Origin of the sequence: Methylobacter psychrophilus (assembly GCF_025583945.1) — a bacterium.
In the GTDB taxonomy this organism is placed as follows: Bacteria; Pseudomonadota; Gammaproteobacteria; order Methylococcales; family Methylomonadaceae; genus Methylobacter_C; species Methylobacter_C psychrophilus.
Genome location: NZ_JAOEGU010000003.1, coordinates 1 through 57,671 on the forward strand (window position 1 = coordinate 1; position 57,671 = coordinate 57,671).

The window sequence follows — 57,671 nt, forward strand, 5'->3', positions numbered from 1 at the left end:
GTTCAATCTGAGCCATGATCAAACTCTTCAGTTTAAATCAGTTTGCCACTCAATAAGATGAGTAGCCAATCTTGGCTCGACTACAAAACTAAACGTTAAAAATTACTTCTTAATGTGTTGTTCCTGTATCGATTATTTTTTAACAGCCTAACAATCACCAGAAGTACCCACACAAATTATTTTGATCAAGTTGTTAAAGAGCGTTGGTGCCGCAGCACCGTTGAGTCCGACAATTATACAGAGCGGATTCGGTTTGTCAACCTCTTGTCGACATTGCGTGTTGCTGTCCTGCTTCAGGGCCAAACTGCTTTACCCCGAACAAGCCGGCCATTATAGCCTACCTGAACAACTTGTCAACCTCCGTGTTAACTTTAACTTAAAGCCTCCTTCCCTTCCGAAGTCGCTGCCCCGAAAGAACTGCGTATTATACAGCCACAATCAAAACCGTCAAGCGGTTATATGTTTAATTACCTCACACCTAGATTCAGCCAATCCAGATATTTTGTAACTCCCTGTTTAACAGATAAAAACTCTTTGGTATAACCTGCCTGCGTTAATCCGGAAATATCTGCCTGCGTATAACTTTGATAGACTCCCTTTAGATGCTCCGGAAAAGGAATGTATTCAATACAACCGTCCTTATGCCAAGCAATGACTGCGTTGGCAACAGCATTAAACGTTTCCGCCTTACCCGTCCCTACATTGTAAATACCACGCTGCTCTGGATGATCAAGAAACCATAAATTAACATCGACCACATCATCGACATAAACAAAATCGCGTTGTTGTTCGCCATTAGCCATGCCATCACAACCCTCAAACAATTTTGCCTTTTTTTGCGCTATGACCTGTTGATTAAAATGGAACGTTGTACTACTCATCGCCCCTTTGTGCTGTTCTCTTGGGCCGTAAACATTAAAATAGCGAAAGCCTACAATCGGAATTGTTGTTGTCGGCAATACCCGCCGAACATATTGATCAAATTGAAACTTTGAATAAGCATACATATTAATTGGCTGCTCACAACTACGGTCAACACGAAAGCCATGCTCTCCGTTCCCATAAACCGAAGCAGAAGACGCATAAATAAAAGCAATATTGTTCTCAATGCAGCTATGCAATAACCGTTTTGAATAGTCATAGTTATTTTTCATCACAAACTGCCCATCCCATTCCGTGGTTGCAGAACAAGCGCCTTGATGAAAAATTGCCCGCACACCACTTAAAAACCCCGGCTTTTCAATCTGCTCAATAAATTCCGTTTTATCCATGTAATCAGCTATATCAAGATCCGCTATATTGTGCATTTTTCGGCCATTGACCAAGTGATCAACCAACAATATATTGCTTTCGCCGCGCTGATTTAATGCCCGAATCAGATTACTCCCTATAAAACCTGCACCACCCGTGACAATAATCATTCCATCTTCCTCGCCTTGTTAATCATCGCTGTTGTTGATTGCCCATCGACAAACTGCAATATCTTTACTTCACCACCCGCATTAATAACGCAATCGCCGCCTACGACTTGCTCGGGACTATAATCACCACCCTTAACAATAACATCAGGCAACAATGCACAATACAAACGCTCAGGCGTTTCTTCTGTAAACGCCACCACCCAATCAACACAAGCCAATGCGGCCAGCACTGTCATACGTTCCTGCAAACCGTTAATTGGTCGCGATTCACCCTTGAGCTGCTTAACCGAGGCATCGGAATTAACCGCCACGCACAAGCGGTCACCCAGTGCTTTTGCCTGCTCCAGATAAGCAACATGTCCAGCATGTAACAAATCAAAACAACCATTAGTCATTATGATTTTTTCATCATGGGCTTTTGCCCGCGCAAAAAGCTTTACCAATTCTACTTCGGAAACAACGCCATACAATGAATCTCTATCGCCATGCATGGCCCGCGCCAACTCCTGCAATGATACCGTTGATGTTCCTAATTTACCGACAACAATACCGCCAGCCAAATTAGCCAGATACATGGCCTCAACCAAAGGCATGCCAAGCGAGACACCTAAAGCCATCACAGCGATAACGGTGTCTCCGGCTCCCGTTACATCAAAGACATCTTTGGCTTGTGCAGGCAATGAATGCACCTGATCATGCTCTATCAGAGTCATACCTGCTTCGCCACGAGTCAATAACAACGTTGGAATTTGATACAAAGCTAAAAGCTGTCGTCCTTTTTCAATTAACTGTTGATCATTTTCACAGGCACCCACCACGGCCTGTAACTCAGCCAGGTTCGGCGTTATCAAATCAGCCTGTGCATAACGCTGATAATCAACGCCTTTGGGATCTACCAAAACCTTAACACCGGCTTGCCTGGCGGCAATGATATAAGCTGACACATCCGCTAAAGTTCCCTTGCCATAGTCGGAAAAAACCACCACGTCGTTTTGTGGAAAATGCCTGATTAAGGCTGTCTTTAAAGCATCTTGATCAAAATTTATCGGCGTATCTTCAAAATCCAGCCGGATTAATTGTTGATGCTGTGCCATGACACGCAACTTACAGATGCTACGTAACAACGGCTCAACAACAAAATCGCACACCACTCCCTCGGCTTCGAGTAATTCCCTTAAAATTTTACTTTCGGCATCATCACCCACAACACCCAGCAAAGTCACTTTGCCGCCTAATTTGGCGATATTGAGAGCGACATTGCCGGCGCCGCCTATGCGGTCTTCAACCGATTTAACCTTAACGACCGGTACGGGAGCTTCAGGAGATATACGCAACGCCTGCCCGGACCAATAACGATCCAGCATAACATCACCAATAACAATAATACGGGCCGCTCCAAACTCAGGCGTTTTAAATAGCACTTAAAGCCTCCTCAATCGCACCACACCACCAATGACCAATTAAAATATGTGCTTCTTGTATTCTTGCCGTGACCGCCGAAGGCACAATAACGGAAACTGTTGCCAGCTCACTTAACTCACCGCCATCACCGCCGGTTAAGCCAATAACAGCCATACCTTTTGCTTTTGCCGCTTCGACAGCGCTGAGTATATTTTTGCTTTTTCCTGAGGTGGAAATAGCGATCAAACAATCTTTGTCATTACCAAGTGCCTCCACTTGACGCGAAAAAACCGTTTCAAAATCAAAATCGTTAGCATGGGCGGTCAAAATAGAACTATCTGTCGTCAAGGCAATAGCGGCCATAGCGTTACGCTTTTTTTCGTAACGGACTACAAATTCTGCGGCGATATGCTGACAATCAGCCGCACTACCACCATTACCGCATAACAATATTTTGCCGCCCTGCTGTAAAGTTTTGGTCAGTAATTCTGCCGCCGCCTCAATTACCTCCGTGCAATTAGCCAACCTGGCTATCATGGACTGATGCTCTTCAATTTCTGACATAAATGTCTTCAAAATAACATCCCCTCAATAATAAAGATTTGTACTGTATTAATCATCTTTTTCAGGATGCTCCTTAAACTGCATTTGATGCAAACGAGCATAAGCTCCATTTTTTTCAATCAACTCTCCATGAGAGCCCCTTTCTACAATACGCCCATGATCTATCACTAAAATCATATCGGCATTTTCAATCGTCGATAACCGATGCGCAATAACCAAAGTCGTCCGGTTACGCATCACTTTTTGCAATGCAGCCTGAATATATCGCTCTGATTCAGTATCCAATGCTGAAGTTGCCTCATCCAAAATCAGTATAGGCGCATCTTTCAATAACGCTCTGGCCAAAGCTAATCTTTGCCGTTGCCCACCCGATAACTTAACGCCATTTTCACCTATTTCCGTATCCAGTCCTTTATCCAATTTACCGATAAATTCCATGGCATAAGCATCTGTCGCCGCTGTGGTAATTTCGCTACGAGTTGCTGTCGTCAACGCACCGTAGGCAATATTATTGGCTATCGTATCATTGAATAAAGTGACCTGCTGATTAACCAATGCCAACTGCTTCCTTAAGTTTGCTAACTGATAGGTATTGATTTCCACGCCATCCAATAATATTTCACCACTACCATGAGGATAAAATCGTGATACCAAATTAACCAAGGTACTTTTACCACCACCCGATGCGCCAACCAGGGCAATAGTCTGGCCCGGCTCGGCCTTGAAATTGATGTCGATAAGCGCAGGTTCATTGGCACCGGCATATTGAAATGACAGCTTTTTAAATTCCAGTGCTCCCTTGCATCTTTCAGCCTGATAAGTTCCTTCATCCAACTCGCCCGGCTCATCCAAAATTTCAAATAACGATTCAGCGGCCACTATGCCTTTTTGGATATCGCTGTTGGCATCGCTTAATTGCCTGATCGGCCTGGGCAATAAAAACGCTGCCGTTAGATACCCGACAAATGATCCAACACTGGCTTGCTCCATAAAAAATAATGCCATGTACATTAAAAATGCCAACGCCAAGGCAATAATTAATTGCATAATTTGATTATGAATAGCGCCTGTCGTTGTTAATTTTAATGATTGCCGGCGATTATACAAACTACTTTCCAAAAACCGCTGTTTTTCATACTCTTCGCCGCCATAGCTCCGCACGACGCGATGTCCGTTAACCAATTCCGAGGTAATATGCGTCATGTCGCCTATCGATTCCTGGATACGCTTACTTAACATCCTTAGTCGTTTGCTGACATAATTAACCAATAAGGCAATAAGCGGTGCAACTACCAAAAAAACCAGTGACAGCAACCAGTTAACATAAAATAAATACACCAACAAACCTAAAGCAGTTAAACCTTCCTGCACTACTTTACGCACCGCATCAGTCGTTGCTTGTGCAACTTGTCCGACATTATGGGTAATACGTGAAATCATGTAACCGCTGTTATTGGCATCAAAATGAGCGGTCGGCAACTGCGTATATTTATTAAAAATCTCACAGCGCAAAGCATGAATTACATTCAAAGACACTTTGGCCAGAAAATAATTACCAAAATAATTACCGATACCACGAACAAGAACCAACCCGCTAAAAAATAACGGTAAATAGTACATTTTTTCGCGTGATTTGGCTTGCAGCGTGTCAATAATTTCCTGTACCAATGCGGCAAATAAAGGCTGGGTACTGGAATAAATCAGAAAGCCAACAATGCTGATGGCAAAAAGACCGCGATGTGGTGTTACATAGGTCGATAATCGTTTGTATATTTGAATGCTTGTATCAGGTTTTTTTTTCATATTTTTGAATATTTTATTAACAGCACTATAGGGACGACTTTAATCGCCAAGGTGAATGTATCACCCCTACAAATAACAAAGAGGCACCAGCTTTAAGCTAAATGTTGTTCGCCAAAATGACGTTTGCGAGATGATTGGCACTATGCTCATCCTGTAGCGTTTGACCGGCAGTGACCGCTTTTTCACTGTAATATTTATATTCGGCAATCACTTTTTTAATTGCCGCAAGCAAATGCTCGGGAGAAGTTGTATCAACAATAATTCCGGCATCAAATCTTTCAACTTGCCGCGCAATCCAGGTCCCGGCACTAGTGACGACAGGACTGCCAGCAGAAAGCGCATCTAATGTTACGCCACTGATACGATCCGCAAAATCAGCAGTCCGATAGGGTTGTATACAAATAGCACCGATAAATAAACGGCTATAAGCCTCTGTAGAGAGCGTGTCGGCACACATTTGAAGATGCGCGTAAGTAAGCTTTTTTAGTCGCGCAATATCCGCTTTGGTTTCTGCGTCGTATTTGCCAAAATGATCTGAAGACGTTTGCAACGTAAAAGGAATATCAATTCCCAGATTGCCAACATGTTCAATTAAATCGACCACCTTGTCAAAACCCTTGTCTTGGCGTGCCGCACCTGCAAACCAAACCCTTGAGAATGGCGTCGCTTGCGCAGGATTTTTTGAGACGACAGCTGAAACAGGATACGGAACCAGATGCGCCTGTTTAAAACCCGCCTCTTGAAACACTTTCACCACCGAATCTGTTGGCCCAAGAATGACCAAATTGGGTTGTTTAATGGCAAGCTGTTTTAACCGGGCAATTTTTTTATGACTATCATTTATCCAGTGAAAGTAAAAATAGACTTTATTGGGCGGGATAACGCCTTTTGACACCCAATCAAAAACAGCCAGATCAACACGTCCCGCAGTAGAAACCAGTATTTTTTCCTGAGTAGCCAATAATTTTTTATATAAAAAAAAACTTTGGATCTTGCGGATTTTTCGAAAAAAATATTTTTTAAGCTCAACGTTTTTTGCCGGTAATGTCAGCGAGGATAAATGATTTCCCCATAAAATAAAACGTGTCTTCTGGTCTGCCTGACATAAACTACTCACAAAACTAAAACAGTGTCCGGCTTCACTGGTTAATGTAGGCTCAACGATATTAATAATCTGCGACATGATTTTGTATTATCTATTCATCAGCATCAGTTTAAGATGCCGGTAATAAGTACTTTCTGCCGTCGATACTGCCAGGATAAAACCTTCGCGACCATCCAGAAAGCCGACACGCAATAAATAGCTTCGAAAGAAAGCCCATAGACCATGTCCAACAGCTTTTCTTAATGAAGCCGTTTTTTTTCTTTCATGTGACATTAACGCACCAGCAGTAGAATATTGATTCATTTTTGTTAATAAATCCTCCAAGTTTTCAATGCTTTCATGCAGGAAATGCGCCTTCAATGTACCGGTTAAACCTGTTACGATAACTCGTTCATGAACAATGTCGTCAGAGAATTTTGCATAATCCCGATGAAACAAACGGGTAACATAATCAGGCCACCAGCCGGAATGATGTATAAATCGACCACAAAAACTTGATAATCGGGGGATTTTCCAAGCCACACAATCATCAGGATTAGCAATAGCCCGTTCTATTTCTTGACGCAATTCGGGAGTCACCCGCTCATCAGCGTCTATTGACAGTATCCAGTCACCTTTTGCCAGTGACAAGGCATGGTTTTTTTGTTTGCCATAGCCCGGCCATTCATTTTTTGAGATCAGTGCGCCAAATTTATGGCAAATGGCCACTGTGTCGTCATCACTTCCAGAGTCTACAACAATAATCTCATCGGCCCATGCTACCGACACCAAACATGCACCTATAGCATGCGCTTCATTTTTAGTGATGATAATGACACTAAGCATGACTTGTTACCGATGTATTCCTGGCTTGAAGGGTCGAAAAGCATAATGCTATCATGGTCGCAAACCAATGACCTTCGGTGTGATCCAAAATAGGACTATTAAATAGACTGGTAATAATTAAAGACAGTAAAAGACCTTGAGCCAGCCATTTTTCTTTATCAGGTAATTTCTTGGCAGTGTAAAACTGACTAACAAGAAACCCTAAATAAATAAATAATCCTGCAAGACCTAACTGAACGCCTATCATAAAAAATTCATTATGTGGATTTGTTGATTTAAAACGCACATCAGGAACAAGGCGCTTATATTCTTTACTAAAACTACCCGTACCATGACCGAATAAAGGTTTTTCAGCGATTAGTTTTAATGAGTATTTCCAAAAAGTAAATCGTAGCCCCATGGAAGACTCGGTTTGCTCCGGAACCGGCTTTAAGTAAGCTTGAGTATTGGCAATGCCTTCATTAATACGGCTTGCCTTGTCAGAGAAATTAAAAAATAGTGTCATTAATAGAGCAACGGCAACAACACTCAATAAACGTTCTTTATTACCAAATCGTTGCATCGCAAATAACAAAACCAAGGCGACAACAATTAATTGACCGGTACGACCAGGAACCACAAAAAAAAGATTATGCAGACTCAATATAAATAAAGCTAAATAAAGCTTTGTATAGCGCTGATTGTCATAGGCCTTGTGCGCACAAAAAAAAGCAAAAAAAGAAATAAAAACACTATGAGTGATTCGACCCTTGAAAGAAGCATCACCCTGATTGTTAAGATCAAGAATATCAAAATACATTAAATAGGAAAATAAAAGTGCCAGCACAGAGGCGATAAAAAAAGCTTTCCATACCCAACTACGATAGCGCTCTGTCGTTAAAAATGAAATTAAAACAGGAATGAATAATAACTCCCTATACTTCATTATCATTGAAAAGGCATCGCTGTTTGTTACGCTGGTATAGCATGAGCCCAAAATGAACCACGCCAGCAAAAGCAAAGCCCAAGCGGCAACAGGATTTCTCTTTAAGGTACCGGGTAGCTCTATAAACTGAGTGGAAAGCAACCACACAACGCCCAATAAGGCCGAGACAACTATAGCTATCGTTGTTGAAAAATAGATTGAAACCACCAATAAAACAGTAATAAAAGTTTCATATTCATGTGCACGTAACTGTACTCGTTGAGCCAATGTTGTTGTATTGAAATTCATATCTCGAAAACTGTAAAATTAAGCGTTACAGATATTTTAGCGCCACGCCAAATACTTGCCTGCACCCCTATTGATTATTAAATCCTCTGGAGAGCTTACTGATGAAAAGCGAAAATTTGATTAGACCATACCGCTAATATTACCAGGGGGTTTTAAGTTACTTGATTAATCTATAGTGCCTTTTAGTAAAATTTAATCCAAATATTTTTTCTATTCGCATCAATAAACGATGTTTTTTTTCTCTTTTAGTTAACTGATGAGCGGGATTGGCAACAAATAAACCGGTTTCTTCCGGCAACCAATCTTTGATAGCTTGGGGATGCTCATCTGTAAAGAACTTTAAAATAGTTGCATCTATCTCCCTATAATTTACCTGATCAATACTTGCCGACTGATTGTCTTTATGCCAATAAGTTTGTACTTTTTGTGCTTTTAAATTCATTTGCTGTTCGTTTCTTACCCAGCCGTAATGATAAATTTTTGCCTGCGTATGCGCGGCTTTTGGGTATCTACCGGCTTTATTTTTATCCAGTACCAACCAAAACAAACCATCAGGGGCATAACTTCTAATTGAATTCTTGATAATACGCGCTTCAGTTTTATACCATGCCGGTGAATCCAAATAAGTATTGGCGTTGCCATAAAAATGGTAGTAATCAAATACCAAGGCTTCCACGTTATCATCATGTAAATGGGCTTGCATAGATGCTTTTATTTTTGGCAAATCATCTTCGTGTACAACTTCATCACCTTCCAGATAAAACGCCCAATCACCCGTACAATTGAATTGCGCAATCATTTTTTGCTGACCATACACATAGCCCCGATCGTGCATATTATCATTCCATGATGTTTCAATAATGCGTATTTTGTCACCGGGAATAGCTTTAATTCGTGCCAAGGTATTGTCTTCGCTCTTTCCTACCGCAATAACAAACTCGTCAACAATTGATAAAATAGAATTAATGGATTCAATAAAGGGGTAACCTAGTATTTCACCATTTTTAATAAACGTAAATGCGCTAATTTTCATTATTATTTAATACAATGGTGTCATTCCCAGGTGATTATTAGGAATGACATTATTCGTTTATACCTTGGCTTCGTTTAACCACAAATCATGTTTATTACACATGCTCAACACATATAGCATTCCGCTATAACCTTGCAGGGTAAATGTTGATATTGCAGCGATATCTTTAGTTGGATCAAACATATGCTCATCTAAAAACTTATGATTACTATCCAACAATACATGTTTCACAATATAGTGTTCATAACCTTTCATTTCGTGAGGCGTTACCACTTTTACGGTTACTTTTCCGCCCGCACTCTCTATATCAATACTAGGTAAATGCGTTGCAACCTTTCCACTCCAGCGACCAGGATCTTCCTTGGTATAATAAATATCGCTGGCTCCCTTTACCTGCTTTTCAGTATTAGCCAAGGCTATTGTTGGAGCGATAATACCCGCGCCAATACCGGCGACACTCAGACGAATAAAGTTACGACGTTCCATAGTAGATCCTCTTTTTGGATTATTTGTTGCATCTCAATTGAGGCAGAGACACGCTGCCTGATATTTACAGACTTGGTAGTCCATGCACTAAAAACTGACCCAAATATTTATAAGCATCAATCTGCTGTTCGTGAGCGTAATGTTCTGGCTTTTAAATAACTCAACCCCTTGGCTAAACCATTCAATACCAAGGGCGCACCGCCTATGGCTACCGCATCAACCAGACAATACCAGGCTGCGACGCCACTTGGCGGGTTACCCTGAGGCAATCCCAAAACCGGATCAATTGCTGCCCATTTCCAGGTACCGACTGCAGTACCGATTAATTCCAGCCATGTCGTAATAAAGAAAGCCGCCAGATAAACCATAGGCGAACGACCTTTAAACAGATAAACCAAAAACACACAAAATAGCAAGGCACCCACTGCATCACCCTGCTGCGGCAAGCCGCTGATACCCCAAAGCGACCAAATACCACAGACTGATATTACCAGCGCGGTAATTTCTCTGGCATATCTTAAAAACAAGCCGGAACGCGCCAAAGCAACAGCCGTTAAATAAACCATACCGTGACCAGGTGGCACATACGCCGGTACATTTCCAAATCGGTAAGTGTAACCGCCCATAAAAGGAGATGCAAAGTGTTCACCGATAGTGGCAAAAATAACCGCTATGACAACCTGCACTCTAATTTCCCTATTTTCTCCGAGCAGCAAGCCAATTAAAAATACCCAACCACTGACTCCAAGCGCATTTTGTTTTTCTATGCCGGCATCCGCATCGCTAATTAAACAGATTGCTACACAAAAAAAAGTAAACGCTGCTATAAAATAATCCCGCTTTTTATGCGGGTAAGCTATATGACTAGCCGGAAAATGGCTTAGTAAAGCAACTTCGTTTAGTCTTAATCTTAAAAGTTTTAAATCTATCATTGAACAAACCTATTTTCCAGCTTCAAACAAACAGCCATGCGATCACCGCGTATCTGCCAAACTTTCCCAACAAAATAACTGAACAGGCTGGCAATAACGGGAGCTTTAACCATCCGCCTGCGAAACATAAAGCATCACCGATTACCGGTAACCATGAAAAAAAAAGCACCCAGATACCTCTTTTTTTTACCATGATTAGTGCCTTCTGCTTTTTTTCTGACAACAGGCTGGCCACTGGAAATTTTCTCGCCGCCAGCATCCCTAATCCCCACGTTGTCATTGCGCCCAAAGTATTGCCAATAGCAGCTACAATAACCAGGTGCCGAACTTGAAAATGCCCTTCCGATACCATGTAAGCCAAAACAGCTTCAGAACCACCCGGTGCAATGGTTGATGATATAAATGCACTGAGAAACAGTCCCCACATACCACTCACTATTTCTTGCATTTATTTATCTCAAAAAAAAACCCTGCGTTCAAAGAGCACAGGGTTTTCGATGTTACCTGTATTTATTTTCCAGGCAATATCTTGTTTTTGTAAGCAACAATCAATCTAATCAGACGAGACAGTAGCTTTACAGCCAACTCAATAAAGGCTCTCAACAAATCAAATACGTAAGCAACCACCTCTGACACGCTCATGCCTTTAAACTTGCGTGCCAGAAAGGGTGCAGCAAGCAGACCTAATGCCAAGCCAATCACCGTAACACCTGAAATAACAGAATCATCAGGCGGCACAGCTGTTTTGGGAGCAGGACTGGCAGCATCTGCTACAGGTGCACTATCAATCTCGCTCGCAGCTTTTGCCATTAATTCAGGCAACGTTGCCTTATAATCATCCGCTATAACATAAGCAGTTACACCCGGAATACTCGGCAAATCACCATCACCTTCACCGACCTTAAACTGGGCTTTCATGCCTTTTTCCATATGCTGGGCAATATCACAATGCACCAGATAGGTTTTATCGCCGGGCGGTAAAATCAATGTTCCTGAAATTTTTGAAGGACCAGTCGCTTCCAAATGAAACATCCCTTTGGGATATAAATATTTAGGCAGACCATGCATCATCCATTGATGCCGCACGTTATCCTCATTAATAAAATGAACCGTTAATTTAGTGCACGGTTTAAATTTAAATTCCTGAGTATCAAATGCAAACATTCTACCTGGGAATTTTTCAGCATATTTATGACCGGCATGTACAGTAATTTCTTTGGTTTCAGATATGCTATCGCAACCACCGGGTAAAGTATCGGCATTCTGCCCCATCACCATACCTCCGGCCATGTCCATCAAGTGGCCATCACCATGATCCATCAGCATGCTGTCATGATCTTCGTACTCCTGAGCCATTACTGGCACAGAGAAAAGAACCATCAGCACTCCAACCGACAATAACTTCACCATTCTCAATTTCCTCTTATACTTGACATAATCAATACATTTTTTACGATCAATTATCAGTAAGGACGCTAAAGCTCAAATAACCAAACCTACCAGACAATTTATAATTGCTTAACAATATTACGCGTTAGTCTTAAAAATCAAAATAAATAGTCTTTTATAAAGAATTTATTATTCGCATTAAGCGCGTAATATTATGTGTTTATTTTAGCTTTTAATTTTTTTAATCACTTCATCAACTTTACGTTTGAAGCCTGCGCTTGACAAATACAATACATATAGCCCGGCAATGGCAAAAAATGCATATAACAACATGCTGTTTCTGCTCACAGATTGACCTGCGCCGGCCTTAAAGCCCATATGTACGTCTAATCTCTCACCTTGGCTACGATTCTCAGTATCTGCAGGATCTGGAACCAAAGTAATATGAATCAGATATTGACCAGCTTCCGGCACACCATTTTTCAATTCTAAATTAACAGAACCTGATTTATGTTTTGCACTGGGCAAAAAGAAAACGCGTGTACCTTCAGGTTCTTTGGTCACTTCAAACTCAACCAACATGTTTCTGTATTTCATATCCTGGTAATCAAAAACCAGTTGCGTTAAGGTATTTATAGCTGGCAAGTTACCGCAAAATTCTTCTGCCGGATAAGCATTGGGCTGATAAGCTGTGTAATGAACCCAATGGGAAGGCTGCAATTCAAATTTACACTGATCAGTGTCAGTACCAGCCGCACCACCATGCGCCCATAACGATGCGGAAAAAAACAATCCCAAAAGCCCTAGAAAACCGGTTCTTATTAGCTGTACTTTATTCATGATACCTTCCTGTTTAAATAAAATAATTATTATTATGCGAGCCATTTTTAATGCTCTTTTATAAGTTTGATTTGGTCAAAAAAAGCTACATTTGCCACATATCTAACTCATTTCAAACCCAACTCTAGCATATCAGCTCATCTAAATAAAGCAATTGCTAGAAAACCAGACTAAAATAGGCGATACATAAACAAATGATAATACGCGCATTGCGCTATTGCTATCTAACCGTCCTTTTCGTAGACTTAAGCTAATTTATTTTAATCGGAGCCCAAAAAAAATGTCATCTTTGACTACCTCAAAAGCGTGGACTGCCTTACAAACCCATTACTATCAAACTAAAAATAATTCTCTACGTGATGCTTTCAAAAAGGACATTAATCGGTTCAATAAATTCTCTATTAATTTCAATGAGATTCTATTTGATTATTCCAAAAACAGAATAACAGACGAAACTTTATTGCTATTGAAAGATCTTGCCAACCACGCAGAACTGGATAAAAAAATTAAAGCGATGTTTTCCGGTGAAAAAATTAACACCACAGAGCATCGGGCTGTTCTCCATACTGCATTACGCAATAAAAGCAATAATCCCGTTTATGTTGATGAACAAGATGTTATGCCTGAAATTAATCGGGTTTTGGCAAAAATGCGCGTTTTCTGCACATCGGTTCGTTCCGGCGAATGGAAAGGCTATAGCGGAAAAGCTATAACCGACATTGTCAATATTGGCATAGGCGGTTCCGGCTTGGGGCCAAAAATGGTTTCAATGGCCCTAACGCCTTATAGCTCGGACAGCTTAAGAGTACATTATGTCTCCAATATTGATCAAACCAATATTGTTGAAGTACTAAAGCCGTTATCTCCAGAAACTACTTTATTTATTGTTGCCTCTAAGGTATTTTCTACTCAAGAGACGATGATGAATGCCCAATCTGCAAAAAACTGGCTTCTTGATAGCGCAAAAGACCCGCTTGCCATTGCCAAGCACTTTGTTGCCATTTCAACTCATACCGAAAATGTTGCCAAGTTTGGTATAGATACCAACAACATGTTCGAATTTTGGGACTGGGTGGGCGGTCGTTATTCTCTTTGGTCAGCAGTAGGCTTATCGATTGCCTTATACATAGGCATGGATCATTTTGAAGATCTTTTACTGGGCGCATACGAAGCAGATTGCCATTTTCGCGACACGCCTTTTGAACAAAATATTCCGGTAATAATGGCCTTACTGGGAGTTTGGTATAACAATTTTTTTAATGCTGACTCACATGCTTTACTGCCTTACGACCAATCCATGCGTTATTTCGCTGATTATTTTCAACAAGGCGATATGGAAAGTAATGGCAAAAGTATTACCCTGCAAGGTGAAAAAGTCGATTACAGCACCGGCCCAATTATTTGGGGACAGCCGGGCACCAACGGACAGCATGCTTTTTTCCAACTGATACACCAAGGTACCAAACTTGTACCCTGCGACTTTTTGGCTGCTGCAAACAGTCATTACAAACTACCAGGCCACCATGATATTTTAATATCAAACTTTCTCGCACAGCCGGAAGCATTAATGAACGGCTTAACCGCTGAAGAAGTTAAAGTTAAACTTACCCCTGGCGAACAAGCGGATCCCGTTCTCGTTGCATCGAAAGTATTTGACGGTAATAAACCATCAAATTCTTTCCTTTTTAATAAAATGACACCGAAAACCCTAGGTTCGTTATTGGCATTTTACGAGCATAAAATTTTTGTTCAAGGTGCCATCTGGAATATAAATTCATTTGATCAAATGGGTGTGGAATTAGGCAAAATATTGGCCAGTGTGATTTTGCCTGAACTTCAAAATGATGAAATAATTACCAGCCATGATTGCTCGACTAACGCCCTGATTAACATCTATAAAAAATTACGGGAATCTTGATTCAATCAGACGCATTTTTGAATCACCATGCTGCTGACGAACGACGAACAGAAACCTCGCAAAACGTCAGCGTCTGGCCCGAAAAAAATCTCTTAACAGTTCGGAGCATTCCATTTCCAAAACACCGCCAAGCCAGTTAATTCGATGATTTAAAAAACTTGCATCGGAAAGACTCAACGCATTACAAACTGCTCCTCGTTTGGGATCAGGCGCACCAAAAACCAGACGCTTAATCCGGGCATGACTGATCGCACCCATACACATCACGCAAGGCTCTAAAGTCACGTATAATGTAGCGTCACACAAGCGATAATTTTCCAGAACCCGCCCTGCCTTTCTTAAGGCCACCATTTCGGCATGAGCAGTCGGATCATGCGTTGTAATAGGAACATTCCAACCTTCAGCAATACATCGATTATCTTTGACAACTATCGCCCCAACGGGCACTTCACCTTGTTCCCCTGCTCTTTGTGCCAATCTGAAGGCATAACGCATCCATGCCTCATCCTCAGCAGGACTTATTCCCATTCAATGGTTGCTGGTGGCTTACCTGATATATCATAAGCAACACGCGAAATACCCGGAACTTCATTAATAATGCGACGAGAAATCAGATCAAGAAATTCATAAGGCAAATGTGCCCAACGCGCAGTCATAAAATCAATAGTTTCAACGGCACGAATGGCAATAACATAATCATAACGTCGCCCATCACCCATGACACCCACTGATTTAACCGGTAAAAATACCGCAAATGCCTGACTTACCTTGTCGTAAAGATCATGCCGATACAATTCTTCAATAAAAATTGCATCTGCCTGACGTAATAAATCGGCATATTGTTTTTTAACTTCACCCAAGATTCTTACACCCAAACCCGGCCCTGGAAATGGATGGCGAAAAACCATATCAGCTGGTAAACCTAATTCCAGACCTAATCGCCTTACTTCATCTTTAAACAATTCGCGCAACGGCTCAACCAGTTTTAAAGTCATATTTTCCGGTAAACCACCAACATTATGATGTGATTTAATCAAGTGTGCCTTACCGCTTTTAGAACCCGCTGATTCAATGACATCAGGATAAATCGTACCTTGCGCCAACCATTTTGCATCAGCTATTTTTGATGCCTCTTCATCAAAAATCTCCACAAACAGATTGCCGATAATTTTACGTTTCTGCTCAGGATCCGAAATACCGATCAAGGCATTTAAATAACGCTCTTCAGCGTCCACCCTGATTACTTTAACACCCAAATGTTCGGCAAATATTGCCATCACCTGATCACCTTCGTGCAAACGCAGAAGTCCGGTATCAACAAATACACAAGTAAGCTGGTCTTTAATGGCCTCATGCAACAAGGCTGCTACAACAGAAGAATCAACGCCACCAGACAAACCTAAAATGACATGATCTGTACCTACTTTTTCACGCACGGCCTTAATACTGTCTTCAACAATATTACTGGCAGTCCATAACGCATCACAACCGCAAATATCCAGCACAAAACGCGACAAAATACGCCCGCCCTGCTTGGTATGCGTAACTTCAGGATGAAACTGTAAGGCATAAAAAGACTTTGCTTCATTGGCAATACCCGCAATTGGAGCCCCCTCTGAACTCGCAATAGAGATAAAACCTTGAGGCAATTCAACAACACGATCGCCATGACTCATCCATACATCCAGCAAACCAAAGCCTTCATCAGAAAGATGATCTTCTATGCCTGTCAATAACTTTGAATGCCCACGCGCCCTGATTTGTGCATAACCAAACTCACGATGATCGGAGGATTCAACCTTGCCGCCCATTTGTTCGGTCATGGTCTGCATACCGTAACAAATACCCAGTACCGGCACACCCAATTCAAATACTATATTAGGCGCTCGCGGCGTATCATCGCTGGTGACAGTATCGGGGCCACCCGACAAGATAATGCCATTGGGGACAAATTGTTTGATTTCCGTTTCGCTACATTCACAGGAATAAATTTCACAATAAACGCCAATTTCACGAATGCGACGTGCAATTAACTGGGTATATTGTGAGCCGAAATCTAAAATAAGGATCTTTTGACTATGGATATTAGTGGCTTCTTGTTTCACGGTATTGTATGTAGATATTGGATAAAAGGGCGAACGTACGTACAACAAAGATTAAAACAGACTTACACGGATTATTTATAATTTTTATCCGTAGTTGTCCATTTAAATCCCTGTCATCAGTGAACTAAGTGTTACTCAGCGCGGTAATTAGGTGCTTCTTTAGTGATAGTGACATCATGTACATGGCTTTCGCGCATACCGGCATTGGTTACCCGTACAAATTGTGCCTTATCATGCAGTATGGCAATCGTTTGGCTACCTGTGTAGCCCATACTGGCACGTACGCCACCCAACAGTTGATGAATAACTGCCAGCAAACTACCTTTATAGGGAACCCGACCTTCAATACCTTCCGGCACCAATTTTTCAACTGAATCCGTTTCTTCCTGAAAATAGCGATCGCTGGAACCTTGCTGTTGCGCCATAGCCCCCAAAGAACCCATGCCGCGATACGATTTATAAGAACGCCCCTGGAATAATTCAACCTCTCCCGGCGCTTCTTCAGTACCTGCAAAAATACCGCCCAACATAACTGCATGTGCACCGGCTGCCAATGCTTTGGCAACGTCACCCGAATAGCGAATGCCACCATCGGCAATCAACGGCACACCGGTTCCTTTTAAAGCATCAGCAACATTGCTCACTGCAGTAATTTGCGGAACTCCGACACCAGCAACAATTCGGGTGGTACAAATAGATCCAGGTCCTATACCTACCTTAACACCATCGGCACCAGCTTCAACCAAAGCCAATGCAGCTTCCGCTGTGGCAATATTACCGCCAATAACCTGAACTGAAGGATAGTTCTGCTTGACCCAACGCACTCTGTCTAAAACACCTTGTGAATGACCATGCGCCGTATCAACAATGATGACATCTACGCCGGCATCAACCAACGCCGCAACACGTTCCTCTGTGCCATGTCCGGTTCCAACTGCGGCACCAACACGCAAACGCTCCTGCTCATCCTTGCAAGCAAAAGGATAATCCTTAGCTTTTTGAATATCTTTGACTGTAATCAAGCCCCGCAAATGAAATGACTCATTAACTACCAGCACTTTCTCAATACGATGCTTATGTAGCAGAGCAATAACTTCTTTACGGTCTGCATTTTCACTAACCGTAATTAATCGCTCCTTAGGTGTCATCACTTTTGAGACGGGCTCATCAAAACGCGTTTCAAAACGCAAATCGCGACTGGTAACAATCCCGACTAATTCATCACCATTAACCACAGGAACACCGGAAATATTTTTGGAACGCGTTAAGTTTATAACATCACGAATACTGACATCGGGAGAGACAGTAATCGGATCTTTAATGACGCCACTCTCATATTTTTTCACATGACGAACTTCCCTGGCCTGCTGTTCTGTCGTCATATTTTTATGAATAATGCCGATACCGCCTTCCTGGGCAATGGCAATGGCAAGCCTGGCCTCGGTAACCGTATCCATAGCCGCAGCAACCAGCGGAATGTTAAGTGTAATACTTCGCGTCAACTGTGTTTTCATTTCTACATCGCGTGGCAGCACAGTTGAGTGCGCGGGCACTAATAAGACGTCATCAAACGTGAGCGCTTCCTGAATAATTTGCATAAACCACACCTAAACAATTACTAAAATAACCAAGCATTATACGACGAGTTTAGCAACTACTGTAGCACTAAAAAAATCGCGTCTCTTTGTAATAGAATAACCTCCTGAAAATCTTCGGCATAAAATACGATGGATAGTAGTATTTTCATACCCTAAAATCCCCATTCCAACTACATTAAGTACAACTCTTTAAGCTAACCGCAATAACAGGCTATAAACGCATAACGACTTACCAAAAGAATAAGGATCGTGGAATATTAAATTGAAAATATAATTAACCATCCCAACTTTAAAGAAAGTATAACCTGAAAACGCCGTCATTTTTATGGCAATGAAGTTACTATCCACAAAAGTGATATAGCAAAGTTGTTTTTCTTGATTTAAGAAGGTATCTTACGAGAGGTAATTTAAGTAGCAGTAGAATAACGCCGTAATATACAGACAAGTATCAGTGGCCGCTATTACCGATGACTGCTAAATTGAAATTGATGAAAAAATGCTTGGCGCCTATTTGGAAAAGCATGCACTTCAGTAATATTTATTTTTCAAACAGCCATTAAAAAACACTGAACAATCAAATGATTAATTGATAGCAGGCACACTAACTGCCTGCTTTACCTGCAAATATCCCGACTAAAAAACAATGCTATGTATTGGCGTGCGTAACATAGCAAAGGATTCATAGTTATTTTACTATACGTAAGGTAGGTCTTGTTGGTGGCTTAATTTCGGGTGGTGGCGTTTCATCAGAGCCTTCATCTTCCTGATCAAAGATCATGCCTTTACCATTTTCTTGAGCATAGATTGCCATTACTGCCGCCATAGGCACAACAATATGCAGGGGCTTGCCACTAAACCGGGCATTAAATTCAATTTCAGCGTTGCCAAGAGAAAGACCTTGTATAGCTTCAGGCCTTATATTTAGCAAAATCTTGCCGTCCTCAACTAATTGTTGCGGCAAAATTGCATTACTGAATTCTGCATTAACCAATAGATGCGGCGTTAAATTATTATCAATAATCCATTCATAAATCGAACGAATTAAATAGGGCTTTAAAGGAGTCATGTTGCGATAGTTATTTTAAAGGTTCAGCCATTTCTTTTTCAGCTTCACTAAGGCTGCGTTTAAATGCAGGTCTTTTGAATATACGCTGAGCATAATTATTAATAACCTCATTTGGCGTCGACACATCAATACCAAAACTAGGTAGTCGCCATAATAAAGGAGCAATGGCGCAATCAATTAACGAAAACTCATCACTCATAAAATAAGGTCTGGCGGCAAAAATAGGTGCTGCTGACAAAATACTTTCTCTGAGCATTTTCTTGGCACGCGCTGATTTTTTCTCACCTGAAAACAATATTTCATCCAACAATTGATACCAATCCTGATCAATTCGCTTAATCAGCATCCGGGCATTTGCACGAGAAACAGGGTCCATTTGGTGTAAAGGAGGATGTGGAAAACGTTCATCCAAATATTCCATGATAATACGCGAATCATAAAGAACCAGATCACGCTCTATCAATGTGGGTGATGAACCATTAGGATTTAGCTCAAGTAAATCCTCTGGTGGATCAGTCGGGTCATAATATTCTATATCTGCCGCAACGGCTTTCTCTTGTAAAACAAAGCGCGCGCAATGACTCATTGCGCATGTCGGAGATGAAAAAAGCGTCATTACAGATTTACGAGTAATAATATTTGCCACGAATAGCAACCTCTTTGGACGTATAGGGCGATAAAGATGCCATTGTAACATAAACCATCGAGCTTTTGACTGTTGGCATTATTTAGCATCCATTCTTTATAGTAGTGCCACTCTGGATGCGACCAAGTATCCAGAATTTTTAAATTGCGCCCAGAGCGACACCTCTGTAAGTCAAATAAATTTGGCTACAGATATAAAATAGTAATTATCAGTCAACGTCTTTCCAATATTCTTTTTTCAGCAAATAAGCAATCACCACGAACATCAGCAAGAAAAGTATGACGTATTTTCCCAGACGTTCTCTTTCCAGTTGTACCGGCTCACCAACATAGACCAAAAAATTAACCAGATCATTAACAAAAAGATCAAATTCTCTTTCCGACAAAGTACCCTGATCTTCAAGAACTAACTTGATATATTCACCATAGATGGTTTTTCTCGGTTCAGCATGCTGCTCACCTTGCAATTGCCATAAGGGATTAGGCATTGCCGTATCCGGATATACCAAATTATTAACGCCAAATGGCCGGGAAGTATCGCTATAATAACTTTTCAAATAACTGTATAACCAATCAGCACCTCGCGACCGGGCAATTAACGACAAGTCGGGCGGTTGCACACCAAACCATTTTTCGGCATCATGCTTGTTCATGGCGCTGTGCAATTGATCGTAGATACTTGCCCCTTCAGGCGCAATATCTTTTAACACTTTCTTTTGATCCACACCAACATCAAGCGCAAAACGTAAGTAACGCATATGCTTGGCTGAGTGACAACCTAAACAATAGGTTACAAAATGCTGGGCACCACGCTGCAATGACTCATTATCTGAAAGATCTACATCTGCCTCTTGCAACTCTATCGCTTCGGAAGCTGCCACACCAAAAGACAACATCAATAATAAAAGTAATGTGATTAAATTTTTCATATTAATCGAGACTCCCTTTTAATTTTTTGGCCAATCGACTAATCACATGAGCCATGCCTTGAGGGCTGGGTCTTCTATTAAAAAAGGTACCTTTAAATGCAGGGTGACCAATCTCGGTAACCACTGATTTTAATTCGGTAATTTCCTCAATTAACGCGGGCAATTGCTCCTCGAGCGTATGCAGTTGCTCCTCAAGACTATGCAATCTTGTCAATCTTTTTGGTACCGGCTTGGTCTTTTCCCAACGGGTATATATGGGCATTAATAGAAAAAAGCCAAAATAAATGGTTGTAAAAAGCCTGGCCAAGGTAGTCGCTACCGGAGTTACCGGTTGAGTACCCAAATAACCTAATGCTATAAAACTGATGACAAACAAGAATAACGCTTTTTTGAAAATACCGCCGCGATAACGAATCGATTTAACTTTGCAACGATCCAGCCAAGGCATCAGAAACAGCACAAAAATGGAGCCCCCCATACCAATAACACCGGCAAATTTATCAGGAATAGCCCGTAGAATCGAATAAAACGGCGTGAAATACCAAACGGGAGCGATATGTTCCGGTGTTTTCATTGGATCAGCCGGAATAAAGTTGGCATGCTCAAGAAAATACCCTCCCATTTCCGGCATGTAAAAGATAACCGTCGCAAAAAACAATAAAAATACGCCAACGCCGACCAAGTCTTTAACCGTGTAATAAGGATGAAAAGGAATACCATCGACAGGATGTCCCCACGGGTCTTTGGATTCCTTGATTTCAATGCCGTCAGGGTTATTGGAGCCAACCTCATGTAGCGCGACTAAATGCATAAAAACCAGCATTACCAATACCAAAGGCACGGCAATAACATGGAAGGCAAAAAACCGGTTCAATGTTGCATCGGCGATAACATAATCGCCCCTGATCCAAAGTGATAAATCATCGCCAACAAGAGGAATGGCACTAAATAAAGAGATAATTACCTGGGCACCCCAAAATGACATTTGTCCCCAAGGTAATAAGTAGCCCATAAATGCTTCTGCCATTAAGGCAACAAACAACAGCATCCCAAAAATCCAGATCAGCTCACGCGGATGCTTAAATGATCCGTAAAGCAACGCCCTGAACATATGCAGATAAATAACGATAAAAAATGCAGAAGCACCGGTTGAATGCATATAGCGCACCAGCCAACCCCACGGTACATCACGCATAATGTACTCGACAGAATCAAAAGCCAGCTTTGCATCCGGCTTGTAGTTCATGGTTAACAAGATGCCCGTTAAAATCTGGTTGACTAACAGCAATAACGCCAAAGAGCCAAAAAAGTACCAAAAGTTGAAATTCTTGGGCGCATAATAATGCGCCATATGATCATTCCAAAATTTAGTCACCGGAAAACGATCTAAAACCCAGTTGCCACACTCAGTTAAACGGGTTGGTTTCATACAGTTTTCTCCTCAGCAGACTCACCAATAATTACTCTTGTATCAGTAACGTAGCGATAAGGCGGAATTTCCAGATTAGTGGGCGCAGGTACACCACGATAAACGCGACCAGCCAAATCAAACCAAGAGCCATGACACGGACAGAAAAAACCACCCTTCCATTTGTCACCCAAATCATTGGGTGCAATTTCCGGACGAAAAGTAGGAGAGCAGCCTAAATGAGTACATAAACCAACGGCAACAAAAATCTCGGGCTTAAGTGATCTTCCCGGATTTTTGCTGGAGGCCGGCTGTTCTGATTCATTAGAAAGCGGATCTCTAAGCTCGGCATCAAGGGTTTTTAATGTGGCAAGAACTTCAGGTGTTCTGTTAAGCACCCATACCGGCTTACCTCTCCAGGCAACTCGAATCAATTGTCCGGTTTCCATTTTACTGATATCAACTTCAACAGGTGCTCCAGCTGCCATAGCTTTGACACTAGGCTGCATTTGAGCAAGAAAAGGAACAGCTAAATAGCCTGTGCCCACAGCACCAACCACGGTCATAGCCGAGGTTAAAAACTGGCGCTTGGACTTATCGACGCCTTTATTATTCATTATGGAACTCTCCTGGTTTTATCCGTGGCTTTACAGCTCATTTTTATTTTGCGTCAATATACCACTAGAAGCCCATGAATCTAAAGCGCTTAGTGTGAATTGTTTGAGATGATGCAGGGTATTTAACTGATTGCCCCTAATATCACGTCATTTAAACAAAAGATTTACCAAACGCTATGGGAACAATGGCCTCGTTGCATTAATCTTGTTTGCAACGAGGCCATTGTTTGCACCAGCATATTTAATCGTTAGTTTATTTTTTACCTAAGCCAAAAGCTTAGTGGCCCTTTTATTATAGACTTACTTAGTAAAGGCTTTTTCTTAAGGCGGCAAGAAATGCCAAATTTTCCTCGGGTTTTCCAATAGTGACTCGCAAGCAGTCACTTAACAAGCCTCCCTGAGCGCTCATGTTTTTAATTAAAACCCCTTGCTGTTTTATCGACAGAAAAATCTCAGTGGCTTTATCTTTAGGCGTTTTAAACAGAATAAAATTCGCAGCACTTGGATAAGCTGTTATACCGTTAAGCTTATTAAGCTCATTAAAAACAAAGGTTCTTTCAGCACAAATTTTTTGAGTTTGCTCATCAAAAAGCGCTTTATTGGAAAGCGCAAAATCAGCACTGATTTGCGTCAGGCTATTAATATTATAAGGCAGGCGAATTTTATTAAGTTGCTCAATAATTGCCGGATTACCCATAATATAGCCCAAGCGTAAACCTGCCAAACCCAACTTGGAAACGGTACGCATGACCAACAAATTATCGTATTGACCCAATGCATCAATAAAACTGGCATTGGCAAAAGGTGCATAAGCCTCATCAATGACAACCAAACCTTTAGCTGCTTTTATGATTTCCAGTATTGCTGTTTCGCTGAATAAATTACCGGTAGGATTATTAGGATAAGCGAGGAAAATTACTGAAGGTTGATGCTGCCCGATAACTGCCAGCATGGCAGGTAAATCGAGATCAAAGGACTCGGCCAGCAAAGGAATACCCAGATAATTTAACCCCAAACAATCACTTAGTTGCTTGTACATGACAAAACCGGGAACAGGAGCCAAAACGCTGGCTGTTGCCGGCAATGCCATTAACAGTAATTGAATAATTTCATCAGAGCCATTACCCAGCAATAAATCAAATTGCTCAGGTAGTCGATTCAAGTGCCTGATAACTTCCGTAAGCTGGTGTGCCTCAGGATCAGGATAGCGATTTAACTGACAATTTTTGAGCACCTCCAACCAGTCTTTTTTACTGGCTTCCGGCCAGCCATACGGATTCTCCATGGCATCCAGCTTAATTAGACCTGAGGCATCAGCGACTTTATAAGCCGCCATTGCCAAAACTTCTTTACGAAAAACAGCGGAAATCAGATTATTATTTTGAGTCATGATGACAGTAAAAGATAAAGGCCAAAAGGTAGTTACTTGTTTTTTACACCTTGAACTTTACACCCATTAACCTGACTTTATTCTAAATTCCGCAGATCGGGCATGGGCAGTCAAGCTTTCACCACGCGCCAGAACAGACGCAGTTTTGCCTAAAGTATCAGCCCCGGCTTGAGAACAATTGATTAAACTGGAACGCTTTTGAAAATCATAGACCCCTAAAGGCGACGAAAAACGTGCCGTGCCCGAGGTTGGTAAGACATGATTAGGACCCGCACAATAATCGCCCAAGGCTTCCGCCGTATAACGACCCATAAAAATGGCACCTGCATGACGAATATGCTCACTCAATGCTACAGGATCTTCAACAGACAACTCCAAATGCTCTGGTGCAATAATGTTGGCAACATGGGCAGCCTGCTTTAAATTATCCACCTTAATTAACGCACCGCGTGCTGACAAGGATGCTTTAATAATTTCGGCACGCTCCATACCCGGCAATAATTTATTAATGCTTTGCTCTACCGCTTCCAGGTAATCACTATCATCACTAATTAAAATAGCCTGGGCATTTTCATCATGTTCTGCCTGGGAGAACAAATCCATCGCAATCCAGTCGGGATTGGTTTTACCGTCGCAGATAATCAAGATCTCCGAAGGCCCGGCAATCATATCAATCCCTACCTGCCCGAAAACCAGTTTTTTAGCCGTAGCCACATAAATATTGCCGGGGCCGACAATTTTTGCAACCGCAGGAATCGTTTCAGTCCCATAAGCAAGCGCAGCGATAGCTTGTGCTCCACCCACCGTAAATACCCTGTCGACACCCGCCAAAAAAGCCGCCGCCAATACCAACTGATTGGTTTCACCCTGAGGCGTAGGCACCACCATAATCAATTGATCAACACCGGCTACTTTTGCCGGAATCGCATTCATTAATACCGATGAAGGATAAGATGCTTTGCCGCCCGGCACATAAAGACCAACCCGATCCAGCGGCGTAATTTTCTGCCCCAGTACCGTGCCATCAGCTTCTGTGTATTGCCAAGACTGCATTTTTTGATGCTCGGCATAAGCGCGAACACGGTCAGCCGCCATTTGCAGCGCTTGCGCTTGATCAGTCGGCAAGCTCTCCCAGGCTGATTTAAGCGTTTCTTGAGACAATTCAAACTCACCAGCTTGAGTAATATGGCGCTGATCAAAACGGTTAGTGTAGTCAATAACCGCTTTATCGCCATTATTACGAACATCAGTAATAATATCCAAAACCCGCTGATGAATATCTAAGTCATCAGACTCATCCCAAGCCAACAGTTGCTGTAATTGCTGATTAAAATCGGGGGATGCAGCATCCAGTTTAGTGAGGTTTAAACAGGGCATAGACTTACCTATTTGCCAAAGTTTTTTCAAATTGAATCAGTAATTCTGAAATTGCTGCGTGCTTCATTTTCATGGCTGCTTTATTAACCACCAACCTGGAACTTATATTCATAATAAGTTCGCGCGGTTCAAGATCGTTGGCTTTTAAGGTATTACCCGTATCAACCAAATCCACAATACAATCAGCAAGACCAACTAATGGAGCGAGCTCCATTGAGCCATACAACTTAATAATATCGGCTTGTATGCCTTTACTCGCAAAGTAACTCTTGGCTATTTTAACGTATTTGGTAGCCACACGAATACGACCTCGATGTTCAGGGGCATCCTTATGATAGGCTGTCATCAGTCGGCAGCAAGCGATGTTTAAATCCAACGGCTCATACAGACTTTCAGCGCCATGCTCAATAAGCACATCCTTTCCGGCGATACCCAAATCCGCAGCACCATACTCAACAAAAGTAGGTACATCAGTAGCGCGAATAATCACCAACTGAACATCTTCGCGAGTAGTTGCAAGGATTAATTTACGACAAGTTTTTGGATCATCAACAGGTACAATGCCAGCCTCTGCCAGTAATGGCAAAGCTTCTTCATAAATTCTGCCCTTGGATACAGCGATAGTTAACATAGCAATCCCTTACCGTGGCACACGGCGTATTGTAGCGCCTAGCTGCGACAGCTTTTCTTCAATATGGTCATAACCCCGATCAATATGATATATACGGTCAACCAAAGTACTGCCTTCTGCAACCAGTGCCGCAATCACAAGACTGGCAGATGCTCTTAAATCGGTTGCCATTACCGGCGCACCAGTCAATTTTTTAACGCCGGTACAAATAGCCGTATTAGATTCCAGCCTGATATCAGCACCCATTCGTTGAAGCTCTTGAACATGCATAAACCGATTTTCAAAAATCGTTTCGGTAATAACGCCAACACCTTCAGCGATACAGTTCATCGCAATAAACTGAGCCTGCATGTCAGTTGGAAACGCCGGGTAAGGCGCAGTGCGAAGAGAAACTGCTTTTGGTCTTTTACCGTGCATATCCAGCTCAATCCAGTCTTCACCGATAATAATTTCAGCACCAGCTTCAACCAGCTTTTCCAGAACGGCATCCAGAATATCAGGACGGGTTTTTTTTAATCTGACTTTGCCGCCAGTAATAGCCGCAGCAACCAGATACGTACCGGTTTCAATTCGGTCGGGAAGAATATCATAATGCAAATCTTCTACCCCCAGCTTTTCAACGCCTTCAATGACCAGGACATCGGTACCTATCCCGGTAATTTTAGCGCCCATGGCATTGAGAAAGTGCGCCAAATCCGTCACTTCAGGTTCTTTAGCAGCATTTTCAATGATGGTCGTTCCTTCAGCCAAAGTTGCCGCCATCAATAAATTTTCTGTACCGGTCACCGTGATTTGCTCAAGTACCAAACGACAACCTTTAAGCCGATCAGCCGTTGCGTGAATAAAACCACCTTCGACAGTAATATTCGCCCCCATTTTAATAAGGCCGTTAATATGGATATCAACCGGTCGTGTACCGATAGCGCAACCACCGGGTAATGACACATGCGCTTCACCAAACCGCGCCAATAAGGGCCCCAACACTAAAATTGAGGCACGCATGGTTCTCACCAACTCATAAGGAGCTACATAACTGTTGATAGTACTGCTATCGACTTCAATGTTCATTTTCTCATCGACAACCAAACGCACACCCATGCGACCCAATAATTCCATGGTCGTGGTTATGTCATGCAAATGTGGTATGTTACCGACACTAACAGGCATATGTGAAAGTAACGTTGCAGCCAGAATAGGTAAGGCTGCATTTTTTGCACCAGAGATACGGATATCTCCAGAAAGTTGTGCGCCGCCGGTAATCGTTAATTTATCCATAATGGGTACTTAAATTGTCTCTGTAGATGGCAGGGCCTCAACTTCTTGATCCCCTGCAGTTTCCGTTGAAAAATGACTGGTTTTATCAAAACCACTGAGCTTGGCAAGATTGAGCAGTTGCTCGGGAATATTTTTAAACACTATCTGTGTTCTATGCTGGCGGGTATATTTAATCCATTCAATGACCAACGCAAGACCCGCACTATCGATATTAGCAACACCCGCAAGGTCAATAGTGATTAATTTTGTTGCCGTTAAAAATGCAAAAGACTTTACCGTCTGCTTGTTAATAGTAGCAAAAGTCAAATCGCCATCAACCATAAAGCGCCCTGCGCCTTGGTCAACAATACTTAAATCTGTCATTTTTTTTCTGCCGCTGACTTAAACAAGAATTGGCCTATCGCTTTTTCAAGAATGATCGCTGACTGAGTGATTTCAATGGCACTATCCTGCTGTAAATATTCTTCCGAACCACCTGGATCAAGATTAACATACTGCTCACCCAATAAACCGGCGGTATAAATACTGGCACTGGTATCGGTTGGAATCGTGTTGTACTGTGTATAAATACTCATATGAACAACTGACTGGTAAGTTTTAGGATCAAAACTGATTGAACTGACCTTGCCAATTTTTACACCGGCCGCAGAAACCGGAGACTTAACCTTAAGGCCTCCTGAGTTTTCAAACCGGGCAATAATTGTATAGCTTTCCTCATCACCAAAAGAGCTTAAATTACTGACTTGCATCGAAAGAAAAAACAGTCCGACAATACCTGCCGCGACAAAAAGCCCGACAAGCGTGTCCTGAGTACTGGTGTGCTGCATGTTATTATTCTCCAAACATGAGTGCGGTCAGGATAAAATCCAGACCTAAAATACTAAAAGCTGAATTAACCACGGTACGGGTAGTCGCTCGACTAACACCTTCCGAAGTGGGAATGGCATCAGAACCTTCAAATAATGCTATCCATGATGTAACAAAACCAAACACAATACTTTTGATAACGCCATTAAGAATATCATCATGGAAATCGATACTGGCCTGCATTTGCGACCAATAAGCACCTTCATCAACGCCCAACAAACCGGAGCCAATTATCTGGCCGCCAATAATACCCACTGCACTAAATAATGCAGCCAGTAACGGCATTGCCAGCAATCCGGCCAAGAATCGCGGTGTAATGATACGCTTAATCGGGTCAACTGCCATCATCTCCATACCTGATAGCTGCTCGGTTGCCTTCATCAAACCAATTTCCGCCGTCAAAGCAGAGCCAGCCCTGCCCGCAAACAACAACGCCGAAACAACGGGTCCCAATTCTCGGACCAAAGAAGCCGCCACCATAACACCCAGTGTTTCTTCTGCGCCAAAATCAGAGAGTGTGTAATAACCCTGCAAACCCAAAACCATACCGACAAACAACCCGGAAATGGTTATAATCAAAAAAGATAACACACCCACAGAATACAACTGATTAAGCAGTAATCTGGGACGAAGTAATACGCTGGGTATGCCGGAAACAGTCTGCAGCAAAAAATACGTAGCTCGGCCCAGCTTGGTAAAGCTGGTACGCGTACTTTTACCCAAATATTGTAGAATTCGAATCATTTTATAGTCTATTTACCTGGACAGCTTTAAGTTTATGGTGTTCTAACCGCTTTAAAATTAACCACTACAAGGTCAAAAGCAGAGAGTTCAGAGGTGATATTGATTTTAATTATGTTAATAACGCTTTCCAACTGACATCAAATCATCAACATAATCTTTGGCAGGATAATGAAAATGTACCGGACCATCTGCAGCACCGGTCATAAATTGTTGCACCCATTCAGAGTCAGATTGCTGAATTTCCTTAGGCGTACCTTGGCCTACAATTTTGCCTCCTGATAACACATAAATGTAATCAGCAATCGCTGACGTGTCATGGACATCATGAGAAACAATAATGCTGGTAAGTCCCAAAATATTATTTAAAGACTTAATCAAATGCACCAAAACCCCCATAGAGATAGGGTCTTGCCCGGTAAATGGCTCGTCGTAAAGAATCATCATCGGATCCAGCGCAATTGCCCTTGCCAAAGCAATACGCCGGGCCATACCACCGGAAAGCTCATTAGGCATTAAATTACGGGCACCTCGCAGACCTACCGCCTGCAACTTCATTAATACCAGAGTACGAATCATGGATTCAGGAAGATGTGTATGCTCTCGTAACGGAAAAGCCACATTATCGTAAACGCTCATATCCGTTAACAATGCACCGCTTTGGAATAACATGCCCAAACGTTTACGCAAATTATACAATTCAGTTCTGCGTAATTTATGGACATTTTGACCATCAACAGTAATTGAACCTTTATCAGGGAACAACTGCCCACCAATCAACTTCAATAAGGTAGTTTTACCCGTACCACTAGGCCCCATGATAGCGCTGATTTTGCCGCGTTCAAAATCCAGCGAAATATCGTCAAATATTATCTTGTCGCCGCGAGAAAACGACAAATTACGAACAGAAACCAAACTGTCTTGAGAAGAAACGCTGTTATCCATACGCAATTTAAATGGTTATGCAAATCTAAACCCGCTATTTTCTACGACTACTCCCAATGAAGTCAATCTATTGTCGTAGTTATTCAAAAATGTCGGCAAATCAAAAGTACAATAACGACAAAACGAACAAATTGTCTTTGCATATTTATAATCGATTAAAGGCTTTCCTGACAAGATTCGCACTGATCAATAATCAGTAACACAGCTTTGTTCGAAGAAAGCTGCACAGCTGATTTTTACGCATTACCCTATTGAACACCCAGGATACTCTATTTACCCTGCTCGCAGGACATCTTGCATAAATTAAATAAACAGCCTGATTCCCCGTATCAAGAATGAAATGATTTTGGGGAGAATGATACAATCAACACACCTTTATCATTGCCAAAGTATGTTGCACCTAATAAATAGTTAAAAATCCATATCTGAATGCATTCACAGAGAGTTCATCTTAAATCGACTAATGTTGTATTAAAGATTAAGCTAATCAAATAGCGTATGCTTCGATAATCAAGCAACTCGCGGCAATACCTGTAAGTATTCAATAACCGGTTTATTTTATATTTTTTAATGGAGTGATTAAATGAAAGGCATTATTTTAGCGGGTGGTAGCGGAACCCGGCTTTACCCGATTACCAAAGGCGTCAGTAAACAGCTGACGCCGATTTACGACAAACCCATGATTTATTATCCGCTGTCGGCCTTAATGCTTTCGGGCATCACCGAAGTGTTGATTATTTCTACGCCTAAAGACTTGCCCCGCTTTGAAGAATTATTGGGCGATGGCGCGGACATCGGCATGCGCTTTTCCTATAAGGTACAACCATCGCCGGATGGTTTGGCTCAAGCATTTATTCTGGGCGCTGACTTTATTGGTGACGATGATGTGTGCATGGTATTGGGCGATAATATCTTTTACGGACATGGTTTGGTCGAGATGCTGGCTCATGCGGTTTTCAATGTCACCGCGCATAAAAAAGCGACCGTTTTTGGTTATCATGTTAAAGATCCTGATCAGTATGGCGTTGCCGAATTTGATGACAACGGTAATGTGCTGAGTATTGAAGAAAAGCCCAGTCAACCTAAAAGTAATTATGCCGTCGTAGGTTTATATTTTTATCCGAACAGTGTCATTGAGATTGCCAAAAATATTAAACCCTCGCATCGTGGTGAGCTGGAAATTACTACCGTTAATCAAGTGTACCTTGAACAAGGCAATTTAAAAGTTGAACTGATGGGCCGTGGTTATGCCTGGCTGGATACCGGTACCCATGAATCCTTATTGGAAGCCTCCAATTTTATTCAAACCATTGAAAAAAGGCAGGGCTTAAAAGTGGCGTGTATTGAAGAAATTGCCTATGAAATGAGCTATATCTCCCAAGCGCAATTAATCCAATTAGCCCAGCCACTGTTAAAAAACCAATACGGACAGTATCTGTTGCGGCGCGCAGGCGAAGGTACGGCAAGTATATGAATTTTATAAGAACCAGTATCCCCGATGTCATTATCATTGAACCCCGCGTTTTTGGTGATGAGCGAGGTTACTTTATTGAGACCTTTCGCCAGGATAAACTGAATGCTTTTCTGGGTTTTACCATTGATTTTATTCAGGATAATGAATCAAAATCGGGTTATGGCGTATTAAGAGGTCTGCATTATCAACTGGCCCCGGCATCACAAACCAAACTGGTGAGGGTGATTAAAGGCAAGGTACTGGATGTCGCTGTGGATATTAGAGTCGGCAGCCCGACTTTTGGACAGCATGTGAGTGTCGAGTTATCTGAACAAAACAAACGCCAACTATTTGTACCACGCGGTTTTGCCCATGGTTTTGTCGTGCTCGAAGATGACACCATTTTTGCTTATAAAGTGGACAATTATTACTCTCCGGAAAACGACCGGGGACTGGCTTTTGATGATCCGTCTTTAGGCATTGATTGGCTGGTAGCAAAAGAACAGCTACAACTATCCGCAAAAGATACCATCCAACCCACACTTGATAACGCGGAGTTGTTTAACAATGCGGGTAGCCTTTATGCCTAAATCCATACTGGTGACCGGTGCAAATGGACAACTGGGCCGTGAACTGCGCCAATTAAGTGACTTAAACACCGACTTTACATTTACTTTTATCAGTCGGGATGAGCTGGATTTAAGTGATTCAGAAGCCATACAAACCTGGTTTATGGATAAAGCTTTTGACGTCATTATTAATTGCGCCGCCTACACGGCCGTCGATAAGGCTGAAGTTGAACCTGAACTGGCAAGAGCCCTTAACAGCACCGCCGTCGAAACGCTGGCGCGGATTGCCAAAGCCAAAAACAGCGCGTTGATTCATATCTCAACAGATTATGTGTTTAATGGCAAAAACTACCAACCTTATAGTGAAACAGATCTTACCGATCCTCAAGGCATTTACGGACAAACCAAACTTGAGGGCGAACAGGCGATGCTGGCGATTAATCCGGCAAAATCTATCATCATTCGTACGTCCTGGGTGTATTCACGCTTTGGCAATAACTTTGTCAAAACCATGCTGCGCTTGGGCAAAGAACGTGAAGAACTGGGCGTTATTTATGATCAGGTAGGGACACCCACTTCGGCACAGGATTTGGCACTCGCCATTCTGGCGATTATTCAACATCCCAAACTGGAGAGCCTGACTGACACCGAAATTTATCACTTCAGTAATGAAGGCGTTTGTAGTTGGTATGACTTTGCCAAAGCAATTTTTGAATACTCTGCTATTGTTTGCCAGGTTAAACCGATAGTAACCAAAGACTATCCAACACCGGCAACCCGTCCGCATTACAGCTTGCTGAACAAGGCAAAAATTAAAAGCACGTTTGACCTGACTATTCCTTACTGGAAAGACAGCCTAGCTGACTGCCTGAATAACTTAACCGGAACCGACTACTCATGAAAGCTCTCTTGATCACCGGCTGCGCCGGTTTTATCGGCAGTAATTTTGCCCCTTATTTTTTAGAAAAATACCCTGAATATCACTTGGTTAATCTTGATTTATTAACCTATGCCGGCAATCTTGAAAACCTTGCCGAAATTGCCGGTAATGACCGTTATACGTTTATTCACGGCGACATTTGCGACCGTAACTTACTGGAGCAGCTGTTTAGCCAACATGATATTCGCGGTGTTATCCATTTTGCCGCAGAAAGTCATGTCGATAACTCCATCAAAAACCCTGGTGTTTTTGTGCAGACCAATGTTAACGGCACGTTTACCCTGATTGATGTCGCCTATAAATACTGGATGGAAAAACCGTTTGTTTTTAAGCCCGGCTATGAGGCTTGTCGCTTTCATCATATCTCTACCGATGAAGTGTACGGAACGTTGGGTGAAACCGGCCTGTTTACCGAAGCCACGCCATACGCACCTAATTCTCCCTACTCGGCCAGCAAAGCCGGCAGCGATATGATTGTCCGCAGTTATTACCATACCTATGGCATGAACACGGTGATTACAAACTGCTCCAACAATTATGGCCCCAAACAGCATAACGAAAAATTGATTCCAACCATCATCCGCAAAGCGGTTAGTGGCGAAAACATCCCCATTTATGGCGATGGCAAAAATATACGTGACTGGCTTTATGTGTTGGATCACTGTAAAGGTATTGATTTGGTTTACCATACCGGTAACGTCGGCGAAGTCTACAATATTGGCGGCCGTAATGAGCGCAACAATAATTACATTGCCGATAAAGTCTGTGAGATTTTGGATGAACTGCGCCCTAAAGCCCAAGGTAGCTATAAGGATCAGCTTAACTATGTCGAAGACCGCGCCGGTCATGACAAACGTTATGCCATCGATGCCACCAAGATAGAAACCGAACTGGGTTGGCAGGCCGATGAGAGCTTTGAAAGCGGGATTATTAAGACAATTAAGTGGTATTTGGGGAAAGCGTAAAATACGTGTGAGTATTGTGCCGAACGGGTTAAAAACCTCGTTCGGCAGTTACTACTTACTAGCTTTAAAGATTTATCAGAACATGGTTTTTGTGCTGATCAGTCGATACTTATCCATTCTTCCAGTGCCGCAATAATGCTTTTTGCTTGATCTTTACTGGAGATATTAAATTTTGATTTTTGTTGGTATTCACCATTGCGCTTTTGATAGCGACGAATGGTATATTTATCGGGTCCATATTCTTCTTTGGCACGATTCCAGTCCTGATAACGGTACATAACCGTAGCCCACGCACCTTTGGTCAGTACTTTTTTATCCAGCTCTTTAACTGTTTCTATCCCGCCATCTTCGTACGTTACCGTCAATTCATCTACAGTTTCAGCCATTTTATTCTCAAATAATCAATGTTTAGTTAGGGGCTTATCACAACGGCCCAATGCGCAAATATCACGAGTCTATTACTGTTACACAAGTGACTGGAAGCCGATTTGTGAATACAGTTTTCTTCTTAAATTTAATGACAAGAACTTTTTACCTTACTTACAAAAGCGTAACCGAAACCAGGTTACTTGCCAAAAAACTGCCCAAAGGCACGACTACCTTCACCGGTTTTAATGGTATTAATGATTTTAAGGGTCTGGGCATCAATCACTGATACAGTACTATCAAACCAGTTAGCAACATAAACATATCGGTCATCAGGATGCGTATTAATACCTTCAGGTTTATCACCAACTTCAATCAAGCCGATTTCTTTTAACGTTTCGGTATCAATAACCGACACAGAACTATCATCCTGATTGGTCACAAACAGACGACTATCATTAAGAGCTAATGCGGCTGCATAAGGCAGCATGTTAACTTTTATGGTCGCAATGACTAACATGCGCCTGGTTTCCAACACGGTTACATCGTCACTTTTTACATTGGCGACATAAATACGTTCACCCCTGGCATCAATGGTCAGCCCAAAAGGATGCGTACCCACTGCCGTGGTTTTACTGATAGTGAGATTATTAAGGTCAATTTTAGAAACCGAGTTACTTAGACGGTTGGCGACATACAACCAGCGATTGTCAGGACTGACCACCAAACCCGATGGCGAATCACCCACGGGGATATTTTTAATAATGCTGAAACTGTCGGCATCAACAACATCAACACTATTATTGTACCAATCTGCTACATAAATACGTTTGCCATCAGTAGCGACAGCAATACCTAATGCCCCGTCACTCACAACAACCTTGGCAATAACTTCACGTTTTTTTACGTCTATAACGGCGAAACCATGAGCTTCCGGTGTACTGACATAAACTTTATCTCCGGCAGGGGCAACGGCAACGCCGGCAGGCTTCCCGGACACACTGATCGTATCGACTACTTTGCCCTGCTCAGTATCAATAATAGAAACACTGTCATCCAATTGATTGGTAATATAAGCAAAAGGAGTCGCTGAAAGTGGCGTACTAAAAAAAGCGGTAGCGATAACCATCGCTACCGCTTGATAATTCACAACAAACACTCGATAACCCTTACTTTTCAGCCAAGGCTTTCAGGTTGGCCAAGCCTTCTTTTAAAACAGCAGTCACTGCTTCGTTAGCAGTCGTTTCGTTCATTTCTACAGGTGGATTGTTATTTGTGTAAGCACGGTAATAACCGGCAGTCCAGGAAACGACAGAAGTATCACCTTTAGCTTCTACATCAATACTTGCCGAGTAGTTATCTACCGGCAATACCGGTACACTTTCTTCAGCGCCGGCATGAGTAATTGTTTTTGCAGTACTCATTTCGGTAATTTTGTAAGCATAAGACATTTTTGTCTCATCGTACTTTTTCAGCTCTTCAGTGATAATACCACCCTCTTTTAAGGTCAGAACACGCTTTGCGCCTTTTGCATTACCACCTTCTGCCTTTGTGGAAGCTACAGCGGGAAGCCAGGACATATCGCCATAATCTTTGATTAGGGCCCATACTTTTTCAGCCGGTGCATTGATGGTAATTTGTTCTTCGGCTTTTTGACGTACAGGGCCATGTGCATTGGCAATCGCTGTAAACAAGAACAGTGCAACTGATGCAACTAACGTAACTTTCTTCATAGTAACTCCTGATTGTGAATATAGTTGTGGATATAAATGGTAAGGCATGAATATTTATTGGTTTGAATCATTCATACTCAGCATAGTTTATGCCGAGATACAAAGTATGGGGATAAAAAATTTGATACGCCGACTATTCCCGGCACATTATTCTTATGTCCAAGTTGGCTATTATATGTCAACTAAGTATCCCAAGCATTAGTTGGCGCACTTAAAAATTTAATATCCTGCGTGGTTGAAGCAATTTAGCTATTGACCAAAACACACTTGGGCACATCTATGATTGGGCTATTTTATGGGAGCATTAAATGCGATATTTGTACACTACCTGTTTATTTAGCTAGCCAACTATTTATTTTGCAGCGCCAATAATGGACTTGTATTTTTCTATGCCCGCCAAAAGCCGTGCCACTTAAGGCACCAATATCGACAACCTGAGTCCTTCAACCAAGATTTGTCAAAGGATGAATTACTTACTTTAGTGCATATCGGTTTCTGCCCTTTGTTGACAATGATCGGGTGAACTGATATTTTTCAGGATTAGCACTCACGCGTTGGCTTTATAGAGGTATAGGTGAGTAAGATTACTCGGGATTTAAACGAACGGTCGTTGCAGTTACTAAAAACACTGGTTAAACGCTATATCAATGATGGACAGCCTGTAGGTTCCCGAGTGTTATCAACAGATTCGGAGTTAAATTTAAGCTCTGCAACCATTCGTAATGTCATGGCCGATCTGGAAGATTTAGGCTTGATACATTCACCACACACGTCAGCGGGACGCGTACCTACTGTTAGTGGCTATCGCTTGTTTGTTGACAGCTTGTTAATCATTAAGCCGTTGGACACCAAAGAATTAACCAGGCTGTATGAAGGATTATCGAAAAAAGAAGACATCAGTAACATGATCGGGGTTACCTCACGGTTAATTGCAGAATTAACTAAAATGGCCGGGGTAGTGACTTTACCAAAAAGAGAATTAGTCTGCTTGCGGCATATTGAATTTTTGCCTTTATCACATAAACGCGTACTGGTTATTTTCGTCACTAATGAACAAGAAGTTCATAACAAAGTTATTCATACCGACAAGTTATTTAGCGCGGCAGAACTACAACAAGCTGGTGCCTATCTTGGTTCAATCTATGGTGGCCAGAGCTTGAACGCTGTTCGTTCTGCCGTTTTAAAAGAACTGCAAGATGATCAGGATCGTATGAATCAAGCGATGCTGGATGCGATAAAAATGGCACAATTGACGTTTCAATCTGACCCTGAGAAAAATGATTATGTGCTAACCGGAGAAACCAACTTAATGGGCTTTTCCGAGTTATCGGGCCGTGATCATTTAAAAAAATTGTTTGAAGCATTTAGCCAAAAGCAGGATGTTATTCACCTTCTGGATCAATCCATGAAAGCGGAAGGGGTCCAGATTTTTATAGGTGAAGAATCAGGTTGCCAAGCATTTGATCATTGTAGCCTGGTTACTTCTTCTTATTCTGTTGATGATGAAGTGGTTGGTGTACTTGGTGTTATTGGACCCACACGCATGGCTTATGAAAAAATCATCCCGTTTGTTGATATTACCGCAAAAATATTGGGTGCAGCCTTGAATCCAAAAACATCGACCCCATCATAGATAGCAATATTTCTTTGTGCATTTATGCACGTTATCACAACTATTTTAAGGAACTTAAAAGATGAGTATTGATCAGGAAACACCTGAATCACAGATTGATGTTGAAGCCAAAACTCCCGATGAAGAGCTGCAACACACTGAAGTGGGTGAGCATGAATACACCATTGAAGAGCTGAAACAAGAACTGGAAGAAGCCAAACAAAAAGCGCACGATTCATGGGATAAAGCCGTTCGCACCCAGGCGGAGATGGAAAACCTGAGAAAAAGAACTCAAAAGGATCTGGAAGATGCCCATAAATTTGCCTTAACCAGTTTTGGCAAAGCACTACTGCCCGTATTTGACAGCCTGGTTTTGGGCTTGCAAGCGGCAACCGGCGATAGCGAGGAAGTAAAAAAATTCAGGGAAGGCAGTGACTTAACGATTAAACAGTTTGAAGCCTTGTTTGAAAAATTTAATATCGTTGCCATTGATCCTTTGGGGCAACCTTTTAACGCGGAACAACATCAAGCGATGATGATGCAAGAAGTAGAAGGTGCAGAACCCAATACCGTCGTTAACGTGTTTCAAAAAGGTTATGTCCTGAATGGACGTTTACTAAGACCCGCGATGGTCGTGGTAGCAAAAGCCGCAGAAAAACCATCAGAAGATAATGTGTAGGCTTGAACACCATAAAACAGCCCCCATATCGACAATAACTTTTACATTTTTTATACAAATTCAGTCTGGAGCATTCAATGGCTAAAATAATTGGCATAGATTTAGGAACGACCAACTCGTGTGTTGCGGTGTTGGAAAACGGCGTCGCAAAAGTAATTGAAAACAGTGAAGGTGCGCGTACTACGCCTTCCATTATTGCTTTTAGTAGTGATGATGAAGTTTTGGTAGGACAATCGGCAAAACGCCAGGCAGTCACCAATCCAAAAAACACCCTGTTTGCCATTAAACGTTTGATTGGTCGTCGTTTTAAAGATGATGTCGTACAAAAAGACATCAAAATGGTGCCTTACTCAATCGTCGAAGCAGAAAACGGCGATGCATGGGTAGAAGTACATGGCAAAAAAATGGCCTCGCCAGAAATTTCAGCCCGTATTTTGATGAAGTTAAAAAAAGATGCTGAAGCCTATTTAGGCGAAACGGTAACCGAAGCGGTTATTACTGTTCCTGCTTATTTTAACGATTCACAACGTCAGGCAACTAAAGATGCCGGTCGTATTGCCGGCTTGGAAGTAAGACGTATTATTAACGAACCCACTGCATCGGCATTGGCATTTGGTATGGACAAGCCTAAAGGCGACACCAAAATTGCCGTCTATGACTTGGGTGGCGGTACTTTTGATATATCCATCATTGAAATTGCCGAAATAGATGGTGAACATCAATTTGAAGTATTATCAACCAATGGTGATACTTTCCTGGGTGGCGAAGATTTTGACTCAAGAGTTATTGAGTTTCTTGCCGCTGAGTTTAAAAAAGAAAGTGGCGTAGATGTACACAACGACCCATTGGCTCTGCAGCGTTTAAAAGAAGCAGCAGAAAAAGCCAAGATCGAATTGTCGTCAAGCCAACAAACCGATGTTAACTTGCCTTACATTACTGCAGATGCCTCTGGCCCCAAGCATTTAAACGTTAAGTTGACTCGCGCCAAACTCGAATCTTTGGTTGAAGAACTAATTAACCGTACTAAAGGCCCTTGTGAAATGGCGCTAAAAGATGCCGGTCTTAAAGCATCAGAAATCAATGACGTAATTTTGGTGGGCGGTCAAACCCGTATGCCGAAAGTGCAGGAAATGGTTAAAAGTATTTTTGGTCAAGAACCCCGTAAAGACGTCAACCCCGATGAAGCCGTTGCTTTAGGCGCTGCGATTCAAGCGGGTGTTTTGTCAGGTGATGTTAAGGATGTCTTGTTGCTGGACGTTATTCCTTTGTCTTTAGGTATTGAAACAATGGGCGGCATTTTAACCAAATTGATTGAAAAAAATACCACCATTCCAACCAATGCAGCACAAGTTTTTTCTACGGCTGATGACAATCAAACTGCTGTCACCATTCATGTGTTGCAAGGTGAACGTGAAAAAGCATCGGCTAATAAATCACTGGGCCGTTTTGATTTAGCGGATATTCCACCGGCATCGCGTGGCGTTCCACAAATTGAAGTGTCTTTTGATATTGATGCCAACGGTATTTTAAACGTATCGGCTAAAGACAAGGCAACCGGTAAAAAACAATCGATTGTTATTAAAGCTTCCAGTGGTTTGTCAGATGATGAAGTTGATCGTATGATTAAAGATGCTGAAGCCCATGCTGATGAAGATCGCAAGTTGACTGAATTGGTCCATGCCCGTAATCACGCGGATGGAATGATTCATGCCACTGAAAAGTCTTTAAAAGAATTGGCTGACCAAGTTGGTGCAGAAGAAAAAACCAGCATTGAACACGCGATTGAAGCACTGAAAGAAGCCGTTAAAGGTGATGATAAAGAGGCCATTGAAGCGAAAACCAATGACTTAACTGAATTATCAGGTAAACTGGCCGAACGCGTTTATGCACAAAAAGCCGGCGCTGAAGGCGGTGAAGCCCATCATGATAGCGGCTCATCACATCATCAAGAAACGGATGACAGTGTGGTTGATGCTGAGTTTGAAGAAGTTAAAAAAGACTAACACAATTTAGCGGTATTAATTCTCTCTCATTTTTGAGAGACGAATTGAAATAAAATGCAGGTTGAGATGGAGATATCCGTCTCAATCTGCTTTTTACATAAAGCATCAAGGAAAGATGCCTGATAATTTGGCTGGATAGCTAAATTGTTACTTTAATTATTATGGTATTGCCCACCTTTTTGGACGCAATACACATTAAAACTATTCCGCGCTTTTTTGGTATGCGGCTTTTAATAACCTTGCAGCAATGCTTAATCTCCTGAGCAGTTTTTCAGGAGCGGATTGGAAAATGGCAACAAAAGAAGATTTTTACAAACTGCTCAACGTTGATAGAAACGCCAGCGATGCGGAGATCAAAAAAAGCTATCGCACTATGGCAATGAAGTTTCATCCCGACAGAAACGCTGACAATCCCCAAGCGGCTGAAGTTAAGTTCAAGCAAATCAAAGAAGCTTACGAAATTTTATCAGACCCTAAAAAACGTTCGGCTTATGACCAGTTTGGTCATGCCGGTGTTGATCCCTCTATGGGTGGTCGTCCTGGTGGCAATGAAGGTTTCAGTGATATATTCGGTGATGTCTTTGGCGATATTTTTGGCGGCGGCAGGCAGCAACGCAGCAATGTTCAACGCGGCTCTGATTTGCGCTATAACCTGGAACTAACCCTGGAAGAGGCCGTTGCCGGAACCGAAACCAAAATTCGTATTCCTGTACTGGTTGGCTGCACTGAGTGTAAAGGCTCGGGAGCCAAAAAAGGCTCAAGCCCGGTTATCTGCACTACCTGTCATGGCCATGGCCAAGTCAGGATGCAGCAAGGTTTCTTTTCTGTGCAGCAAGCCTGCCCTACCTGTCGTGGAACGGGCAAACAAATTAAAGATCCTTGCGGCAAATGTAATGGTCAGGGACGTATTCAGGAAACCAAAACCTTGTCGGCAAAAATTCCTGCCGGTGTCGATACCGGTGATCGGATACGCCTGACTGGAGAAGGTGAAGCCGGAGAGCGTGGTGGCCCGTCAGGCGATCTTTATATAGAAATCCGGGTAAAAGAGCATGATATTTTCACTCGTGACGGTGCCAACTTATATTGCGAAGTACCTATTAATTTTGCTACCGCCTGCTTGGGTGATGTCATACAGGTACCTACTTTGGATGGTGAAGTAAAACTAACCATACCGCCTGAAACGCAAACCGGAAAATCGTTCAGGTTACGCGGTAAAGGTGTTAAACAAGTCAGGGGTGGTGCCGTCGGTGATTTACTGTGTAAGGTAAAAATCGAAACACCGGTACAGTTAACCAAAGAACAAAAAGCACTGATTGAAAAGCTGGGGGAATCTTTATCCAGTGGTGGCAAGCAACATAGCCCTCAGGAACACTCCTGGATTGCCGGGGTAAAAAGCTTTTTTGATAAATTAACAGGATAAGTCATGATACGTATTGCGGTAGTCGGCGCATCCGGTCGCATGGGTTTATCCTTAATAAAAGCGGCGGCATTGGCTGATAAAACCGCATTGGTCGTTGCGGTTTCACGTCCAGGTAGTGATGCAATCGGTAAAGATGCCGGTGAATTGGCAGGTATTAAAACATTGGCTGTAAAAGTAGTCGATGATTTGGTTTCTGTTATTGATCAGTTTGATGTGCTAATTGATTTTACCCGTCCCGATGCGTCAATGGCATTTATAGAAGAATGTCGACAGGCCGGCAAAAAAATAGTCATTGGCACGACCGGTTACAGCGATGCGCAAAAAGAGGTGATTGCCGAGGCTGCCAAAGATGTAGCTATAGTCATTGCACCCAACATGAGCGTCGGCGTTAACTTGGCGCTTAAATTGTTGGAAATGACTGCTAAAGTCATGGGCGACTATACCGATATTGAGATAATTGAAGCTCACCACCGACACAAAGTCGATGCACCCTCGGGTACGGCATTACGGATGGGCGAAGTCATTGCCGATGCCTTGGGACGCGATTTAAAAGATTGTGCGATTTATGGCAGAGAGGGTAATACCGGCGAACGAGAAAGAAAAACCATTGGTTTTTCAACCATTCGCGCAGGTGATATCGTCGGTGAACATACGGTCATGTTTGCAGATGACGGTGAGCGGGTGGAAATTACCCATAAAGCCACCAGTCGTATGACCTTTGCCAATGGTGCAGTTAGGGCAGCGGTCTGGTTAAAAGACAAGCCCAACGGACTTTATGATATGCAGGATGTTTTAGGACTTTCGTAGGCTGACTTCATACTAATCTGCCAATCTATAATTTCTGTTGTAATCGACATCTGCCTTAATTAACCAAGGTAAACAAATTCCCTATACCAGCCCAAAAAAACCTCGTTTGGATTTTTCCAAACGAGGTTTTTTTTTGTAAAAAAATCCATTACCTGATTATTTTATCCGCTTGGCGATAAAGTATTACATCGATAAAAACCATATATAAAAACTCAACAATAGTTACCTATCGCATATCTTTATCACTTAATGAGATATACATATCAAAATACATCATTAAATATCTTACATTTTCACTGCTATAGTGCACCCAGCTTTTAAATATGCTGAACGTAAATAACACGTTTATCTTCAATAGTAACAGGTTGTAGGGGCGCTATATGACTACCGATACAAGAAAATACAGTCAAGTACAACTGAAGACTGCAATCGTCGATCAGATTGTCTCTGTTTTACAAGGAATCCAGTTTGGATCGGTCGAAATTATCATTCATGACGGCAAGGTTGTACAAATTGAACGTAAAGAAAAGCTACGCTTTGACACAAAATAAGTGCCTGAGTTAAATAATCAAATCCACTCTACCGTAAAAAACGGCGAAAAACATTATTTCAAAGTGATAGCAGACTAACCGGATCACCGGAAGTTAAAACTCAAAACAGGACAAAAATATGAGCACCTTCCGACGCACTGCGATAGCCAGTGTCATTAATCTGGCTTTATTAGGCATTACCGATGCCCAAGCTGCTGATACCGAAACTTTGGAAAAACGCATTCGTGAACTCGAACACCGTTTGGAAAAAATGGACCAACTGGAGGCTCGTTTGGAAAAACTCGATCAATCAGGAGCTTTATCAACCAAACCAGCCGCATTACCTGCTGCAACAGCAGTCTCACCAGAAGTAGTCAAACTCACACGTAAAGTGAATACCCTGGAAAGAAAACTGGAAGTGCAGGATGAAGTCACTACCGGAGCCCTCCAAAAATTACCCGTATTTGATGTCGGTGAAAATGGTTTCAGAATTACTTCTTCGGACAAAAAACACCAGGTACGGATACGTGGTGCAGTTCAGGCAGATGGCCATTACTTCCTAGAAGATGACCATAATCTTAATGTCACCTCATTTGATCTTAAACAAGCACGTGTCTGGTTGGAAGGCTATGTATTCAAGGATATCTACTACAAGATCATGCCTGATTTTGCGGCGAGTGGAAATATTTTACCGGATGCTTATATTGACTATGCCTACGATCCTGCAGTCAGTTTATTAGTGGGTAAATTTAAGCCCTCAATCAGTCTTGAACGTTTACAGGGTGACTCCGATGGCACCTTTCTGGAACGCGCTTTCCCGACCTACTTGGCAAGTAACCGTGACGTAGGTATACAAGTGCATGGTGCCTTCGCCAAGCCTGGCTATAGCGCAGAGAAAATACCAGGTCCTATAGATGCTAAAAACTTTTTAACCTATCAACTCGCGGTCGACAATGGCTCTGGCGACGACGGCAGCCCCAATAATAGTGGAAGCGCCACCTATGATAGTAAAGAATTTGTAGGACGCGTGTTTGCACATCCCTTTCAACACACCACACCATTGCTCGAAGGATTGGGTATTGGTTTAGCTGGTTCAGTAGGAGATCCTAGTAAACAGGCACTGAAAAACCAGGCAACGCCTATTGGTAGAACCACCTATCTTAATTATGCCAATACTTATAAAACTGCTGCCGGAGTAGCACAAGCAGCACCAACAGCTGATGGTGACAGGCACCGCATATACCCACAAACTTACTGGTATTCAGGCCCCTTTGGTGTGATGGGCGAATATGCGGTTTCAACTCAGCAACTTTCCGGGAGAAACCAGACAGGCAAAGCTATAAATATTCAGCAGGAAAACAAAGCCTGGCAAGTATTTGCGTCTTATGTCCTGACAGGTGAAGACAATACCTTTGGGTCAGTAAAGCCTATTCAAAATTTTAGCCCACTGGATGGTAAATGGGGAGCGTGGCAAATTGCCGCCCGTTGGTCCGAGATGAGTATCGACAAAAGCACCTTTCAGATCATTGATCCCAGTCAGGCTGCCAATCACGCTACCGCATGGGCACTGGGCGTCAACTGGTATCTTAATGCCTATGCTTTGATTAGAGCCGATTATGAGCAGGTATCTTTTAATGGTGGAGCAGGAACTATAAAAAATGTAGCAGACCGTCCTACTGAACAAGTTTTTGCAACCCGTTTTCAATTATCGTTTTAACAATCTGACCCAAGAAACTTTATTTATGAAAAATAACTTTTTTACTATTATCTTCGCAGCCGTACTGGCCATTCTGGCAGTAAATAATTCACATGCAGCCGATATAAAACTACTCAATGTGTCTTACGATCCAACTCGTGAGTTATATAAAGAATACAATCCGGTATTCGCCAAATACTGGAAAGCCAAAACCGGCGATGACGTCACCATCAATCAATCTCATGCGGGTTCAGGTAAACAGGCGCGATCTGTATTGGAAGGACTGGAAGCCGATGTAGTGACACTGGCACTTGGTTATGACGTTGATCAACTCTATCAAAAACGTAAACTAATCCCGGAAAACTGGCAAACTTTGCTGCCAAACAATAGTTCACCTTATACATCAACTATTGTATTTCTGGTACGCAAAGGCAATCCGCTGGCAATTAAAGACTGGAATGACATCGTCAAACCTGGCGTCAGTATCGTCACGCCAAACCCAAAAACCTCCGGCGGTGCACGTTGGAACTACTTGGCCGCTTGGGCTTATGCGCTTAAGACCAACAATAATGACGAAGCGGCTGCAAAAGAATTTATTGGTAAATTGTTTAAAAATGCGGCCGTATTGGATACCGGTGCTCGCGGCTCAACCACCACTTTTATCGAGCGCGAAATTGGTGATGTATTGATTGCCTGGGAAAACGAAGCTTATTTGGCATTACGTGAATTCGGCGCAGACAAATTTGAAATTATTACTCCTTCATTAAGTATTTTGGCAGAGCCACCCGTCGCAGTTGTTGAAGATATAGCACGTAAACATGGCACTGTAGAAGTAGCGACAGAATACCTGAAGTATTTATACAGTAAGGAAGGCCAAGAAATCATAGGCAAAAACTTTTATCGCCCGACAGATCCTGAAATAGCAGCCAAATATGCCAAACAATTTCAGCCCTTGCAGTTGGTTAAAATCGACGCATTCGGCGGTTGGGATGCCGCTCAGAAAAAGCATTTTTCTGATGATGGCGTATTTGACCAAATCTATGGACCCGGAAAATAAGTTACGATTTACCTATAACTGGTAAAACACAGGGTGAACAAACGCTAAAATGCGCTGTTCACCCTGTCTTGTTTTGCTAAAGCGTTTTATCGATAAAAAGTGACCTTGTCAAAAACCAGCTTACCCTTACCGGAATTTTTTCACATGAAAAAAATAATACTTAAAAATCTTTTTAATAGGCGACTTATTCACCGCTCACTTTATCTGCTGGGTTTACTAACGCTGTCTTTTACAGGCACAATTAGCGCTAAAGAATACTCAATACTTAATGTCTCTTATGATGTTTCTCGAGAATTATATAAAGATATTAACGTCGCATTTTCCGATTACTGGCTAAAAAAAACCGGCGATAAAGTGACCATCCAGCAATCCCACGATGGTTCCAGCAAACAGGCTGCCGCTGTTATAGCCGGTCTGGAAGCGGATGTTGTAACGATGAACCAGGAAACGGATATTGACAAGATTGCAACCAAAGGCTTGATCAGCAAAAACTGGCTTACCCGGTTCCCTGATAACAGTGCGCCTTACACATCAACCACCGTATTTTTGGTGCGTAAAGGTAACCCTAAAAACATCAAGGATTGGGATGACCTGATTAAAGCCGACAACGCTGTTATCCTGTCCAATCCTAAAACTTCCGGCAATGCCCGCTACAGCTATTTAGCAGCATGGGGTTATGCGTTGCGCAAATCCGGCAGTGAAGAAAAGGCACGAGAATTTATTACTCAACTTTTTAAGCATGTACCGGTTTTAAATACCGGAGGACGCGCTGCAACCAATACCTTTATTCAGAATAATACTGGCGATGTATTGTTAACTTTTGAAAATGAAGCCTTCTTGATTGCCAAAGACTTGGGTGCCGATAAATTTGATGTTATTGTTCCGTCAACCAGTATAGAAGCGGATCATCCGGTTGCCATTATTAATCCGGTCGTCGATAAAAAAGGCACTCAGAAAGTGGCCGAAGCTTATCTTGGATTTCTCTGGACCGATACCGGTCAGGAAATCATTGCCAAACATCATTATCGTCCACGCAATCCTGAAATTCTTGCCCGTCATGCCGACCAATTCGCACACCTGGAGCTATTTTCAATTAACGATATTATTCCAGGCGGTTGGCCTGCCGCGCAACGGACTCACTTTGCTGATGGCGGCATATTTGATCAGATTTATAGCCAATAATAAGATCAATATAGCAATAAATCACCAAGTTAAAATACTGCCAATAACACGATGTATTTATAACGCTATGAACAGAAAAATAAGCTCTTAATCGAATAGAACCAAACCGTTAAGGGGCGAGTACCATCACCCCCGCCAAAAATTAATTTTTTGAGAACAACAATGAAAACAAGATTATCTATTGTCAGTCAGGCGACATCGCCACTGACACAATGTACTCAAACAACAATGGAGATAGGTAATGTCACAAAGTAGTGTTATGCCGGGATTTCGTCCAACCATCGGATTTACCCTTCTCTATCTGGGCCTGGTCGTTTTAATACCGTTGAGCACGTTAGTGTTTAAAAGTTTTGAGCTGGATTGGAATGATTATGTCCATATCATTACCAACAAGCGGGTAATATCCTCCTTTCGCGTCAGCTTTTCCACCGCGCTGGTGGCCGCTCTCATCGCCAGTTTTTTTGGTTTTATTGTTGCCTGGGTGTTGGTACGTTATTCATTTCTCGGTAAACCTTTTTTTCACGCCTTGATCGACTTCCCTTTTGCCCTACCAACAGCCGTCGCCGGTATTGTCCTCGCCACTATTTTCCAACCCAGTGGTTTTCTTGGCAAATTACTGATTAATACACTTGGCGTACAGGTTGCTTTTAAACCCATGGGTATTGTAATGGCACTCATTTTTATCAGCATCCCCTTTGTCGTACGTACCGTCGAACCGGTATTGCTCGAATTTGAGTCATCCATGGAAGAAGCAGGTTCCAGTCTGGGAGCTACGCGCTGGCAAGTATTTACCAAAATTATTTTTCCGAATGTTTTCCCTGCCCTGCTAACCGGCTTTGCCCTGGCTTTTGCCAGAGGTGTCGGTGAATACGGCTCGGTCATCTTTATTGCCGGCAATATTCCCTATATATCAGAAATTGTGCCATTATTAATTGTTACCAAGTTGGAACAATTTGATATTCAAGGTGCTACCGCCATTGCCTTGACGATGCTGGTTATCTCTTTCGTAATGCTGTTATTGATTAACGTACTGCAATACTGGGTGCGTAAACGCTCCGGACAACTATAAGGATAATGTCAATATGAATGCCGTTACTCAACCCATAAACCCCGCTAAATTAGTTGCCCGCCAACAGCTGGCTTTACAAGATCCCGACTGGGTCAGATGGACTTTAATCGCGATAGCCATCGGTTTCATCAGCCTGTTTATATGCCTGCCACTGGGCCTGGTTATTTTCCAGGCCTTCTCGAAAGGCGTCGCAGCTTATTGGTCGGCATTATCCCAGGATGACACAATAGCTGCCATCAATCTGACCCTGTTAACTGCATTAGTCACTGTCCCGTTAAACACGGTATTTGGCGTTACCGCCGCCTGGGCAATTACCCGCTTTGATTTTAAAGGCAAAAGCCTGTTAACCACATTGATCGATCTGCCGTTTTCAGTATCTCCGGTTATTTCGGGATTTATTTTTGTGCTGTTGTTTGGGGCAGAAGGCTGGTTTGGTGAATGGTTGATCGTCCATGATATAAAAATTATTTTTGCTGTACCCGGGATTATCCTGGCTACCTTGTTTATTACCTTTCCTTTCGTCGCGAGGCAATTGATTCCTCTCATGCAGGAAATGGGTAACCAGGAAGAAGAAGCCGCACTATCATTAGGTGCGAGTGGCTGGCAAACTTTTTGGGCCGTTACCATACCCAACATTAAATGGGCTTTACTCTATGGCGTATTACTGTGTAACGCCAGAGCAATGGGTGAATTTGGCGCAGTTTCCGTTGTTTCCGGTCATATTCGAGGCTTAACCAATACATTGCCCTTACATGTGGAAGTCAATTATAACGACTATGATGTCGTCGGTGCCTTTGCCAGTGCTTCGATTCTGGCAGGTTTGGCCATCGTTACCCTGATTTTAAAAACGGCCCTGGAATGGAAGCAGGGCAACCGATAAGTTCTCGGACAGTCCCCCACATTAATTTGGTAAGGTGATAGCCAATATTCTTCGCAGAAAATCACCTAACCACCATGATTTTATTTTAGAGATTCCACTATGAGTATTTTGCTTTCTGATATCAGTAAAAATTTTGGCACCTTTGCTGCCTTGGACCATATCAATCTGGAAGTTCCAGAAGGCGAACTGGTAGCCTTGTTAGGCCCTTCCGGTTGTGGCAAAACGACACTGTTACGCATTATTGCCGGATTGGAACATGCCGACAAAGGACGTGTGTTAATAAACGAAGAAGACAAAACGGATCAAAATGTTAGCCAGCGCGGTATCGGCTTTGTGTTTCAGCACTACGCGCTGTTTCGGCACATGACCGTATTTGAGAACGTGGCATTTGGCTTACGGGTCAAGCCTCGTCGGGACAGGCCCAGTAACGATATTATTGCCAAAAAAGTTCATGCCTTGTTGGAACTGGTTCAGCTGGACTGGCTCAATGACCGTTATCCCGACCAACTATCCGGTGGCCAACGTCAACGTATTGCTTTGGCAAGAGCCTTGGCTGTAGAACCCTCCGTATTATTACTGGATGAACCGTTTGGTGCACTTGATGCCAGCGTGCGTAAGGATTTACGGCAATGGTTACGAAACCTGCATCATGAATTAAATGTCACCAGCATTTTTGTTACCCATGACCAGGAAGAAGCCATGGAAGTCGCCAGTCAGGTGGTCGTACTTAATCATGGCCGCATCGAACAGCAAGGTTCACCCAGCGATATTTACGATCATCCCGCCAATGCTTTTGTCTCGCGTTTTATAGGACAAACCAATGTTTTTGATTTGGATAAACACGACGCTGACTGGCTACAAACAGCCGGATTATTGCCCCCCCATAGCGATGGTAAAATTGCCCATGTGCGGCCTCATGACATTCTCATTGAAAAATCAACAGCAGACCAAGCAGCACCGGCAACATTGAAAGACTGGCAACATCTGGGTGCACTGATTCGTCTTGAGCTGGTTAAAAACGGCTCCAATGGTTCGGCAGCACCTGTTTTTGCAGAAATGCCCAATGACCAGTTTAAACAATTAAACTTAAACCGAGGCGACAAAGTTGATCTGAAAATACGCCAGGCGCACTGGTTTCATTAGTTTTTTAACGTAAGCATTCACCTCCCCCTTTGAAAAAGGGGGATTGAGGGGGATTTATCTAATAAAATCTCCCCCTAACCCCTCTTTTCAAAGAGGGGGACTGAATAAATACTTTTTAACTACTCAGCCATTAAAAAACAGGCGTAAGTTGGAATAAGGCTTTTCGAACACAAGCGAGAATAAGCGTTTTCGGCACTATGCACGAGTGTGCCGGAAACGCCACCAAGCGCCATGCTTGGGTGGCCTTATGCCGACCTACAGCTAACAACAAAATCAGTTGAAACCCGTATAATCAGTATCATCCGTGTACAATAATCAGGAATAGTCGATAAGGAATCACTAAAACATGAATTTGAGCCAAATTGAATTACTTCGTGTGCTCCAGGAAACAAACTTAAATCTTTCAAAAGCCGCTGAAAAAATGCATATTGTGCAATCAGCAGTCAGTCGGCAATTACATCTTTTTGAAGATGAATTAGGCTCGCCGTTATTTGAAAGACAGGGCAAAAAATTGATCGGCATGACAACGTTGGGACTACGTATCATGGATGAGGTCGCCATAATTAACCGGGCCAAAACCAATATTCAAAATCTGGCTGCCGATTACCTTGACAGTAATCAAGGTATTCTGCACATTGCGACTACTCACACTCAAGCCAAGTATTTTTTACCCGTACCTATCCAACGGTTTAGGGAAAAATATCCGGGCGTCAAAATTTATATGGCGCAATCATCACCGGAACAACTGATTGCCCAGTTGCATACGCGTAAAGCGGATATTGCCATCTGTACCGAAAAAGTCGATCAGGAGACTGATCTGGTGATTGAAAATTGTTATGAGTGGCATCATGCGTTGGTCGTACCCCAACAACATCCGCTAAGTGAGGGCGAGATTACTCTTGAACGCCTGGCCTCGTTCCCTATCCTTACCTATAGTTTTGGTTTTACCGGACGGTCAAATATTGAAAGTGCTTTTAAAAATAAAGGACTGGATCTGGATATTGCCTTGGCAGCTTCCGATACCGATGTAATAAAAACCTACGTTCGTTTGGGGATGGGCGTTGGTCTTATTACGGCAATGGCGTACGACCCCAAGGCAGATTGGGATTTGGTCGCACGGGACTTATCGCATTTAATTCCCAGCTCAAAAACTAAAATAGCCTATTTAAAACACAACTATTTACCCTTATATAGCCAGCATTTTATTGCCGAATTATTACTGGCAGCCAAAGACATAAAATGCTGAAGTGATTGGCTATCAACTTAAGCCTGGGCGGGAAATAATTATCTACAGGCGTCCCGACCAAAAGTTGCTAGCCTCTTTTCTTTAAGCTTCCACCCCGTTACAGGCCGCTAATGTTTTTTTCGGGGTATTTGGCAGCATCCCATAGAGACCCAACTTATGCCTTAATACATTACGGCTAATATCTAACAAACGCGCGGTCTGAACCTGATTTTCCTCGCAGAATCCAAAAGCGGTTCGAATAATTGTCTCTTCCATAATTTCAAATAGTTTGGGTGGCGCTTGTTCACAAAGACGCTGCAATGCATTTTCCAAAGACGTCATTGACACAATTGACTCTGGTTCCAGAATTCTAATGCCGGATAACTGAAAGTCTTCAGGCCGTAAACAATTACTGGGGCAAACCAGAATCGCACGGTGAATGGCATTTTCAAGTTCGCGGATATTGCCTGGCCAATCATAATTCAATAAAGTAACTTCGGTGGCTGGCGATAACTTGATTTCGCCATAACCCAATCGCTCTCCGTAAATCTTCAAGAAGTGCCTCGCCAAAGGCATGATGTCGCCCGGTCTTTCACGCAAAGGACTTAACTGAATGGTTGCAACGTTAAAACGGTAATATAAATCGGCGCGAAAGTGAGAAGCAGCAACAGCCTGTTCCAGATTGACGTTGGTCGCGGCAATAATTCTGACATCTACCGGCACAGGTTGCCTGGAACCCACTTTAACCACTTCGCGTTCTTGTAGCACGCGCAGTAATTTTGCCTGCATACCCATGGGCAAATCACCCACTTCATCAAGAAACAAACTGCCTTTGTTAGCCGTTTCAAACCAGCCCTCTTTACTGGTAAAAGCGCCGGTAAACGAGCCTTTTTCATGACCAAATAATTCACTCTCGATCAGGTTTTCACTCAATGCTGCGCAGTTTAATGCCCCAAAAACATTTTTACTGCGTTTGCTAAGGGCATGAACATGGCGGGCGACAAGCTCCTTACCGGTTCCGGTTTCACCAATAATCAAAACAGTTGCGTCACTAGGCGCAATACGTTCAATCTGTTCCAGTAATCGACGAGAAACAGGATCTTCAAAAACCAGAGCAGTCGCACGGACAGACAATGACAACGAACGCGACTGTAATTCATCAAACGCCAGCAACGTCGAGGCTTGGTCTTCTTGTCCATTGGCAAAATTTCTGCCTATAAATGTATCCATAATAATGTACTCGTTTGCCTTGCAAAAATTGGATGGGGTACTCCACGTCAAGCACATCATCCTGGTTTAAATCAAATCATTACTGTTACCAAAACCTCATAAAAACTACAAAGAACACAAATTTATTAAGCGTTTATTGATGCCGGAAAATTTCAGCGATGGTACCTTGCCAGTTTGCCTAAAAGACCTTCTTTATCACTATACCCTGTGATAAAAATCAGGTAGCAGAAATCATGGCTGCCAATTTAAAGTGGGACGATTTTACCGATACCATCCCTTTAAGGGATTAAAGCTTATTATCTGTCCCGATTTTAAGTTGGTAGCCAAAATTATCAAATCTTAATACCAATTTCATTGGCTTTGGTGTTTATGATAGAACAATCATTATATGTAATAAAACGATATTATTAGATTTGCATATCTTTAAAAAAGATCACTTACCTCGTTCGGCAAGCTTTTTAACTTCGCAACATTGGTTAAATCAATAGATTTAGCTAATTCATGCCATACCTACGGCTGACATAAAATTCAAAACGAACATCCATTATGGCACCCGCTATAAAAAATAGCGGACTGTTGTCTGGCAGTCATGCCGTAAGCAAAGGGTGCTGATATTTAAACAGCGCATCGGCTTAAAACAAGAATAATTAACCAATAACAACAGGCCATTGTTTGGCATGTGTTTTGCTTAACCTAATGTACGTTTGAATTATAAATTTTAATTAGCCATCGGGATTAATCACTTGTTCATTTTTTTAGCCTATGACTAGCCTGAAAACCAAGTCTGAAAAGACCCGTAATCGCCTGTTAACAGCAGCCAGTCGCATTTTTTCGGAGAAAGGTTTTCAGGAATCGACGATAGCCGAAATTTGCGAACAAGCAGAAACCAATATCGCTTCAGTTAATTATCATTTTCGCGATAAAGAAACGCTGTATCTGGAATCCTGGCGATTTGCCTTTAACAAGGAACTGAGTTTGTATCCTCCAAATGGTGGAGTAAGGACCGATGCCTCGGCTGAACAGCGTTTAGCCGGAAGAATCCGGTCATTAATCAATCGGGTTACTGACGATAACTCTTATTCTTTTGCCATTATCAATAAAGAAATGGCACAGCCAACCCGACTGCTTTCCGACATTATGGAAAAAGAAATCAATCCGCAACGCTTGCAAATGATTGGCTTGTTAAAAGAATGCCTTGGGCAAGCAGCAAGCGATCAACAAATTCAATATTGCCATACCAGTATTATGGGCCAATGTTTTCATTTGTTACGCTTAAAACACATGCAAAATGCCCGCCATTTTCGTAGCCCTGCCAGCGACTTGGGCGACAGCAAAGCTTTTGCCGAACACATCGTGCAATTTTCTCTGGCGGGCATCCAAGCCATCCGTTCTCAAACCCTTAATTAAAAACTGTTCGTATGAGTGAAAACAAGCACCACCAATCAACGCCACTCGCCGGTCGACGCAGGGCTTATATACTGCCCGGCTCACTGATCGTGTTGGCGATTACGGCCGTCGGCTTTTATTTTCAGCAGTCCTCAGCGGCGCCCGATGGCAAGTTTGGTGCCGCTGATGGTAAACGTGGACGCGAAAATTATGAGGTACCGGCAGCTGTAGCGATAGAAACTGCCGGAAAAGCTGATTTTCCTGTGTATCTGAATGGTTTGGGCACGGTAACCGCGCTGCGAACCGTAACGTTACGACCCAGAGTTGACGGCGAACTGGTGCGGGTAGCTTTCAGCGAAGGCCAAATGGTTAAGGAAGGCGAGCTACTGGCGGAAATTGATCCACGCCCGTTTCAAATACAGTTGCAACAGGTTGAAGGTCAGTTGCTACGTGATCAGGCTTTACTACAAAATGCCGAAATAGACCATGACCGCTATCAGAAACTACTGGCACAGGACTCCATTTCCGCTCAACAGACCGTGACCCAGCAAGCTCAGGTTAAACAATATCAAGGTACCGTAGAAATGGATAAAGCCCAGGTCAATAACGCCAAACTCCATCTTGGCTATGCACGACTAACCTCGCCGATTCCCGGACGGGCAGGACTGCGCCAAATTGATCAAGGCAATATTGTTCATACCAATGATACAAACGGTTTAGTGGTAATTACCCAGCTACAACCCATTAGCGTCGTATTTACCCTGCCCGAAGACAAGGTACAGCCAGTGATACAACGTTGGCGCTCCAATCAGTCCGTTACCGTGGTTGCCTATGACCGTGCCGGAAAAATCAAACTGGCCGAAGGTAAATTACTGGCCATCGATAACCAGATTGATCCCACTACGGGCACACTAAAACTAAAGGCGCAATTTGATAATAACGAAAGCACTCTGTTCGCCAATCAGTTCGTCAACGTCAAAATGCATCTGGAAACTCTGCCCGACGCCACGCTGGTATCCAGTGCCGCCATTCAGCATGATGGCGAAGGCGCGTTTGTTTATGTAATCAATCAGGAAAAAAAAGCACAACTGCGCCGAATTACCGTGGGGCCAATCGAAGCCGACAAAGTAGTCGTGCTGACCAACCTTGCTGCCAATGAAACAGTGGTAGTAGAAGGTACCGACCGGCTTCACGAAGGTAGCCTGGTCGATATCGCCCAAAAAGATGGCCAGACCGTAGCGGCCAGTCCCGATACATCAACCAAACCCGAAGCCAGGTTTCGTAAACGCGATCGGCGTTCATAATCATGACATCCTCAACGCAAGCGCTGGCGAATTTCAATCCTTCCCGACTGTTCATTTTACGGCCGGTGGCGACCTCACTGTTAATGGTGGCCATGTTATTGGTCGGCATACTGGCTTACCGCTTGTTACCGGTTTCAGCCTTACCGCAAGTTGATTATCCAACCATACAAGTAGTCACCTTGTATCCGGGTGCCAGTCCCGATGTCATGACCTCGGTGATCACTGCGCCACTGGAACGCCAGTTCGGCCAAATGCCCGGTCTTACCCAAATGTCATCGACCAGTTCCGGTGGTGCTTCGGTAATTACCCTGCAATTTAATCTAACCCTGGATCTGGATGTTGCCGAGCAATCAGTACAGGCAGCAATTAATGCAGCCAGTAATTTCCTCCCCGACGACTTACCGCAAGCACCCATATACAGCAAGGTTAATCCGGCAGACACACCCATTATGACGCTGGCAATCAGCTCCAAAGCGTTGCCCTTATTCAAGGTTGAAGATCTGGTCGATACCCGATTGGCGCAAAAAATCGCCCAGTTACCCGGCGTCGGTTTGGTTGGCATTAGTGGTGGCCAGCGGCCGGCGGTACGCGTACAAGTCAACCACAAAGCACTGGCAGCTTATGGCATTAGTCTGGAAGATGTACGCACGGTAATCGCGGCCGCCAACGTCAATCAACCCAAGGGTATGTTTAATGGTCCGATGCGCTCGGCAATCATTGATAGTAACGATCAGCTGCGCTCTGCGGCGGAATATCGCGACTTGATCATTGCCTACCGTAACGGCGCACCGGTAAAAATGTCTGAAGTAGCCGACGTCGTAGACGGCGCCGAAAATGTCCGCCTGGCAGCCTGGGCTAATGACAAGGCCGCGGTAATCGTCAATATCCAACGTCAACCGGGAGCAAACGTCATCGAAGTCGTCGACAGCATAAAAGAACTGCTGCCAAAATTACAGGCCTCCTTACCGCTTAGCATTGAAGTCGTACCGTTAACCGACCGTACCGTGACGATACGCGCCTCAATACATGATGTGCAATTTGAATTACTGCTGGCTATTGTGCTGGTGGTAATGGTCATTTTTGTATTTCTGCGCAATGTGCCTGCCACGATCATTCCTGGCATTGCTGTTCCCCTGTCCCTGGTCGGTACCTTTATCGTCATGTATCTGGCCGGTTTCAGCATTAACAACTTGACCCTGATGGCACTAACCATTGCTACGGGGTTTGTGGTCGACGATGCCATCGTGGTGATTGAGAACATTTCCCGCTACATCGAACGCGGCGAGTCGCCGTTAAAAGCCGCACTGAAAGGTTCTGAACAAATTGGTTTCACCATCATTTCGTTGACCTTTTCACTGATTGCCGTGCTGATTCCGCTACTGTTTATGAGTGACGTAGTCGGGCGATTATTCAGGGAGTTCGCCATTACCCTGGCCGTAGCAATCCTGATTTCTGCCATGGTATCGCTCACCCTGACACCGATGATGTGCGCCAAATTATTGCGTCAGGACTCCAAACATGGCAATAACGAAGTTGATAAAGCCGTCGACTGGTTCGACAAATTAATTGCCGCTTATGGCCGTAGCCTGGAATGGGTGTTGCAACGACAAACGTTAACCATGCTGGTTTTTTTCGCCACCGTAGCATTAACCGTGACACTGTACATCGCCATTCCCAAAGGCTTTTTCCCGATACAAGATACCGGTATTATTCAGGGTATTTCGGAAGCACCACAAAACGTATCTTTTTCAGCAATGGCCGAGTATCAGCAAAAACTGGGTAAACTGATTCTTGAAGACCCGGCAGTCGATAATCTTTCTTCGTTTATCGGTGTCGATGGCATCAATACCACACCCAATAGCGGTCGTTTCCTGATTAATCTGAAACCGCACGCCGAA

At 42.8% G+C, this 57,671-nt stretch carries 54 protein-coding genes (1 of these 54 running past the window's edge); 21 read left to right on the forward strand and 33 right to left on the reverse strand.

Annotated elements, in window-relative coordinates; genetic code table 11:
* Positions 1-467 precede the first annotated feature (467 nt).
* The 13 genes from rfaD to N7974_RS02230 all read right to left on the reverse strand — a co-directional run bounded on the left by rfaD (position 468) and on the right by N7974_RS02230 (position 13,012).
* Positions 468-1,421, reverse strand: coding sequence for an ADP-glyceromanno-heptose 6-epimerase (rfaD, locus tag N7974_RS02170; RefSeq protein WP_262964050.1), 954 nt, complete (start codon positions 1,419-1,421; stop codon positions 468-470).
* Positions 1,418-2,842 (reverse strand): bifunctional D-glycero-beta-D-manno-heptose-7-phosphate kinase/D-glycero-beta-D-manno-heptose 1-phosphate adenylyltransferase HldE, encoded by a 1,425-nt coding sequence (hldE, locus tag N7974_RS02175; protein ID WP_262964051.1) that lies wholly within the window; start codon positions 2,840-2,842, stop codon positions 1,418-1,420. Before hldE ends, rfaD begins: the two co-directional genes overlap by 4 nt.
* A complete protein-coding gene (locus tag N7974_RS02180) occupies positions 2,832-3,386 on the reverse strand; it encodes a D-sedoheptulose-7-phosphate isomerase (protein ID WP_262964052.1) in 555 nt (184 codons plus the stop codon). Before N7974_RS02180 ends, hldE begins: the two co-directional genes overlap by 11 nt.
* A gap of 48 nt (positions 3,387-3,434) precedes the next feature.
* Positions 3,435-5,189 (reverse strand): lipid A export permease/ATP-binding protein MsbA, encoded by a 1,755-nt coding sequence (gene msbA / locus N7974_RS02185; protein WP_262964053.1) that lies wholly within the window; start codon positions 5,187-5,189, stop codon positions 3,435-3,437.
* Positions 5,190-5,286: 97 nt separating this feature from the next.
* Positions 5,287-6,372, reverse strand: a complete 1,086-nt coding sequence (locus N7974_RS02190) for a glycosyltransferase (RefSeq protein ID WP_262964054.1) — start codon at positions 6,370-6,372, stop codon at positions 5,287-5,289.
* 9 nt (positions 6,373-6,381) lie between these two features.
* Complete coding sequence (locus tag N7974_RS02195) at positions 6,382-7,119, reverse strand: glycosyltransferase family 2 protein (protein WP_262964055.1); 738 nt, start codon at positions 7,117-7,119, stop codon at positions 6,382-6,384.
* Positions 7,112-8,332 (reverse strand): O-antigen ligase family protein, encoded by a 1,221-nt coding sequence (locus N7974_RS02200; RefSeq protein ID WP_262964056.1) that lies wholly within the window; start codon positions 8,330-8,332, stop codon positions 7,112-7,114. Before N7974_RS02200 ends, N7974_RS02195 begins: the two co-directional genes overlap by 8 nt.
* Positions 8,333-8,489: 157 nt before the next feature.
* The gene (locus tag N7974_RS02205; protein ID WP_262964057.1) at positions 8,490-9,365 is read right to left on the reverse strand and encodes a glycosyltransferase; all 876 of its coding nucleotides are present in this window, start codon (positions 9,363-9,365) and stop codon (positions 8,490-8,492) included.
* Between the two features lie 57 nt (positions 9,366-9,422).
* Positions 9,423-9,851, reverse strand: coding sequence for a desulfoferrodoxin family protein (locus tag N7974_RS02210; RefSeq protein ID WP_262964058.1), 429 nt, complete (start codon positions 9,849-9,851; stop codon positions 9,423-9,425).
* A gap of 116 nt (positions 9,852-9,967) precedes the next feature.
* Positions 9,968-10,783 carry a hypothetical protein gene (locus N7974_RS02215; protein ID WP_262964059.1) on the reverse strand — a complete coding sequence of 272 codons (816 nt, stop codon included), beginning with the start codon at positions 10,781-10,783 and terminating at the stop codon, positions 9,968-9,970.
* A 22-nt stretch (positions 10,784-10,805) separates the two neighbouring features.
* Entirely contained in the window at positions 10,806-11,231 is a 426-nt protein-coding gene (locus N7974_RS02220) for a YqaA family protein (RefSeq protein ID WP_262964060.1), read from the reverse strand.
* Between the two features lie 62 nt (positions 11,232-11,293).
* The gene (locus N7974_RS02225; protein ID WP_262964061.1) at positions 11,294-12,193 is read right to left on the reverse strand and encodes a cupredoxin domain-containing protein; all 900 of its coding nucleotides are present in this window, start codon (positions 12,191-12,193) and stop codon (positions 11,294-11,296) included.
* 204 nt (positions 12,194-12,397) lie between these two features.
* On the reverse strand, positions 12,398-13,012 hold the full coding sequence (locus N7974_RS02230; protein WP_262964062.1) for a hypothetical protein: 615 nt from the start codon (positions 13,010-13,012) through the stop codon (positions 12,398-12,400).
* A 280-nt stretch (positions 13,013-13,292) separates the two neighbouring features.
* Between N7974_RS02230 and pgi the strand changes: the two genes are divergently transcribed.
* Positions 13,293-14,930 carry a glucose-6-phosphate isomerase gene (gene pgi, locus N7974_RS02235; RefSeq protein WP_262964063.1) on the forward strand — a complete coding sequence of 546 codons (1,638 nt, stop codon included), beginning with the start codon at positions 13,293-13,295 and terminating at the stop codon, positions 14,928-14,930.
* Positions 14,931-14,996: 66 nt separating this feature from the next.
* Here the strand turns inward: pgi and tadA are convergent, their stop codons facing one another.
* The 16 genes from tadA to N7974_RS02315 form a co-directional block, all read right to left on the reverse strand.
* Positions 14,997-15,458, reverse strand: coding sequence for a tRNA adenosine(34) deaminase TadA (gene tadA / locus N7974_RS02240; RefSeq protein ID WP_262964064.1), 462 nt, complete (start codon positions 15,456-15,458; stop codon positions 14,997-14,999).
* On the reverse strand, positions 15,449-17,035 hold the full coding sequence (gene guaA, locus N7974_RS02245; RefSeq protein WP_262964065.1) for a glutamine-hydrolyzing GMP synthase: 1,587 nt from the start codon (positions 17,033-17,035) through the stop codon (positions 15,449-15,451). Before guaA ends, tadA begins: the two co-directional genes overlap by 10 nt.
* 131 nt (positions 17,036-17,166) lie before the next feature.
* Complete coding sequence (gene guaB / locus N7974_RS02250; protein ID WP_262964066.1) at positions 17,167-18,633, reverse strand: IMP dehydrogenase; 1,467 nt, start codon at positions 18,631-18,633, stop codon at positions 17,167-17,169.
* Positions 18,634-19,318: 685 nt separating this feature from the next.
* Positions 19,319-19,699, reverse strand: a complete 381-nt coding sequence (locus N7974_RS02255) for a ClpXP protease specificity-enhancing factor (RefSeq protein ID WP_262964067.1) — start codon at positions 19,697-19,699, stop codon at positions 19,319-19,321.
* Between the two features lie 10 nt (positions 19,700-19,709).
* Complete coding sequence (locus N7974_RS02260) at positions 19,710-20,315, reverse strand: glutathione S-transferase N-terminal domain-containing protein (protein WP_262964195.1); 606 nt, start codon at positions 20,313-20,315, stop codon at positions 19,710-19,712.
* Between the two features lie 238 nt (positions 20,316-20,553).
* Entirely contained in the window at positions 20,554-21,273 is a 720-nt protein-coding gene (locus N7974_RS02265) for a cytochrome c1 (protein ID WP_262964068.1), read from the reverse strand.
* Position 21,274: 1 nt separating this feature from the next.
* Positions 21,275-22,702 carry a cytochrome b gene (locus N7974_RS02270; protein ID WP_262964069.1) on the reverse strand — a complete coding sequence of 476 codons (1,428 nt, stop codon included), beginning with the start codon at positions 22,700-22,702 and terminating at the stop codon, positions 21,275-21,277.
* A complete protein-coding gene (gene petA, locus N7974_RS02275) occupies positions 22,699-23,298 on the reverse strand; it encodes a ubiquinol-cytochrome c reductase iron-sulfur subunit (protein ID WP_262964070.1) in 600 nt (199 codons plus the stop codon). Before petA ends, N7974_RS02270 begins: the two co-directional genes overlap by 4 nt.
* Before the next feature lie 304 nt (positions 23,299-23,602).
* Positions 23,603-24,688, reverse strand: coding sequence for a histidinol-phosphate transaminase (gene hisC / locus N7974_RS02280; protein ID WP_262964071.1), 1,086 nt, complete (start codon positions 24,686-24,688; stop codon positions 23,603-23,605).
* A 66-nt stretch (positions 24,689-24,754) separates the two neighbouring features.
* Entirely contained in the window at positions 24,755-26,065 is a 1,311-nt protein-coding gene (hisD, locus tag N7974_RS02285) for a histidinol dehydrogenase (RefSeq protein ID WP_262964072.1), read from the reverse strand.
* 4 nt (positions 26,066-26,069) lie between these two features.
* Positions 26,070-26,696 (reverse strand): ATP phosphoribosyltransferase, encoded by a 627-nt coding sequence (hisG, locus tag N7974_RS02290; protein WP_262964073.1) that lies wholly within the window; start codon positions 26,694-26,696, stop codon positions 26,070-26,072.
* A 9-nt stretch (positions 26,697-26,705) separates the two neighbouring features.
* Positions 26,706-27,971, reverse strand: a complete 1,266-nt coding sequence (gene murA / locus N7974_RS02295; protein ID WP_262964074.1) for a UDP-N-acetylglucosamine 1-carboxyvinyltransferase — start codon at positions 27,969-27,971, stop codon at positions 26,706-26,708.
* A gap of 9 nt (positions 27,972-27,980) precedes the next feature.
* A complete protein-coding gene (locus tag N7974_RS02300) occupies positions 27,981-28,334 on the reverse strand; it encodes an STAS domain-containing protein (RefSeq protein WP_262964075.1) in 354 nt (117 codons plus the stop codon).
* Positions 28,331-28,798, reverse strand: a complete 468-nt coding sequence (gene mlaD, locus N7974_RS02305; protein ID WP_243220964.1) for an outer membrane lipid asymmetry maintenance protein MlaD — start codon at positions 28,796-28,798, stop codon at positions 28,331-28,333. The genes N7974_RS02300 and mlaD overlap by 4 nt, the downstream gene beginning before the upstream one ends.
* A gap of 4 nt (positions 28,799-28,802) precedes the next feature.
* Positions 28,803-29,582: a lipid asymmetry maintenance ABC transporter permease subunit MlaE gene (gene mlaE, locus N7974_RS02310; RefSeq protein ID WP_262964076.1), complete on the reverse strand. Its 780-nt coding sequence runs from the start codon at positions 29,580-29,582 to the stop codon at positions 28,803-28,805.
* 114 nt (positions 29,583-29,696) lie between these two features.
* Entirely contained in the window at positions 29,697-30,524 is an 828-nt protein-coding gene (locus N7974_RS02315) for an ABC transporter ATP-binding protein (protein WP_262964077.1), read from the reverse strand.
* 583 nt (positions 30,525-31,107) lie between these two features.
* Between N7974_RS02315 and rfbA the strand changes: the two genes are divergently transcribed.
* The 4 genes from rfbA to rfbB are packed head-to-tail and all read left to right on the forward strand — an operon-like array spanning position 31,108 to position 34,451.
* On the forward strand, positions 31,108-31,998 hold the full coding sequence (gene rfbA, locus N7974_RS02320) for a glucose-1-phosphate thymidylyltransferase RfbA (protein ID WP_262964078.1): 891 nt from the start codon (positions 31,108-31,110) through the stop codon (positions 31,996-31,998).
* A complete protein-coding gene (gene rfbC / locus N7974_RS02325) occupies positions 31,995-32,567 on the forward strand; it encodes a dTDP-4-dehydrorhamnose 3,5-epimerase (protein WP_262964079.1) in 573 nt (190 codons plus the stop codon). The genes rfbA and rfbC overlap by 4 nt, the downstream gene beginning before the upstream one ends.
* Positions 32,560-33,447, forward strand: coding sequence for a dTDP-4-dehydrorhamnose reductase (rfbD, locus tag N7974_RS02330; RefSeq protein WP_262964080.1), 888 nt, complete (start codon positions 32,560-32,562; stop codon positions 33,445-33,447). Before rfbC ends, rfbD begins: the two co-directional genes overlap by 8 nt.
* On the forward strand, positions 33,444-34,451 hold the full coding sequence (gene rfbB / locus N7974_RS02335; protein ID WP_262964081.1) for a dTDP-glucose 4,6-dehydratase: 1,008 nt from the start codon (positions 33,444-33,446) through the stop codon (positions 34,449-34,451). The genes rfbD and rfbB overlap by 4 nt, the downstream gene beginning before the upstream one ends.
* Before the next feature lie 98 nt (positions 34,452-34,549).
* Here the strand turns inward: rfbB and N7974_RS02340 are convergent, their stop codons facing one another.
* From N7974_RS02340 to N7974_RS02350, 3 genes are all read right to left on the reverse strand, one after another.
* The gene (locus tag N7974_RS02340) at positions 34,550-34,837 is read right to left on the reverse strand and encodes a hypothetical protein (protein ID WP_262964082.1); all 288 of its coding nucleotides are present in this window, start codon (positions 34,835-34,837) and stop codon (positions 34,550-34,552) included.
* Positions 34,838-35,016: 179 nt separating this feature from the next.
* Positions 35,017-35,946: a YncE family protein gene (locus N7974_RS02345; RefSeq protein WP_262964196.1), complete on the reverse strand. Its 930-nt coding sequence runs from the start codon at positions 35,944-35,946 to the stop codon at positions 35,017-35,019.
* A 40-nt stretch (positions 35,947-35,986) separates the two neighbouring features.
* Complete coding sequence (locus tag N7974_RS02350; protein ID WP_262964083.1) at positions 35,987-36,550, reverse strand: SRPBCC family protein; 564 nt, start codon at positions 36,548-36,550, stop codon at positions 35,987-35,989.
* Positions 36,551-37,133: 583 nt separating this feature from the next.
* Between N7974_RS02350 and hrcA the strand changes: the two genes are divergently transcribed.
* From hrcA to N7974_RS02415, 13 genes are all read left to right on the forward strand, one after another.
* Positions 37,134-38,183 carry a heat-inducible transcriptional repressor HrcA gene (gene hrcA, locus N7974_RS02355; RefSeq protein ID WP_394813028.1) on the forward strand — a complete coding sequence of 350 codons (1,050 nt, stop codon included), beginning with the start codon at positions 37,134-37,136 and terminating at the stop codon, positions 38,181-38,183.
* 61 nt (positions 38,184-38,244) lie between these two features.
* On the forward strand, positions 38,245-38,841 hold the full coding sequence (grpE, locus tag N7974_RS02360) for a nucleotide exchange factor GrpE (protein ID WP_262964085.1): 597 nt from the start codon (positions 38,245-38,247) through the stop codon (positions 38,839-38,841).
* A gap of 77 nt (positions 38,842-38,918) precedes the next feature.
* Positions 38,919-40,844 carry a molecular chaperone DnaK gene (gene dnaK / locus N7974_RS02365; RefSeq protein ID WP_262964086.1) on the forward strand — a complete coding sequence of 642 codons (1,926 nt, stop codon included), beginning with the start codon at positions 38,919-38,921 and terminating at the stop codon, positions 40,842-40,844.
* A gap of 289 nt (positions 40,845-41,133) precedes the next feature.
* The gene (gene dnaJ / locus N7974_RS02370) at positions 41,134-42,264 is read left to right on the forward strand and encodes a molecular chaperone DnaJ (protein ID WP_243220953.1); all 1,131 of its coding nucleotides are present in this window, start codon (positions 41,134-41,136) and stop codon (positions 42,262-42,264) included.
* A gap of 3 nt (positions 42,265-42,267) precedes the next feature.
* Positions 42,268-43,071: a 4-hydroxy-tetrahydrodipicolinate reductase gene (dapB, locus tag N7974_RS02375; protein WP_262964087.1), complete on the forward strand. Its 804-nt coding sequence runs from the start codon at positions 42,268-42,270 to the stop codon at positions 43,069-43,071.
* 380 nt (positions 43,072-43,451) lie between these two features.
* On the forward strand, positions 43,452-43,622 hold the full coding sequence (locus tag N7974_RS02380) for a YezD family protein (protein ID WP_262964088.1): 171 nt from the start codon (positions 43,452-43,454) through the stop codon (positions 43,620-43,622).
* Between the two features lie 118 nt (positions 43,623-43,740).
* Positions 43,741-45,318, forward strand: a complete 1,578-nt coding sequence (locus N7974_RS02385) for a porin (protein ID WP_262964089.1) — start codon at positions 43,741-43,743, stop codon at positions 45,316-45,318.
* Positions 45,319-45,343: 25 nt separating this feature from the next.
* Positions 45,344-46,354 (forward strand): sulfate ABC transporter substrate-binding protein, encoded by a 1,011-nt coding sequence (locus N7974_RS02390; protein ID WP_262964090.1) that lies wholly within the window; start codon positions 45,344-45,346, stop codon positions 46,352-46,354.
* Positions 46,355-46,498: 144 nt separating this feature from the next.
* Positions 46,499-47,536: a sulfate ABC transporter substrate-binding protein gene (locus N7974_RS02395; RefSeq protein WP_262964091.1), complete on the forward strand. Its 1,038-nt coding sequence runs from the start codon at positions 46,499-46,501 to the stop codon at positions 47,534-47,536.
* A 241-nt stretch (positions 47,537-47,777) separates the two neighbouring features.
* Positions 47,778-48,605 (forward strand): sulfate ABC transporter permease subunit CysT, encoded by an 828-nt coding sequence (gene cysT, locus N7974_RS02400; protein WP_262964092.1) that lies wholly within the window; start codon positions 47,778-47,780, stop codon positions 48,603-48,605.
* A 13-nt stretch (positions 48,606-48,618) separates the two neighbouring features.
* A complete protein-coding gene (cysW, locus tag N7974_RS02405) occupies positions 48,619-49,485 on the forward strand; it encodes a sulfate ABC transporter permease subunit CysW (protein WP_262964093.1) in 867 nt (288 codons plus the stop codon).
* A 99-nt stretch (positions 49,486-49,584) separates the two neighbouring features.
* The gene (locus N7974_RS02410; protein ID WP_262964094.1) at positions 49,585-50,628 is read left to right on the forward strand and encodes a sulfate/molybdate ABC transporter ATP-binding protein; all 1,044 of its coding nucleotides are present in this window, start codon (positions 49,585-49,587) and stop codon (positions 50,626-50,628) included.
* A gap of 346 nt (positions 50,629-50,974) precedes the next feature.
* Positions 50,975-51,874 (forward strand): LysR substrate-binding domain-containing protein, encoded by a 900-nt coding sequence (locus N7974_RS02415; protein ID WP_262964095.1) that lies wholly within the window; start codon positions 50,975-50,977, stop codon positions 51,872-51,874.
* A gap of 81 nt (positions 51,875-51,955) precedes the next feature.
* Here the strand turns inward: N7974_RS02415 and N7974_RS02420 are convergent, their stop codons facing one another.
* The gene (locus N7974_RS02420) at positions 51,956-53,083 is read right to left on the reverse strand and encodes a sigma-54 interaction domain-containing protein (RefSeq protein ID WP_262964096.1); all 1,128 of its coding nucleotides are present in this window, start codon (positions 53,081-53,083) and stop codon (positions 51,956-51,958) included.
* 762 nt (positions 53,084-53,845) lie between these two features.
* Between N7974_RS02420 and N7974_RS02425 the strand changes: the two genes are divergently transcribed.
* The 3 genes in view from N7974_RS02425 to N7974_RS02435 are tightly spaced (at most 11 nt apart) and all read left to right on the forward strand, a layout consistent with a single transcriptional unit that may run on beyond the window.
* Positions 53,846-54,490 (forward strand): CerR family C-terminal domain-containing protein, encoded by a 645-nt coding sequence (locus tag N7974_RS02425; RefSeq protein WP_262964097.1) that lies wholly within the window; start codon positions 53,846-53,848, stop codon positions 54,488-54,490.
* 11 nt (positions 54,491-54,501) lie between these two features.
* The gene (locus N7974_RS02430; protein ID WP_262964098.1) at positions 54,502-55,773 is read left to right on the forward strand and encodes an MdtA/MuxA family multidrug efflux RND transporter periplasmic adaptor subunit; all 1,272 of its coding nucleotides are present in this window, start codon (positions 54,502-54,504) and stop codon (positions 55,771-55,773) included.
* A 2-nt stretch (positions 55,774-55,775) separates the two neighbouring features.
* Positions 55,776-57,671 carry the 5' portion of an MdtB/MuxB family multidrug efflux RND transporter permease subunit gene (locus N7974_RS02435; protein WP_243220936.1) on the forward strand. Its footprint extends 1,248 nt past the window's final position, so only the first 1,896 of its 3,144 coding nucleotides appear in the window; the start codon lies at positions 55,776-55,778; its stop codon lies beyond the right edge, outside the window.

Excerpts from the sequence above, each read along its gene's own strand:
- rfaD (WP_262964050.1), bottom strand. The coding sequence starts at position 1,421 with ATGATTATTGTCACGGGTGGTGCAGGTTTTATAGGGAGTAATCTGATT.
- N7974_RS02180 (WP_262964052.1), bottom strand. The coding sequence starts at position 3,386 with ATGTCAGAAATTGAAGAGCATCAGTCCATGATAGCCAGGTTGGCTAAT.
- msbA (WP_262964053.1), bottom strand. The coding sequence starts at position 5,189 with ATGAAAAAAAAACCTGATACAAGCATTCAAATATACAAACGATTATCG.
- N7974_RS02190 (WP_262964054.1), bottom strand. The coding sequence starts at position 6,372 with ATGTCGCAGATTATTAATATCGTTGAGCCTACATTAACCAGTGAAGCC.
- N7974_RS02195 (WP_262964055.1), bottom strand. The coding sequence starts at position 7,119 with ATGCTTAGTGTCATTATCATCACTAAAAATGAAGCGCATGCTATAGGT.
- N7974_RS02200 (WP_262964056.1), bottom strand. The coding sequence starts at position 8,332 with ATGAATTTCAATACAACAACATTGGCTCAACGAGTACAGTTACGTGCA.
- N7974_RS02205 (WP_262964057.1), bottom strand. The coding sequence starts at position 9,365 with ATGAAAATTAGCGCATTTACGTTTATTAAAAATGGTGAAATACTAGGT.
- N7974_RS02210 (WP_262964058.1), bottom strand. The coding sequence starts at position 9,851 with ATGGAACGTCGTAACTTTATTCGTCTGAGTGTCGCCGGTATTGGCGCG.
- N7974_RS02215 (WP_262964059.1), bottom strand. The coding sequence starts at position 10,783 with ATGATAGATTTAAAACTTTTAAGATTAAGACTAAACGAAGTTGCTTTA.
- N7974_RS02220 (WP_262964060.1), bottom strand. The coding sequence starts at position 11,231 with ATGCAAGAAATAGTGAGTGGTATGTGGGGACTGTTTCTCAGTGCATTT.
- N7974_RS02225 (WP_262964061.1), bottom strand. The coding sequence starts at position 12,193 with ATGGTGAAGTTATTGTCGGTTGGAGTGCTGATGGTTCTTTTCTCTGTG.
- N7974_RS02230 (WP_262964062.1), bottom strand. The coding sequence starts at position 13,012 with ATGAATAAAGTACAGCTAATAAGAACCGGTTTTCTAGGGCTTTTGGGA.
- pgi (WP_262964063.1), top strand. The coding sequence starts at position 13,293 with ATGTCATCTTTGACTACCTCAAAAGCGTGGACTGCCTTACAAACCCAT.
- tadA (WP_262964064.1), bottom strand. The coding sequence starts at position 15,458 with ATGGGAATAAGTCCTGCTGAGGATGAGGCATGGATGCGTTATGCCTTC.
- guaB (WP_262964066.1), bottom strand. The coding sequence starts at position 18,633 with ATGCAAATTATTCAGGAAGCGCTCACGTTTGATGACGTCTTATTAGTG.
- N7974_RS02255 (WP_262964067.1), bottom strand. The coding sequence starts at position 19,699 with ATGACTCCTTTAAAGCCCTATTTAATTCGTTCGATTTATGAATGGATT.
- N7974_RS02260 (WP_262964195.1), bottom strand. The coding sequence starts at position 20,315 with ATGACGCTTTTTTCATCTCCGACATGCGCAATGAGTCATTGCGCGCGC.
- N7974_RS02265 (WP_262964068.1), bottom strand. The coding sequence starts at position 21,273 with ATGAAAAATTTAATCACATTACTTTTATTATTGATGTTGTCTTTTGGT.
- N7974_RS02270 (WP_262964069.1), bottom strand. The coding sequence starts at position 22,702 with ATGAAACCAACCCGTTTAACTGAGTGTGGCAACTGGGTTTTAGATCGT.
- petA (WP_262964070.1), bottom strand. The coding sequence starts at position 23,298 with ATGAATAATAAAGGCGTCGATAAGTCCAAGCGCCAGTTTTTAACCTCG.
- hisC (WP_262964071.1), bottom strand. The coding sequence starts at position 24,688 with ATGACTCAAAATAATAATCTGATTTCCGCTGTTTTTCGTAAAGAAGTT.
- hisD (WP_262964072.1), bottom strand. The coding sequence starts at position 26,065 with ATGCCCTGTTTAAACCTCACTAAACTGGATGCTGCATCCCCCGATTTT.
- hisG (WP_262964073.1), bottom strand. The coding sequence starts at position 26,696 with ATGTTAACTATCGCTGTATCCAAGGGCAGAATTTATGAAGAAGCTTTG.
- murA (WP_262964074.1), bottom strand. The coding sequence starts at position 27,971 with ATGGATAAATTAACGATTACCGGCGGCGCACAACTTTCTGGAGATATC.
- N7974_RS02300 (WP_262964075.1), bottom strand. The coding sequence starts at position 28,334 with ATGACAGATTTAAGTATTGTTGACCAAGGCGCAGGGCGCTTTATGGTT.
- mlaD (WP_243220964.1), bottom strand. The coding sequence starts at position 28,798 with ATGCAGCACACCAGTACTCAGGACACGCTTGTCGGGCTTTTTGTCGCG.
- mlaE (WP_262964076.1), bottom strand. The coding sequence starts at position 29,582 with ATGATTCGAATTCTACAATATTTGGGTAAAAGTACGCGTACCAGCTTT.
- N7974_RS02315 (WP_262964077.1), bottom strand. The coding sequence starts at position 30,524 with ATGGATAACAGCGTTTCTTCTCAAGACAGTTTGGTTTCTGTTCGTAAT.
- rfbA (WP_262964078.1), top strand. The coding sequence starts at position 31,108 with ATGAAAGGCATTATTTTAGCGGGTGGTAGCGGAACCCGGCTTTACCCG.
- rfbC (WP_262964079.1), top strand. The coding sequence starts at position 31,995 with ATGAATTTTATAAGAACCAGTATCCCCGATGTCATTATCATTGAACCC.
- rfbD (WP_262964080.1), top strand. The coding sequence starts at position 32,560 with ATGCCTAAATCCATACTGGTGACCGGTGCAAATGGACAACTGGGCCGT.
- rfbB (WP_262964081.1), top strand. The coding sequence starts at position 33,444 with ATGAAAGCTCTCTTGATCACCGGCTGCGCCGGTTTTATCGGCAGTAAT.
- N7974_RS02340 (WP_262964082.1), bottom strand. The coding sequence starts at position 34,837 with ATGGCTGAAACTGTAGATGAATTGACGGTAACGTACGAAGATGGCGGG.
- N7974_RS02345 (WP_262964196.1), bottom strand. The coding sequence starts at position 35,946 with ATGGTTATCGCTACCGCTTTTTTTAGTACGCCACTTTCAGCGACTCCT.
- N7974_RS02350 (WP_262964083.1), bottom strand. The coding sequence starts at position 36,550 with ATGAAGAAAGTTACGTTAGTTGCATCAGTTGCACTGTTCTTGTTTACA.
- grpE (WP_262964085.1), top strand. The coding sequence starts at position 38,245 with ATGAGTATTGATCAGGAAACACCTGAATCACAGATTGATGTTGAAGCC.
- dnaK (WP_262964086.1), top strand. The coding sequence starts at position 38,919 with ATGGCTAAAATAATTGGCATAGATTTAGGAACGACCAACTCGTGTGTT.
- dnaJ (WP_243220953.1), top strand. The coding sequence starts at position 41,134 with ATGGCAACAAAAGAAGATTTTTACAAACTGCTCAACGTTGATAGAAAC.
- dapB (WP_262964087.1), top strand. The coding sequence starts at position 42,268 with ATGATACGTATTGCGGTAGTCGGCGCATCCGGTCGCATGGGTTTATCC.
- N7974_RS02380 (WP_262964088.1), top strand. The coding sequence starts at position 43,452 with ATGACTACCGATACAAGAAAATACAGTCAAGTACAACTGAAGACTGCA.
- N7974_RS02385 (WP_262964089.1), top strand. The coding sequence starts at position 43,741 with ATGAGCACCTTCCGACGCACTGCGATAGCCAGTGTCATTAATCTGGCT.
- N7974_RS02390 (WP_262964090.1), top strand. The coding sequence starts at position 45,344 with ATGAAAAATAACTTTTTTACTATTATCTTCGCAGCCGTACTGGCCATT.
- N7974_RS02395 (WP_262964091.1), top strand. The coding sequence starts at position 46,499 with ATGAAAAAAATAATACTTAAAAATCTTTTTAATAGGCGACTTATTCAC.
- cysT (WP_262964092.1), top strand. The coding sequence starts at position 47,778 with ATGTCACAAAGTAGTGTTATGCCGGGATTTCGTCCAACCATCGGATTT.
- cysW (WP_262964093.1), top strand. The coding sequence starts at position 48,619 with ATGAATGCCGTTACTCAACCCATAAACCCCGCTAAATTAGTTGCCCGC.
- N7974_RS02410 (WP_262964094.1), top strand. The coding sequence starts at position 49,585 with ATGAGTATTTTGCTTTCTGATATCAGTAAAAATTTTGGCACCTTTGCT.
- N7974_RS02415 (WP_262964095.1), top strand. The coding sequence starts at position 50,975 with ATGAATTTGAGCCAAATTGAATTACTTCGTGTGCTCCAGGAAACAAAC.
- N7974_RS02420 (WP_262964096.1), bottom strand. The coding sequence starts at position 53,083 with ATGGATACATTTATAGGCAGAAATTTTGCCAATGGACAAGAAGACCAA.
- N7974_RS02425 (WP_262964097.1), top strand. The coding sequence starts at position 53,846 with ATGACTAGCCTGAAAACCAAGTCTGAAAAGACCCGTAATCGCCTGTTA.
- N7974_RS02430 (WP_262964098.1), top strand. The coding sequence starts at position 54,502 with ATGAGTGAAAACAAGCACCACCAATCAACGCCACTCGCCGGTCGACGC.